The organism is Paraburkholderia sp. RL17-347-BIC-D (assembly GCF_046027915.1).
Taxonomy (GTDB): Bacteria; Pseudomonadota; Gammaproteobacteria; order Burkholderiales; family Burkholderiaceae; genus Paraburkholderia.
In genome coordinates this window covers 283,957-341,627 of sequence record NZ_JARESS010000003.1, presented here as the reverse complement: position 1 = coordinate 341,627, position 57,671 = coordinate 283,957, and the positions used below count along the sequence as shown (strand labels likewise).

The following is a 57,671-nucleotide window of genomic DNA, read 5'->3' as shown; positions in this document are numbered from 1 at the left end:
TTTGCGAATCTCGTCCATCAACGCTGCGGGCGCGAGGCAATAGCCGACGCGCCAGCCGGTTACGTGATACGACTTGCCGAACGACGAGACGATCACGCTGCGTTCCGCGAGTTCGGAATGACACGCCATGCTTTGATGCTTTGCGCCGTCGAATACCACGTGCTCGTACACCTCATCGGCGAGAATCACGATATCGGTGTTGCGCGTAATGGCCTTCAGGCGCTCGACGTCGGCTTCGCTGAAAACGGTCGCAGTCGGATTGTGCGGGGTGTTGATGATGATCATGCGGGTCTTCGGCGTGATCGCGGCAGCGACCTCGTCCCAGTTCACGCGGAAGTCGCTCAAGGACAGCTTGATGGCAACGGGCGTGGCGCCTTGCAGCCGCACGATCGGACCGTAGCTGTCGAATGAGGGCTCGAAGTAGATCACCTCGTCGCCGGGATGCACCAATGCGCTGATCGTCGAATACAGCCCTTCGCTCGCGCTAGCGATCACGGTCACTTCGCTGGCCGGGTCGTAGCGCACGCCGTACAGCGTGGCGACCTTGTCGGCGAGCGCTTCGCGCAAGGCGGCGATGCCGGCCATCGGCGCGTACTGATTATGACCGGCGCGCATGGCTTGAGCGACGCCATCGATCAGTTTGGCGTCCGGCGCGAAATTCGGCGCGCCTTGCGACAGATTCAGCGCATCGTGCTGAGCGGCCAGCTGGCCGATCACGGTAAAAATCGTCGTGCCTACGTCAGGCAACTTCGAGCGGGCTTGCGTGGCGCTCTGCATAAGGCTTTCTCCCTTTCTCCATCCGGCAGCGGATTCATGGAACGGCCAGCTGCGCGGCGGTCCCTTCCGGTTTGGTGATTAGGCATCAGCCAAAGAACCGTCACAATCGAAACTTTGTCATGCGCGGCATGCATTTACGTCATGGCTCACGCGAAGGCGCGCCGCCACGGGCAAAGCCGGTCAGATCGGCACTTTCGGGGAAGAAACGAGGTTGCGTAAAGAACGCGGAAAACTGCTGAGGTATGACGTAATGTGATGCGACCGGTCACGAGCGGGCGCTCGTGACCGACCTTGCCGTCTCTCAGGCCTCGTCCATCAGGCGAACTTTGACCTTCTTGCCCTTCACCTTGCCGGCGCTGAGCTTGCGCAACGCTTCACGCGCGACACTGCGCTCCACCGCCACATAAGTGGACATTTCCGTCACGTTGATCTTGCCGATCTGCGAGCCGGCGAAACCCGCCTCGCCGGTCAGCGCGCCGAGCACGTCACCGGGACGGATCTTTTCCTTGCGGCCGCCGAGAATCTGCAGCGTTTCCATGGGCGGCAACAGTCGCTCATTGCTCGCCGCCGTGAGTTCGGACAGCTTGTGCCATTCGACCTCGCGCTTTTGCGCCTGTTCGAGACTGCCGACACGGCCCATCTCGTTCATGCTTGCCAGACTCAGCGCCCAGCCGTCCTGATCGGCGCGGCCCGTGCGGCCGATCCGGTGGACGTGCACTTCCGGATCCGGCGTCACGTCGACGTTGATCACGGCTTCGAGTTGCGCGATGTCGAGACCGCGCGCGGCGACGTCGGTGGCCACCAGCACCGAGCAGCTGCGGTTGGCGAATTGGATCAGCACCTGATCGCGTTCACGCTGGTCGAGTTCGCCATGCAGCGCGAGCGCATGGAAACCCTGTGCGCGCAGCACGTCGAGCAGATCGCGGCATTGCTGCTTGGTGTTGCAGAACGCCAGCGTACTCACCGGACGATAGTGGTTCAGGAGCAGACCGACGGCATGCAGCCGTCCGTCTTCGGTCACTTCATAGAAGCGCTGACGAATCTTGGTGTTGTCGTGCCGCTCGGCGAGCTTCACTTCCTTCGGATTGCGCAGGAACTGCTGGCTCAGTTTGACGATGCCTTCGGGATACGTCGCCGAAAACAGCAGCGTCTGACGTTCTTTCGGGCATTGCTTCACGACGGTGGCGATATCGTCGAAGAAACCCATGTCGAGCATGCGGTCCGCTTCGTCGAGCACCAGCGTATTGAGCGACTGCAGCGGCAGGCTGCCGCGCTCGAGGTGATCCATGATGCGGCCCGGCGTGCCGACCACGATGTGCGCACCGTGTTCGAGACTCGCAGTTTGCGGACGCATCGGCGTGCCGCCGCACAGCGTCAGCACCTTGATGTTTTCTTCGGCGCGCGCGAGACGGCGGATTTCCTGCGTGACCTGGTCGGCCAGTTCGCGCGTGGGGCAGAGCACCATCGCCTGCACGGCGAAGTTGCGCACGTCGAGGCGCGCCAGCAGCGCCAGCGAAAACGCCGCGGTCTTGCCGCTGCCGGTTTTCGCCTGGGCGATCAGATCGTGGCCGGCGAGCGCGATCGGCAGGCTCGCGGCCTGAATCGGCGTCATCTCGACGTAGCCGAGCTGCGTCAGGTTGGCGAGCGTCGCGGGCGGCAGCGCTAGCTGGCTGAACGGCGCGCCGGCGGTAGTGGGACTGTTCATAAGGGTGATGGCTCGCAATCGGATAAAGCGGCTAAGGCGGCAAAGGGCAAGAGACTTATTCGGCTATGGGGCCGGTGTCAGGACGGCCTTCCATCTGCTCGTACAGCACCGAGCCATCGTCCCCGTCGAAACGCTCGACATAATTGCGCGCGCCGCACATCGGGCAACGGAACAGGAGGCCCTGTCCTTCGTTCTTGATGACGACGTCCGATTGCTCCCACTGCGCCTGGCAGGACTGGTTTCTACAGGTAAACACGTTGATTCTCCAACTGGATTCGATTGCTTATCCGGCGAGCCGCACGAACGGCCCGGCCGTGAATGGGACGGTTGCTGCCAAGCTGGCGACGGCTAGAGCACGTCAACCCAGATGCGTATGCCGCGCACGCGGCGCGCTCACATCCATGTCGGTGAGACCCTGCACGATGCCGCAGTCTTCCACGGCCTGTTCGCCGTGGCATTGCTCGCGCAAGGTGGTCAATTGCGCTTTCAACTGCTTCAGTTCGTCGATGCGCGTGTCGACGTGCGCAATGTGCTCGTCGATCAAGGCATTGATGCCGCCGCAGCCGTCCGCCGGTGCGTCGGTTAGACGCAGCAGCGCACGGATTTCGTCGTGGGTCATGTCGAGCGCGCGGCAATTACGGATGAAACGCAGCCGTTCGACGTGCTTCGCCGTGTAACTGCGATAATTGGCCTCGGTGCGCTCCGCTTCGGGCAACAAGCCCTCTTTTTCGTAGAAACGGATGGTTTCGGTCGTGCAATGGGCGATTTTCGCCAATTCGCCGATTTTCATGGACCCTCCGGATGGCGGCCTTGACCTTGTAGTGGCTTCAGGGTGTTTACTAGACCACAAATCGAACCAGGAAGCCACCATGCCTCAAACCGACCACGCCGATGCCGACCGCCTCGAACGGGTGAAAGTCCATGCGGACGGGCACGAAGGGCATGCCCATGCCCACGACGCGAGCTGCGGTCATAGTCACGATGCGCATGATCACGACCATGCTCATGACGGCCGGGGCCACAGCCACGCGCACGCCCACGGTGATGCAGGCTCGGCGTGCTGCGGAACAGGCACACCCGCAACCGTAGCTGCGTCGATCCCGCTGGCGCCTTCCGAAGCCATCGGCAGCAACGTGCGCACCGCCATCCGCATCATGCAGATGGATTGCCCGACCGAAGAAGCGCTGATCCGCAAGAAATTCAGCCGCATGCCGCACGTGCGCAGCATGGACTTCAACCTGATGCAGCGCGTCTTGACGATCGTCCACGCGCCGGAGGCGCTCGACTCGATCCTCGCCGCGCTGCGTTCGCTCGACTTCACGCCCGAACTCGCGGACGCCGGCCCGGACGCCGCGCCCACGCCCACGCCGCACGCGCCGCCCAAGCCGTGGTGGCCGCTGGCGCTCGCCGGTGTGGCTGCGGCAGGCTCAGAGGCCGCTGGCTGGCTCGGCGCGCCTGCCTGGCTGCCGGCGGGTCTGGCGATCCTCGCCATCCTCTCCTGCGGCCTCACGACGTACAAGAAGGGCTGGCTCGCCATCCGCAACGGCAACCTGAACATCAACGCGCTGATGAGCATCGCCGTGACCGGCGCGCTAATCCTGCGCCAATGGCCGGAAGCCGCGATGGTGATGGTGCTCTTCACCATCGCCGAACTGATCGAGGCGAAATCGCTCGACCGCGCCCGCAATGCGATCCAGGGTTTGATGCAACTCACGCCCGAACAGGCGAGCGTGCAGCAACCCGACGGCAGCTGGCGGTCAATGGAACTCAAGGCGATCGCGCTCGGCGCCGTGGTTCGCGTGAAACCGGGCGAGCGGATCGCGCTCGACGGCGAGATCGTAACGGGCCGCTCGAGTGTGGACCAAGCGCCGATCACCGGCGAAAGCCTGCCGGTCGACAAGGCGGTCGGCGACGCGGTGTTCGCCGGCACGATCAACCAGACCGGCTCGTTCGACTATCGCGTCACCGCCGCGGCCAGCAACACGACACTCGCGCGCATCATCCACGCAGTCGAGGAAGCGCAGGGCACCAAAGCGCCGACGCAGCGTTTCGTCGATCAGTTCGCCCGCGTGTATACGCCGATCGTGTTCGCCATCGCGCTCGCCGTGGCCGTCGTGCCGCCGCTGCTGTTCGACGGGTCGTGGCAGGCGTGGGTCTACAAGGCGCTGGTGATGCTGGTGATCGCGTGCCCATGCGCGCTCGTCATCTCGACGCCGGTGACCATCGTCAGCGGTCTTGCCGCGGCGGCCCGCAAAGGCATTTTGATCAAGGGCGGCGCGTATCTCGAGCAGGGCCGCAAACTGACCCGGCTCGCGCTCGACAAAACCGGCACGATCACCCACGGCAAGCCCGTGCAAACCGAGTTCGAAATACTCGCCGAGATCGACGTCGTGCGTTGCCGCACGCTGGCGGCGAGCCTCGCGGGGCGTTCCGATCATCCCGTATCGATGGCACTCGCGGCGGCGGCGAAGGCCGACGGCCTGGCCAACGTCACCGTCGACGCCTTCGAGGCGCTCACGGGACGCGGCGTGCGCGGCGAGATCGACGGCGCGCTGTACTGGCTCGGCAATCACCGGCTGGTCGAAGAACTCGGGCGCTGCTCCGCGGCGCTCGAAGCGCGGCTGCACGCGCTCGAAAGCCAGGGCAAGACCGTCGTGATGCTGGTGGACGCCGAACGCGTGCTCGCCCTATTCGCGGTCGCCGATACGGTGAAGGAGACGAGCCGCGCCGCCATCGCCGAATTGCAGCGGCTCGGTGTGAGCACGACCATGCTCACCGGCGACAACCCGCACACCGCCGCCGCGATTGCGCAGCAGGTCGGCATCGACGAAGCGCGTGGCAATCAGTTGCCGGAAGACAAGCTGAACGCGGTCGCGCAATGGTCGAACGACGGCGCGACGGTCGGCATGGTCGGTGACGGCATCAACGACGCGCCCGCGCTGGCGCGCGCCGACATCGGCTTCGCGATGGGCGCGATGGGCACCGACACGGCAATCGAAACCGCCGACGTCGCGTTGATGGACGACGACCTGCGCAAGATTCCGTCGTTCATTCGCCTGTCAAAGGCGACGCATTCGGTGCTGGTGCAGAACATCACGCTCGCGCTCGGCATCAAGAGCGTCTTCCTCGTGCTGGCCGTGACCGGTCTCGGCACGATGTGGATGGCCGTGTTCGCCGATGTGGGCGCGAGTCTGCTGGTGGTCGCGAACGGGCTGCGGTTGTTGCGCCAGTGACGGCGTGGCAGGTGTTGTGGTTTGACGAAGGGAGACGCGAAGTTCTGCCGGCAGTGCGGAACTGCGACACAGGTTTGAAGCAGCGAAGATGACCCGCGCCTGTGGTTGAGAAAGTCCGGTCAGACTAGTGCGCCAACGCAACGGCGTTAACCGCGCTGCCCATGTCCACGCGAGCGCCGATTGCCGCCTTCAACGTATCCGAAGGCCGCATGCCGAACAGCTTCCGGTAATCGGTTGCGAACTGGCTCAGATGCCAGAAGCCCCACGCCGCCGCAACATCCTGCACCGATCGTGATTCACGCGACGCGTTCGACAGATCGCGCCGCGCCCCATTCAGGCGAATTGCGCGCAGATACGTGGCGGGCGCCATGCCCAGCACGTCCTGAAAGCAGTATTGCAGCGTGCGCCGGCTCACATGCAGTTGCTCGCACAGCTCCGGCACGCTCACCGCCCGCTCGCGATTGGCCAGCACATAGTCGCGCGCTTCCGACACGATCGACTGACGGCGCGGACGCGCCGGCATCGCAACCGGCTCCGAGGCTGGCAACGCGCCGACGTCGAAGAGCAAAGCCAGCACCGACGCCTGCAGATTGTTGCGCGCGACCGAAGACAGCGGCGTGCCGCGCGCCGCGCCATCGTCGAGCAATTGGCGCAGCGTGGCACACAACTGCTGCTTGCGAGCCATGCCGATCGGCACGACTTGCGTGTTTGGCACATGATCGGCCAGACCGACGCGCTCCACTTCCGCCGCGTAACGGCGCAGCACTTCTCCTTTGACCACTACGCCAAAAATCTCATAACCCGCCGACGTCAGCAGTTCAAATTCGATGCCGCCCGGACGAAACGCGAGCGCATCGCCGGCAATCACCTGCGCGTCGATGCGCCCCGAACCCGCCGGGCACGTCGGAATGCCGAACCAGTACGCGTCCTTCTGCACTTCGCAGGTTTGCCGCAACGTGTGGCTGGTCGTTTCGACGAACACCTGCATGTGGTCGAGGCACAACTCCGTCAAGCCGCCGACAAAACTCCCTGCCGTCAGTTGGTCGTAGGTCTGGCTCCAGCCATGGAGATTGCGCGCCTGCTCGTCGGCATCGTGCGCGACGCAGGTCTGCACGCGGAAGCTCGGCTGCGGCGTGAGCGTCGGACTGGACAGGGTGTCGCTGAGAGTGTCAATCGTCATACCGGATCTGCCCAAACGGAATATCGAGGAGGATCGAAGGCAAGGAGAAGGCAATTCCCATGCCGAACGGATCTGATGCCTGCTCACGCCTTTGCATCGGCAGACATCAAACCCTGTGTTCAATTGGTGAACAGCGCTGCACACACTGCTCAGAAACGAAACGCTCAGCTTACGCTGGTTGAACAGCGCGACGCCCCATGCCGTGCGCGAGTGCCTGCTACGCGTGCAAGGGTCACCAGCGCGGTGCATTGGCACACTTCTGGCTCTAGCCTCACGCGGCCAAGCGATATATCGAGCCGAATATAGCCCATTCAAACATGTGAGGAGCACACAGATGAATCACGCAGAGATGCAATTTCTGACCACCGAATTCCCGTACAAGAAGCAGTATGCGAATTTTATCGGCGGCGAATGGGTGAAGCCTGCGGGCGGCGAGTACTTCGATAACGTGTCGCCGATCACCGGCGAAGCGTTTACGTCGATTCCGCGTTCGCGCGAAGCCGACATCGAACTCGCACTCGACGCCGCGCATCGTGCGAAAGCAGCGTGGGGAAAAACCTCCGTCGGCGATCGCGCGAACATCCTGAACCGCATTGCCGACCGGATGGAAGCGAACCTGCAACGTCTCGCCGTGGCCGAGACGATCGACAACGGCAAGCCGTTGCGCGAAACCATGGCCGCCGACATTCCGCTCGCTATCGATCACTTCCGCTATTTTGCCGGCGCCGTGCGCGCGCAGGAAGGCTCGATCTCCGAGATCGACCACGACACCGTTGCGTATCATTTCCATGAGCCGCTCGGCGTGGTCGGCCAGATCATTCCGTGGAATTTCCCGATCCTGATGGCCGTATGGAAGCTCGCGCCCGCACTCGCCGCCGGCAACTGCGTGGTGCTCAAGCCGGCCGAGCAAACGCCCGCTTCGATTCTCGTGCTCGCCGAACTGATTCAGGACTTGCTGCCCGCCGGCGTGCTGAACGTGGTGAACGGTTTCGGCCTCGAAGCCGGCAAGCCGCTCGCTTCCAGCAAGCGCATCGCCAAGATCGCGTTTACCGGCGAAACCACGACCGGTCGTCTGATCATGCAGTACGCGAGCCAGAACATCATTCCTGTCACGCTCGAACTCGGCGGCAAGAGCCCGAACATTTTCTTCGACGACGTGATGAACGCCGATGACAGCTATTTCGACAAGGCGCTCGAAGGCTTCACGATGTTCGCGTTGAATCAGGGCGAAGTGTGCACGTGTCCGTCGCGTGTATTGATCGATGAAAAGATCTACGACCGCTTCATGGAACGTGCGCTAAAACGCGTCGCGGCGATTACGCAAGGGCATCCGCTCGACACCAAAACGATGATCGGCGCGCAGGCCTCGCAGGAACAGTTGGAAAAAATCCTCTCGTATGTCGACCTCGGCAAGCAGGAAGGCGCCGAATGTCTGATCGGCGGCGAACGCAATGCGCTCGACGGTGAATTGAGCAAAGGCTATTACGTGAAGCCGACCGTGTTCCGCGGCCACAACAAGATGCGCATCTTCCAGGAAGAGATCTTCGGACCGGTGGTATCGGTCACGACGTTCAAAACCGAAGAAGAAGCGCTCGAAATCGCCAACGACACGCTCTACGGTCTCGGCGCCGGCGTGTGGACGCGCGACGGCACGCGCGCCTATCGCTTCGGCCGGCAGATTCAGGCAGGCCGCGTGTGGACCAACTGCTATCACGCTTATCCGGCGCATGCGGCATTCGGCGGCTACAAGCAGTCGGGTATCGGGCGTGAAAATCACAAGATGATGCTCGACCACTATCAGCAGACCAAGAACCTGCTGGTCAGCTATAGCGACAAGCCGCTCGGTTTCTTCTAAGCGTCGCGTTCCTGTTCGAGCGGGCCGCATTGCGCGGCTCGCTCTTTTTTCTGCGAGGGCATGTGATGGCCGATAAGAAAGCAGTCGCCCGCGTGATCGCAACGCCTGCCGCTGTCGAGTTGATCGACAAGTTGCGCGCCGAGCATGGCGAGGTGCTATTCCATCAATCCGGTGGATGCTGCGACGGCAGCGCACCAATGATGTTTCCTCAGGGTGAGTTCATGGTCGGCTCGTCCGATGTCAAACTCGGCACGATTGCGGGCGTGCCGTTCTACATGAGCGAATCGCAGTTCGAGTACTGGCAACACACGCAGTTGATCATCGACGCTGTGCCGGGAAATGGCGGAATGTTTTCTTTGGAGCGGCCCAGCGGATTGCGGTTCTTGACGCGCTCCCGTCTTTTCGAGGATGAAGAGAATGCGTGGCTGGAAACGCATCCGGTCGAGCGTGTCGATGGCTGATCGTTTACGTTCCGCTCGAGTCCGAATCGTCGCTGACGGCGGGTGCCGATGGTGTACCTGCCAGCAGCGCATCGCTGTCGTCTTTCAGGCCGACGCCGGTCAGACCCAAACGCCTTGCATGCGTCAGCAGATAGTGCAGCTTGTGCGCGGCTAACGGATAGTCGAGTCCTTCGGGACGCACATTCGAAATACAGTTGCGTTGCGCGTCGCTACAGCCCACTTTCGGCGCGTACGTAAGATAAATTCCGAGGCTATCGGGCGAACTCAAACCCGGCCGCTCACCGATCAGCATCACCACCAGTTTCGCATTCAGCAATTCGCCGATCTCGTCACCCAACGCGACGCGCGCCTGGCGTGCGACCACGATCGGGCCGATCTTCCAATCCGCGAGACGGGGAACGACGGCTTGCAGCAGCGGGATCGATTGCTTCGATGCGGCGAACGCCGAAAGACCATCGCCGATCACGAAGACCACTTCGGGCGAATCGTTCGGCACCGCTGCCAGCGCCACGCGACTCTCTTCCGATAAACGACGCCCAAGATCGGGACGCCGCAAATAGTGCTCGCGATCCGGCGCGGCGCTATGTACGTCGAGCGTCTTGAAGTTTTGCGCGCGCAATTGCTCGTGCAACACGTCCGTGTCCAGCGGATGATGCACAGCGTCGCGCGCCTGCGCGTGCGACAGGTTGAACGCGAGCAGCGGCGCGGTCGGCAAGCTATTGCCCGCGCGGCCCAACGCGATGCGCGCGTTGGTGAACTGCCGCAGCGCGTTCCACGGATTCTTTTCGAGGAAGTCGCTCATGCGATGCCCATCCAGTCGCGCGCCCCTTCCAGCAAGGGTTGTTGCGTCGATGCGCTGAGCAACGCGCCGCGGGCGTCGGTGATCTGCATCGACTCCAGCCATTCTTCGAATTCCGGCGCGCGGCGCAAACCGAGTACATCCCGCACGTAAAGCGCGTCATGGAAGGACGTGCTTTGATAGTTGAGCATGACGTCGTCGGCGCCGGGAATGCCCATGATGAAGTTGATGCCCGCCACGCCGAGCAGCGTGAGCAGGTTGTCCATGTCGTCCTGGTCAGCTTCGGCATGGTTCGTGTAGCAGATGTCGCAACCCATCGGCACACCGAGCAGTTTGCCGCAGAAGTGATCTTCGAGACCGGCGCGTGTGATCTGCTTACCGTCGTACAGATACTCCGGCCCGATGAAGCCGACCACCGTGTTCACCAGGAACGGATTGAACTTGCGTGCAACTGCGTAGGCGCGCACTTCGCACGTCTGCTGGTCCACGCCGAAATGCGCATCCGCCGACAACGCGCTGCCCTGGCCGGTTTCGAAGTACATCAGGTTATTGCCGACCGTACCACGCTTTAACGAGAGTCCCGCTTCATACGCTTCTTGCAGCAGCGCGAGCGAAATGCCGAAGCCCGCGTTCGCTTTCTCCGTGCCCGCAATCGACTGAAACACCAGATCGACCGGCGCACCTTTTTCAATTGCGGCAATCGTATTGGTGACGTGGGTCAGCACGCACGATTGCGTCGGCACCTGATAGCGTTGGCGGAAGTCGTCGATCATCAGCAACAACTTGGTGATCGCGGCGAGATTGTCGCTGGCCGGGTTGATGCCGATCATCGCGTCGCCGCAACCGTACATCAGGCCGTCGAGCATCGAGGCGGCGATGCCTTTGACGTCGTCGGTCGGATGATTCGGTTGCAAACGCACCGACATGTGCCCCGGTAAACCGACCGTGTTGCGAAAGCGCGTGATCACCGGACGTTTGCGCGCCGCCGCGATCAAATCCTGATTGCGCATCAGTTTGGACACCGCGGCGACCATCTCCGGCGTGAGGCCCGCGGTGATACGCGTGAGCGCGTCGGCATCGGTCGTGCTGCTCAGGAGCCAATTGCGAAAGTCACCGACCGTCAGATGCGCGATCTCGGCGAACGCCTGCGGCGAATGATCGTCGATCACGAGACGCGTGACTTCGTCGCTTTCATAGGGAATCAGCGCTTCGTTGAGGAAGGTGCGCAGCGGCACTTGCGCGAGCGCCATCTTGGCCGCGACGCGTTCTTCCTCGCTCGCTGCCGCCACGCCCGCGAGCTGGTCGCCGGAGCGTTGCGGGCTGGCCTTCGCCATCAGGGTTTTCAGATCGGCAAAGCGATACGTGCGGCTGCCGATCGTCTCGGTGTAGCTCATCTTTACGACTCCATCGCCGCTGCTCGCGCAGCGGCTCGATCCGTCATTCCTCGAGCAAGGCGTCCGCCGGCGCGGCTTCGCGTTGATGGCGCGTCATCAGGAAGTAGACGTAGCCCAGCGCGAGAAAGATTGCGAACACGATCGCCACCAGAAAATTGAAGTAGACCATCGTCGCCAGACAGATGACCGCGGCCACCAGCGCGAACGCCGGAAAGACCGGAAACAGCGGCGCGCGGAACGGTCGCTCCATGTTCGGCTCGGTGCGGCGCAGCTTGAACAGCGACAACATGCTGATGATATACATCACGATAGCCCCAAATACGGACATCGTCACGATGTTCGCCGTCAGCGTCTGGCCGCCGAACTGGATCAGCTCGTCGCTGTAGATCGCCGCAATGCCGACCACGCCGCCCGCAATGATCGCGCGATGCGGCGTCTTGAAGCGCGGGTGCACCTTCGAGAGCCACTCCGGCAGATAGCCGGCGCGCGCCAGCGCGAAGATTTGCCGCGAATAGCCGAGGATGATGCCGTGAAACGACGCGACGAGTCCGAAGAGACCCAGCCACACCAGCATATGCATCCAGCCGCTATGTTCGCCGACGATGAATTTCATCGCTTGCGGCAGCGGATCGTTGATGTTCGACAGCTTGGTCCAGTCGCCTGCCGCGCCGGCAAACACCATCACGCCGATGGCGAGCACCACCAGCGTCAGAATGCCGGCGACGTAGGCAATCGGAATCGAGCGCTTCGGGTTTTTGGCTTCTTCGGCAGCCATGGCCACGCCTTCGATCGCGAGGAAAAACCAGATTGCGAACGGAATCGCCGCGAACATCCCGTGAAACGAGCCCATGCTGAAGGTGTCGGCACCGGACCAGCCGCCTTTGGTGAAGTTCGACCACTGAAAACCCGGCGACACGACGCCCATGAAAACCAGCAGTTCGAAAATCGCGAGCAGCGTCACGCACAACTCGAACGCCGCGGCAATCTGCACACCGACGATATTCAGCGCCATAAAGATGAGATACGCGCCCATCGCCGCGTGTTTCGGTTCGAGACCCGGAAACTGCACGTGCAGGTACGCACCGATCGCGAGCGCAATGGCCGGCGGTGCAAACACGAATTCGACAAGCGTCGCCGCGCCGGCCAGATAACCGCCGGTTGGGCCGAACGCGTGGCGGGCGTAGGCGAACGGGCCGCCCGCGTGCGGAATCGAGGTGGTGAGTTCCGTGAAACTGAAAATGAACGTCGTATACATCGCGGCAATGAAAATCGCCGTGATGACGAAGCCGAGCGTGCCGGCGCTCGCCCACCCATAGCTCCAGCCGAAATACTCGCCGGAAATGACGAGGCCGACCGCGATGCCCCACAGTTGCCACGTGCCGAGCGTCTGCTTCAGCTCGTGATGCGTGACTTTGCCGACGTGCTGATTCTTGGACTCTGATTTCATCGGGAGCTCCCTGATGGTGCCGCCGGCTCGACGCCGCAAGGCTTTGCGGTGCATTGGGCGGACAGGCTTCAGCCGATGTTAGTGAGCCATTATTCGAAGTGTTATCGAAATTCGGCAAAGTTCTGGCGGCGTAGTGTCAGTGGGTGCTTAATTGCGCGTCGCGTTAACGGTGAAGTTCGCAGGATTTGGTAAATGGGGACGTGGTACTTTCGTTCGCATCCGTTCGACAATTTTTGTGCTCATTTTGTGTTCACCAGCCATGACCGAATCAGGTAATCGAGCTCGCTATGAAACCCGGCTCGGCCGCGTGCTCGACCATATTTACGATCATCTCGACGAGCCGCTCGACATCGATCGTCTGGCGGAAATTGCCTGTCTGTCGCCGTACCACTGGCACCGGATTTATCAGGCGATGTATGGCGAGACGGTGGCCACCACGGTGCGGCGTTTACGGCTGCATCGCGCGGCCGGCTATCTGGCGAACGATTCCATGCCGATTGCGGAAATTGCCGAGCGCTCCGGCTACAGCAGTCTGCAATCTTTTTCCCGCACTTTTCGCGCGGCGTTCGGCATGCCGCCCGCGCAGTATCGCAAGCAAGGCACCCATAGCCGGTTTCGGCCGGCGCTATCAGGAGACGATCAAATGACGATGCGTGAAGTGGTGATTCGTCACGTGGAGCCGATGGCGGTTTTGTCGGTGGATCACGTTGGACCGTATATGCAGATCGGCAAGGCGTTCGACGCGCTGTTCGGCTGGCTCGCAAAACACAATTTACTCGCGGCTGAGATGCGCATGATCGGCGTTTACTACGACGACCCTGGCGTTGTTGCGGAGAGTGAGTTGCGGTCGAAGGCTGGGGTGTTGTTGCCGCATCCGGTTCAGGCGTCCGTGACGGTGAGTCCGCCGGTTTCCGTGGCGCATGTGAAGGGCGGTGAGTATGCGGTGTTGCGACATCAAGGACCGTATAGCGATATGCGTGCCGCATATGAGTGGTTGTATGGGACGTGGCTCGTGCAGTCCGGGCGAGAAGCGGCCGACGCGCCGGTGTTCGAGGAGTATCTGAATAGCCCGAAGGATACGGCTCCTGCGGATCTCATCACCGAGATCTGTTTACCGTTGGTTTGACGGTTTGCCTACCCGGTGCTCGCTTGTGCAGCGTGCTGCGCGGATGCTTCTCTGGTTTTTATAGTCTTTGTATATGTATACGTAGTAATAGTTAACAAGCCTCGTATCTTTCTGTGGATAACTTAAAACTTCGTTTACGGATCAACGCACTGCGGAATCGATAACCCTGCGGAGGGTGCGCGGACAGGAACACGGAGCCAGGGAAAACTTTTGTGCGACCTGGCGACGTCGCGTTTTTACCAAGGTTCCACCCACAACGTGTTAGACGGCTTGTACAAAAGTTGTCCAGAGGGGGCTGTGGATAACTTTGGGCGCGTGGCGTCGCGCAACCGCATCGCGTTGGTCCGGCGTGAACTGCGCTGCGCCCGTCCGTTCGACGACGCGACCGTCAGATTGTCGCCATCCGTCTATGGCGAAAAATCGCTTCGTACTGCCAATGCATTGACAAGCTCCGAGCGGCTCGTTTATTGTCGCCACGCGGGACGGCTGGTCAAGCACGCCTCTTAGTTGAAATCCACTCGGCAAGTCACACTGTTTTCATTGCACCTATCTGCGGACTTGCTTCGAACGGGCGCATCCGAATCCTTGGTTGATCGATGCATCTTGTATCGAAACTCGACCCGACTTGTTGCAATTGAAAATGTCGAAAGCTCCGGATCGAACTTATAATCCATTAGCCATCCGCCCGGAGATTGAACGCATGCATTTGCCATTGCCAAAGTTGGTTAAGCTTACAGTTGTCCCGCTGACGGTATTCGCATTTTCTTTCCCGGCATGCAGCCAGACTGGCCAATCTCCTGAAGTCACAGCACTCGTCAAAAAATCGCTCGCGGATATGATTTTCGTGAAGGGCGGGACCTTCACGATGGGAGATTTCGGTCCGCAAGTGACACCGGAAAAACTTCCATTTACGTCGCAGCAGGAAAACAAACCTGCTCATTCGGTGACGCTGGATAGTTTTTCGATCAGCAAGTACAAGGTCACGTACGCAGACCTCGATGTTTATACCGCTGCGACCGGCAAATCATCGTGGCCGCAAGACAAAGCGGATCGGCAATACAGGGCCGCCGACCACCCGGCCGGCGTTCCCTGGCAGATGGCCAAAGATTATTGCGAGTGGCTCGGCAAGCAAAGCGGCGCGCCGGTCGATCTGCCTACTGAAGCGCAATGGGAATACGCCGCCCGTTCGGGTGGCAAGCCGGTCATTTTCGGAACGAACAACGGCAAGTACGAAGCGGATCACAACCTGCCATCCGCCGATACGGTCGAGCAGAAGTACACGCCTGATACCGCCGTTTCACAATATGTTTATCCCGTCGGCAAATATCCGCCGAACGCCTTGGGTCTTTACGACATCGGTGTCGACGGTCGAGACTGGGTCAACGACTGGTTCGCCCCGGACTACTATGAACACTCACCGGCGAAGAATCCCACGGGACCGGCGAGCGGGACCATGAAAGTGATTCGTGGCGCGGAAGGCGACAACTCCGAAACCGCCATGACGGTTTATCGCTACAAGGCGCCGCCTGCCGGTTACGCCATCAAAACCAAGGACGGGCGCACGTTAGGACCCACGGCTGTCACGCTGACCTTCCGCTGCGCGGTGCAAAAGACCAGCCCTCTGTGAATTTCGCGGCGCGCCGTCAGACCACCCGCACGTCCGGCATGTTGTCGTAAAACGGGTGTCTGCCCACGGCAGCCTGGAACTGGTAATCGGTCGAGTCGACCTGCGCAACGGCATAGCCAGGCGTGGGGTCGACTTTCAGCATCGCTTGCAGGCTGTCGTAGTAATCGTCAATTTCTTTCCCGTCTCCCGCAGGAGCGCTCGTCAGCGACATCTCGAGAAATTCCTTCAGCTGTTGTCGCCGCACAGTAACGTCGCCGGTGCGCCCCTGCGGATGGATGTGCTGGACGACGTTGTTCAGATCGTGTTTGGTGTGCGACCACTTGAGGATCTGCTTCACAGCATCCTTGCGATTCCCGTACCACCGACCGTACTTGTGATTAGCCATGTCGATGCCATCCGTCGCGTACCAATGGCGAGTCAACTGATAGATCATGATGCCCTTCGCTTCGGGCGTCGCATACTGGAGCATCCATGGATTGCTGAGCACGCGGTTCATCAATTGCACGCGTGCGGCCTCTTTCTCGTATTCCTCGATGAGGTCCGTGAAAAGCCTGTTTATTTCATCGACTTCCTGACCGACGGTCGAGGCCAGATCCTGAATGCCTTGAATGACCATCACCTGAATATGTGAGAAGGCGTTAAAGGCGGTCGTTTCGACGAACTTCAACTTTTGGAAGTTCGCGTGATAAAGTTGGTAGAAGAACCATTTGACGAATTCAGCAATGCGCAGCGCGTCGACCGACACCTCGATGTCGCCTTTCGCTCCCACGCCCAGGCATAGTCCGGCCTTCGCCTTGATTCTGAAACGGCCCGCCGCGTAGCTCACATCGAGCATGCAGGTAAGCCCGGCGCCCGCCATTGCGGTGATGGTATCGCCGACCTTGGCGAATGGTTTGTACTTCCCACTCGGCCCTTGCTTCGCTGGCTCCATCCACTCGAGCGCGCCTTCGAGCGACAGATCCGCGCGCGCACCGGCGAATACGTCGAGGTCGGCATTCGCGCTTGGATCGACTGGCTTGCCACCTACCTTGATTTCGCGTTGCTTCGTAGTGGGGTTGTCGACCGCTGCGCCGTACAGACCCAGGTCTTTGCGCTTTTCGTCGCGATAGTCGACGACGACGCCCAACTGCGCGACCATACTTGCGCCCACCATCCCCGACAAGCCGAGTTCACACTTGAATCGAACCGCACCGAGCGGATAAGTCTTGCCGTCATCGCCGTCCAGACTCCACATCCAGCCGGCGATGTCCGGATAGTAGAACGCGCCGGAAACCTTGCCTTCGGCGATAGCGAATTCGGCCTGCGCCGACGCCTTGATGGCCACGCGGCCCTTTTGCGGTTGCCACTCCGTGTCCAATCCCGCGCCAGCCAGATATCGCATCAACTGCGCTTTGGCCTCGATGCTGACGTTGTTGCCGAATGCGGTCTGCTTGGGTTTCTCCGTCTCTTTCTTCTCGCCCTCACCACGTTCCGCCGGTTCCTCCGCGCCAGCGCTGTAACTGAGATCCTTGTTCCACTCTTCCGCCCAAGCGAAAAGCGTCCCCGTCACATGCTTCTCGACGATCTCCGAGGACACTTTGGTCTTTTCGTACAACTGCGACTTGATCTTGCTCTCGCGATTAACGAGCACGCCTTCTTTCAGCTTATCGACGTCGATCTTGTACTTGCCGTTCGCATTTTTCTTGATGAAGCTTTTCGCACCGGTTTCTTTTTCTTCCTTGCGGCCCTTCATGTCTTCGAAAGCAGCGGGCCCGAATTTATGCCAGCCCGCCTTGATCTTGTTCGAGCGTACGTAGTGGAGTTTGTACTTGGCGAACTTGACGGATTTTTTTCCATCGCCGTCGATATGAATCGGGATCAACTCGACCATGGTGAGGTCTTTGCTATCCAGCTTGCTGAGCGGCTCCAGTTCCTTTTTTAACGCCTTGTGCGCAGTCTCGCGTTCCTTGAGGGCATCGTCGACGGCGGCCTTGTGCGCCTCACCGGCGCGCGGATCGGACATATGCTTCTGTACGTCCTCGGCATAGGCCTTCAGCACCACGTCGAGCTTCTCATTCGCCTTGTGAAATTTGTCGACGCGGTCATGCAGCAGATTGCATTCGCTTTGCAGACCGCTGACGTCCTCCGCCGGCACGAGAATGAATTCTCCCGTCTCGGGCCGGAAGTAGAGCATGGGCGCCGGATCGTGCGGCACGTGCACGAGACTGTCGGGTGTCGTGTTAGTGGTGCCGTTGCCGTCTGGCGCGTGACTTGTGCTCGGAGCGTTCATGGATGTCGGTCTGCTTGAATGGGCGAAAGAATCAGCGCGTCTAAAGGAGGCGCGCGCACTCGTCGGCCGGAATCAGGTATCGAGGAAAACTTTCAGGGCACTCGGCGTGCTCGTCATGATGCGCGAGGTGAGACCCTGTTCATCGGTCATGCCCTCGAACACCTTGCCTTCCGCAGTCTCGACGCGGTAGCGCACGTAGGGGGCGGCCTCGCCGGTGTGCTTGTCGTGAATCTTGAACTGCTCGTTGTACGGGCCTTCGCCGGAGGGGAGCGCGGGCGGCTTGCTCGACAGGCTCGTGGGCCCGGCGAAGGAATGGCTGCTGCCTTTGATATCGATTTTTCCCGGCGCGTGGATTTCGATGTTTCCGTCTTTCAGGCGGATGTACGCGCCGCCACTCGTCAACAGGATGTCCTGCTTGGCAACGACCTCGATTTTTTCCGTCGCCGATAGCAGCTTCAGGCTCTTTTGCGCGGTGATTTCGATGTTGTCGGACTGGGCCTGGATTTCGACTTTGCCCTTCGCCGCGAACAGCTTCATGCCCGCGTTCTGAACGAACAGACTGATTTTTTCGCTGACGCTTGCCAGCAGTGATTTGCCGGTTGCGATGTGTGTGCTCTGACCACTGACCAGATTGACGTGCTCGTTTGCCGCGATATGAACCGACTTCTGCGTTGACATCGCGATGCCTGCAGGCGTTGCGAACAGCATGATCGGTTCCTTGAATGCGTTCGCGCTGCCGGTGCCGCCACCGGCTGTATTGCCTCCGCTGCCTGTCGCCCCCGAGACGCTGTTCTGCGTGGCGTCGGTGAAGGACTTCAGCGAGTCGTAGCCATCTTTCAGGCTCTCGGCCTGATGCGTTTCGCTTGCCTGGCTGAGCGACTCGATCACGCTTTCCGAATTGACCAGCTGGCTGCCCGCTTCGCGTGTATCGAGCGGCTGGCTCGCTGCGCCGGTTGTCGGATGCGTCGAGACGTACATGCCTTGTGCAGCTCGCACTGCACCGTATGCGTCCGACTTGAGATCGAATCCGCTGCCAAGATAAGCGCCGCGCGAGTTGCCGGTTTGCGCGATCAGATAGCCGAGATGCAGCTGCGAGTTAGCGCTGCTGCTGTACATCTGCACGCGGTTCTGGCCGGTGGCATCATCCATCACCATCTGGTTGTAGCCGCTGCCCTGGTATTCCTTGGACTTGTAGCCGGAGAGAATACCGTTCGAATGCCAGTCCGGCGTTTTCGCGCCGTTGTAGACGCGACCGGTGACAATCGGTCGATCGCAGTCGCCGTCGAGGAACGAAATGATCACTTCCTCGCCGATGCGCGGGACGTGCACTCCACCGTGCCCTCCGCCGGCATTCGATTGGGAAACACGTACCCAGCAGGAGGCGTTTTCGTCGCCGGGATTCAGCCGGTCCCAGTGCATCTGGACTTTGACGCGGTTCAGGGAGTCGGTGAAAACCTCTTCGTTTTGCGGTCCCACCACGGTCGCCGTCTGCATGTGCATTTCCGGCTTGTGATGCTCGAGCGGACTGCGGAACGGGATGGCCTTGCGTTGGGCTTCAACCGTTGCCATGAAGAAGCCTTCGCTGCCGTCCGTTGCTTTGATGGTCAGCGCTGGATCGCTGGCATGCTGCGCACGGACCGTAGAGATCGTTTGCTTCAGGCTATGTGGGAAATCCGTCGTGCCGCTCGAGACCGGCAGGTTGTTCTCCACGATCCAGTCGACGGCGATCACCGCAAACTGCCGATCCTGCTGGCTACCCGTACTGTGCTCCGGATGGTCCTGCAGTTCGAACCAGCGGCCGGCGTCGACACGACGCACTGCACCCACGCCGTGGAAACGCTTCGCGCGCGATTCCCACTCTTCCATTCTCACTTTCGAGAGCTGATCACCGCGGTCCTGCTTGCCGTACGTGTAGGCGCCTGTGTATTCGTACACTTCGGCCTGCTGCGGCAGGTCACCCTGGGTACCCAGCGTCGGGATCGTGGTGCCTTTCGGATTCGACCCGGTGGACGGCGACTTGTAGTCGAACGTGCGCGTAGTGAGCGAAGTACTTTGCAGCGTGCGCGTGCCGCTCCATTGCACGAAGGCATCGGTTTCGCTGTTGGTGCCCGAGTGGTAGAAATCCACCGTTTGCGGCGAAAGCGGTTGCAGGGTAGCGATATCGTCGGTAACGACCAGCGTGTGCGATTTGCCGTCGGTAGCCTGTTCGAAATAGCCGAACAGGCCTTCCGTTTCCATCAGCCTTTGACAGAAATTCCAGTCATCCTCGAATTGCACGCAGAATGAACGCTGCGGCAATGGGTTTCTCAAGCTGAAGCGGAAAGCACCCTGCGCCTGCGGATGCATATTGAATACATCCGTGAGAATTTCATCGACGGTTTTATCCTGCCAGATGCGTGCATCTTTTCTGAAGCGCAGAAAATGCATCCATGAGACAAAGCCGATCTGATAGCTGGTAATCGCGCTGTCGGAGCCTAAACGACGGGCGGTATGGACATAACCGTGGTGCGGGGCATACGACTGGTCGGTTTGCTGGATCCACAGCGTGACAGGCTGGGCGATCAGCCTCTTGAGTTCGATATTGTCGGTGGTTGAAACCGTATCCAGCGTGAATTCGTAATTACGGCCGATACGGGAATAGCCCACCAGCCTCTGTGGCAGAAGGACGTTCGCGCCCAGTGGTGTATCGAGTTTAAGCAGACGGTCACTCTGCAACAACCCGCCTTTAATTGCCGCGATAATGTCCTGCGCGCCCATACCGCCTCTTTTTATGCAATTCGCGCCCCCGCGCTATCGCGCGATAATACAAAAGATCAGACGTTTACCGCAATCGATTCAATGGAAACAAATGTTAAATCGGAATTTGTTCCGCGCCAATTCGACACGCGCACGAATTCGGTAAAAATAGCGTGCATGCCTGTAAATGGCCCGGCAGCGATATTCTTTCGCTCCTTTTTACTGAGCCTCGTTGCGGATTAGGTTGACCACGGATACACCGGTGATTCGCTAGGCATCGACGGACATCATCTGCTGCGACGACACCAGTCGCGGCGGCGGATGGCAACCGCATATACAGAGATCGTCGCTCAAGGCTGCATGCCTTCCGTCCGGTGCGGTCATGATCTGGCGCGGTCCATCGCACTGTATCTTCCCCCTTGTATTGCAAGCGGGACATGCAACCGGATCTCCTTCGTGGGCGACGTCTTTGTCGCTCAATTGAATGGAGGTGGGAACGGCTTGAACAACGCCATTGGCGGTCGTCTTGTCGCCGTTCAAAACCAGATATCGTTTCATGTTATCTCTGGGAGCTGGAGTTTGTGCGCGCTCAGCCGAGTTTTCGGCCTGTCATGTAATCCGCTTACGCTCTGCCTGTGTATGCGACGCTTGTCGTCACACCCATCGAGCGTAGGTCGGCGTGCACCGTAAGCGTCCCCCAGCTAAAGACAAAGGTATCCGCGCCTGTCGTGGACGATACACAAGGCGATTGTGCTTCTGTGGCGATTATTTTCGACAGCGTCTTCTTCTCCTTGACGAGATCTTCCTCGGTCGCCGACCAGTCGAGCTTTTTGGCCACGCCATCGGTCCAAACGAAGTCGAGCATTGCGAGCTTTTTGTCGCAAAAGCGAGCCGTCACGCCGAACGTCTTGCCCCAAACTTTCACGCTCTTGATGCCGTAGTTTTCCCACTCGCCGTACTTCGCCAGTTCCGTTGCTCCTGTCAAAGGCGATTCGTCAGGCGACGGCCTACCCCGAAACAGGTTCGTTGACGCATCGATAGCCAGCGTGCCAGTGGAAAAATCGAACGTAGCCATCTTTCATTAACTCCCAAACTTCAAAATATTGCCGCCGACGAGGCTGCCCTTGTCGGCGCTCGATACGAAATACTGAGTGCCTCCGCCTTTGCCCAGGTTGGGATTGGCGAGCGACTGTCCCTTCGCCACGCAAATGTCCTTGGTGACAACGAATGCCCTCAATTGGCTTCTCATCGGGCGGGCGTCGACTGTATTGCCTGCGTGCGAAATCTGCGTCATATCGTTGTACTCGCGCGCTGACCCGCCTGTGTTGAGAATCGTGCGAGCGTCGGAGAAATAGTTACCAGGCAAAGCGGTCGCGATCTTGTCGGGCGGCGCATACGGGTACAACGTGTACAACACTGTACCGCGCTTCAAGACCGTGTTCGTGTAGGAGTCGACTCCGGGATAAGGGTCTTTGCCTTGCCAGCTTCGCGCCTGCGCAGCCGGGTCTTTGCCGGCACAGGGATCCTTCTGGCAGCAATCCTTGTTCGGTGTTTGCGCTTTCTTCTTGAGCCCCAACGGGTCGATCCAGCCCGTGGGATTCGGCGCGTACTGGTACACATTCCCGCCGGCCAGCAGTCCGATCGGATCTTTGGACGTAAAACGTCCGGTGCCCGGATCGTAGTATCGGTGACGGTTGTACGCGAGGCCGGTTTCGTCGTCGTAGTGTTGACCCTGGAAGCGAATTGGATTCCGCACAGCGCTGGCCGTCGCTTTCGACACGCGCGCGATTACATTGAGCGCCTCACCCCAGGCCTTGTATTTGGCTTCCCAGACGACTTCACCGAATTCATCGGTAAGCAGTTGCGGCGTGCCGAGCTGATCGCAGTGGTAGTAAAAGATGTGCGCGGGGGGCGGAAGAACGACAGGCTTCAGCAGCGGATCGTCTTCCGGCGCATAGCGATCGGTCTGCTTCCAATCGGGCGTAGCGATACCCGCGATCGCGCCGGAGACGAACTGCGCCAGCGGCACGAACGACCCCGCTTCATATACATAATGCGTGCTGCCTTCATCGGCGCTTTCGTACGCCAGCGTATCGCCGTCCCAGCCGAACGTCGTGCGTTTGCCGTCGACCTCTTTACCGATACGGCGCCCGAACGCGTCGTAGAAATAACGCGCCTCGTGATGGCGCGCCGGCTCAGCAACACTGGCCGCCGTCATCCGGTTGAATTCGTCCCACTCGTAGCGCTGCTCGGCGCCTGCCGAGCGTTTGGAAATCAGGTTGCCGCGGGCATCGTAGGTAAAGTGTGTGCCGGCGTAGTCCTTCAAAAGATTGCCCAGCACTCTCGGCGTCTGCGCCGGCAAGGTACTCGATTGCAGACCGCCGCTAGTGCGTGCCTGGGCCGGATTGCCCGGATCGACAATATTGCTCGCCGGATCGAATGCGAAACGTTCGGTCGCAAAAGGGCTCATTGCTTCGATCAGCCGTCCGACGGGATCGTATTGATAACGCGTCACGCCGTCCCGGCTGTCGTCGATCTCTTTCAGTTGCCCCACGGCATCGTACTGATACCGCCGTGCCACGATCGCAGCGGGTGCGCCGGTGCGTTTGAGCGCCTGGGACTCCATCCGTCCGACCGGGTCATAGCGCGTGTTCTGCGCAATCCGGTTCGACAGCGTGCGTTGTGTTTCGCGATGCAGGTCGTCGCGCTCGAACTGAATCAATTCCTGTCCGTCGAGCTGCATGCCGTGCACGTGGCCCGTGCCATACACCAGCCAGTCGACGGCATGACCATCGGGCCGCACGGTTTTGATGCGCGTGCCGATCTCATCGTACTCATGCCGCCACACATAGCTGCGGCGCTCGCCGAATAACGCTTGCGCGTGATGTTCGCGTACCAGGTTGCCGACTGGATCGAAGAAGTGCTGCACCCGGCTGACGGCGTTTTGTGCATCGATGAGACGGCCAGTTCCGTCGTACATGAAACGCTCGTCGCCCGCACCGGCGACGCGCCGCGCGAGGCGTCCACCGCTGTCGTATTCGAGCTGAGTCTTTTGTCCCGCTTCATCGACGGTTTGTAACTGGCCAGTCGCCGCGTCGTAGCCGTACCGGGTCGTCATCCCGTCGAAGCCGATTTCCTCGAGGAGGCGCCCAACCGGATCGTAGTGAAACTGGTAAGTCGCGTGGTTCGAATCGGTGAGTGCGCTCAGCCGTCCGGCGCGGTCGTAGCGATAGCTCAGCAGTTCGCCCGTTGCATCACGACGATGCGCGATTCGCCCGGCGGCATCGTATCCATAGCGGGTGACCTGGTTCAGCGGATCCGTATGCACGAGGAGCCGGCCTTCGGCGTCGTACTCCAGCTTCTCGATTCCCGCGGCAGATTGGACTTGAGCCAGTTGGCCGTTGCCGCCATAGCGATAGGCGACACTCCGCCCGCCCGCGTCCTTGCTCCCGAGCAGGCGGCCTTCTCCATCGTAGGTCCACTGCGTCGTCTTCCCCGAACAATCGGTATAGCTGACAAGGCGGCCCGCGGCATCATAAGCGAGTGCCTTCGCGCCGCCCTTTGCGTCGACGATCTCGGTCGGCTGTCCCTGAGCGTTGTAGCTGTATTGCGTCTTGTGACCCAGCGGATCGATCTGCGTGGTGACATTGCCTGCATCGTCATACTCGCGGGCCCAGCGATACGCGTGCGGATCGATGATGACCGTCATCTGATCCTTGGCGTCGTACTCCATGCGTACCACGCTGCCATCCGGGCGCGCCTGTTCGATCGGGTTGCCGCGCTCGTCGTAGGTGAAGCGCTCGACGCTGCCGTCCGGGTAAATATGCTGCGTCAGGTTGTGCTGGGCGTCGCGGTAGAACCACTCATCGAGGCCGTCCGCGTAAATGATCCGATACGTGTAGCCGTCGATATCGAAGTAGTAGCGGGTGAGGTTGCCGAGCCCGTCAGTCACGTCGACGAGACGGATATCCGGATGCCACGCGAGACGCGTGTCGAAGCTACCGTCGTCCGCGTATTCGCGCACGCACTTCGCCTTGGGTCCCGTGCCATCCCATTCGAGATTCATGCCACGACCAGTACGATCCGTGTATCGCGTGACGAGGTGATGTGTATAGGCGTACTCGCGACGATTGCCGTGGCGGTCGGTTGCCGCAATCAGGTCGCCATGCTGGTCGTAGGCGTAACGCACCAGCGTGCCGACTCGTTCGCCTTCCTGGTCGATCTCCACCGCTTCGCTCAGACGGCCGCTCGCGTCGTGCGAAAACACGACGATGCTTTGCGAGGTGATCAGCCGCGTGAGCCGATGCGCGTCGTCGTAATCCAGCGTGATCTGACTGCCGTTGCGGTCCTTCAGGAAAGCGAGCCGGAAAGCACCACCGCGTTTCTCGTACGCTTCGAGCAGTTCATGGCCGCGCGTGAGCGTGAGCCATTGATTGTCGAGCTGCGCGAGCGTGAGATCTTCGGCGAGATCATCGTGCGTCTCACCCGCCTTGAGCAGCGGGTAGTCGAGACTGCGTCCGCTCGGATCGTGATAGACAAGCTTCGCCGCGTGGATATCGAAGCGAGTGGTGTAAGGCGTGATCCAGCGCGCGCCCAGATTGCTTTCGTCGTAGGCGGAGAGAAATGAACGGTACGTGCGTCGCCAGACCACCGGCATTGCGCCGGGCAAAACGAAGTCCTGGTGATCGAAGCGTTCGTCGCCGAGTGCATAGCCGATCGAGCCGCCGCTGCGTCCCAAGCCACAGCTCTTGCAGTCGCTCGCTCCCGGATGCTTGGCCTTCGCCTGCGTCGCGATCGTCTCCAGTTCGCCTTCGGTTTTCTTCAACTCGGCTTCAACCTTGCCGGCTGCCTTGATGCCGACGGTCTGTTTGTGTTTCTGCTTTTCCTTCCACTTCGCCACGGCCTGCATCAGCGCGTCGAGCATCCAGATCAGGCCGCCGACATCCGCGCTATTCAAGCCCTTGATCTTCTCCATCACCATCGGAATCGCATGGCGCGCTTCCGCGGCCATCTGCCTGAGCCGTTGGTTCGTGGACGGCGAGATTTCATTCGCTGCACGTGACGCAAGATTCGCCGCGTCCTTCACCAGCACCTTGGTGCCGTCTTTCAGATACGACCACAGGTTCTCGGCGACCTTGCTCGCGTCATGGGCGGCAAAGCCGTCGCCGACTTGTGCGAGATGTTTGTCGGCCGCGCGATAGTTGCCCGACGTGTCGAAGAGCTTGCCCGATGCCGCGCCTTCGAAGACCTGCGCAAGACCTTCGAGCAGCTTCTTTGCATGATCCGCGCAATCGTTGAGCATCTGTGCGAGCTTCGCCTGCACTTCCTGAATGAATTTCTCGATATCGCCAGCGAACTTCGCGCTGATGTGCGCCACCAGCACCGAGATGATCGTATCGGCGATCATCTGCGCGCCGCCCTCCGCCACGGCCTTGGCGCTCTTCGCGAGTTCCTCGCGAGCGAGCTTCATCAGGGGCCGCGCGCCCATACGGAATTCGCCCATCACGGGCGGCAGCGGGATCACGCCGATGAGGTCGATACCCAGATTCAGATAATCGAAGAAGTCTTTCGACTCCGCTTCGATCAGCCGTTTCATATCCATCACGACATCGATCGCCGACAGAATGTTCGAAACGACTGGAATGTAATTGGCCAGTTGCTCGACGCGCTCCAGCGTGATGTAGCCGTCACTGACGCTCTTGAGCCACGCATCGAATTGCTCGAGCGCGGAGCCGACATCCTCCTTGGCGATGGTGACGAGCGGCGCGATGGCGACTTCGGTTCGGACAACGGCGGTAGTCTGGGCAGCGGCTGCGCTCATGCTGGATCAGGTCGGTTTAGTTGCTATGGGAAAAGAGTTTGTCGTAGGCGCATCCGAGCAGAATCCAGCCCGGGCTTTCCTGCTGATCGACAAGCAATCTGATTTCCTTCTCGCCGACCGGCTTGCGATAGTCGACGCCTCGCCAATGCGCGTTTTCGCGCAGTGAAATCGTGCCGGCTCCTTCGCTCATGCCGCCGATGCGTTCGGCCCATTGCCTGGCAACGTTGATTTCGTCGCCTTGGGCTGCGGGAATCGCGAGCAGCATTTGCCGCGGCGATACGAGCGACACCAGATTCGACGATGTACCCCAGGCCTCGATCGGTTTCTGCGTTTTCCAGGCGAGATCGACGGCCTTCTCGTGCGAGGGCTGACTTGCGAAACCCGGCACGGTGGCGTTGTCGACTCTGCCGATGAAGCGGTCGATCTGACGCGCGTCGAGCTTGCACTCGACGAAGCGGGCGATCGTCCGGAGGTCGGCTGTCGACTGGGCGTGCGCGCTTGCGGCAATCGCCACGCCGCACACCATCGCCATTATCGTGTGAGGGAATTTCATCTTCGACTTACTTGACCTTGCAATCGGTCGCGGCCGGGAACGTGGTCGAGAATGCGCCCACACAATGAAGCGTGATCTTTTGGCCGACGCGCGAGCGGATCTTGTCGATGCTTTTTTTGTCCGCAAAGGTCACGCGTACCGCGGAGTCCGAGTCGTCGCCAAGCGTGCCGATGACGTCATCGGTCAGGCCGGAATCGAGGGACAGCAGCTTGCCGGTCAGAGCGAGCGGCTTATCGGTGAATTTCGTCGCGGCGTCGACGTCGCTGTCGTATTGCGACGCCATCGCGGCGGCGGAAATCCTCAGTTCGGTTGCCCCGAAAGCCAGCGAGGTGACTGCAAACGCGAATGCGAGAAAGGCCGTTTTCTTCATGGTTGGACTGACCGTTGCTTGGTGTCGAATGATCGGCATCGCGTCAGACAATGCCGTTGATTGCCGGCAATGCGCTCCGTGCCGATTGCGCGATGCTGCTGATTTCCTTGGCCGTGCTTGCGGCCTGACTGGCTTGTGAGACCGCGGCGCTGGCGCCTGAAGGTAACGCCTTGGTGAGCGCGTTTTGGGCGTATCCGGTGGCCTGGCTTTTCGCCATCGACGTTAGGCCGCCGCTGCCTTGTGAGGCGATGTTGGCGAGGCTCGCGAGTTGCGACGCACCGCCGACGGCCGAGCCCACCGCGCCCTTCGCCGTACTGGCCAACGCGCTCGCTGCACTCGCTGCAACGCTGGAGCTTCCGGCCGCGGCGGCTGCGCCCGACGCGCTGCTAGCCGCGGCAGGCAGGAACGAAGCCATCTGCGATGCGGCTGCGGCGTCGCCGGACGCGTTCAACGGCTCGGCTGGCCAGTTCATGCTCTTGAAGTAATTGGCCGGCTGCGAGGGATCGCGAGGATCGGCGCCGAATTGCACTTGCGCCACGCCTGGCGGCAAACCGCTGACCGTCATGCGACCGTTTGCATCCAGCGCGCCTTGACGCAGAACTCCACCGTTGGCGTCCAGTACCGAAAACTGCCCGCCTTTGACCGGCTCGCCATTCGCGTATTGATGGAGCAACTCGAGCTGTCCCGGTTGATCGGGACGGGCCGACGGCAGTGGATAGCCCTGACTCGTCGGGCCGTTGAAGCTATGCTGCGCACCTTTGACATCGACCATGCCCGGCGCGTGAATATCGATGTTGCCGCCCGCGATACGGATGTACGCGCCGCCGCTCGTCAACAGGATCTCCTGATCGGCGGCTGCTTCGATTTTTTCGGTTGCCGAGAGCAACCTGAAGGTTTTCTGCGCGGTGAGTTCGACGTTGTCCGACTGTGACTGGATTTCGACTTTGCCCTTCGCCGCGAACAACTTCATGCCCGCGTTCTGCACGAACAGGCTGATCTTTTCACCGACGCTGGCGAGAAGCGATTTTCCCGTGGCGATGTGTGTGCTCTGCCCGCTGACCAGATTGACATGCTCTGTCGCGGTGCTGTGCGCCGACTTCTGCGTCGAGATTGCGATGCCCGCCGGCGTGGCGAACAGCATGATCGGCTCCTTGAAGGCGTTGGCGCTGCCTGTGCCGCCGCCGGCTGTGTTGCCTCCGCTGCTTGTAGCGCCCGACACGCTGTTCTGCGTGGCATCCGTGAAAGACTTCAGTGCGTCGTGGCCTTCGTTCAGACTTTCGGCCTGGTGTGTCTCGCTCGCCCGTGAGAGCGCTTCGATCACGCTTTCGGAATTGGTCAGTTGGCTGTTGGCGTCGCGCACATCGAGCGGCTGGCTCGACGTGCCGTTGGCCGGATGCGTCGTGACGTAAAGACCTTGCGCCGCGCGAACTGCGCCATAGGCGTCAGACTTGAGATCGAAACCGCTGCCGAGATACGCACCACGCGAGTTGCCGTTCTGGGCGATCAGATAACCGAGGTGCAGTTGCGCGTTGGTGCTCGAGCTGTAGAGCTGCACGCGGTTCTGACCGGTGGCATCGTCCATCACCATCTGGTTGTAGCCGCTGCCCTGATATTCCTTCGACTTGTGGCCGGAGAGAATACCGTTCGAATGCCAGTCCGGCGTTTTCGCGCCGTTGTAGACGCGACCGGTGACAATGGGCCGGTCGCAATCGCCGTCGAGGAAAGAAACGATCACTTCCTCCCCGATGCGCGGGACGTGAACACCGCCATAACTACCGCCAGCGTCCGACTGCGCGACGCGGATCCAGCACGACGCATTCTCGTCGCCCGGATTCAGGCGATCCCAATGCATCTGAACTTTGATGCGGTTCAGTTGATCGGTGTACACCTCTTCGTTCGCCGGACCGACCACGGTCGCGGTTTGCATGTGCATCTCGGGTTTTTCATGCTCGAACGGGCTGCGGAAGGGGATGGCCTTGCGTTGGGCTTCAACCGTTGCCATGAAGAAGCCTTCGCTGCCGTCCGTGGCTTTGACCACCAGCGTCGGATTGTTCGCGTGCTGCGCGCGGGCCGCGGCGATTTTTTGCTTCAGGCTATGCGGAAAGTCCGTCGTGCCGCTCGAGACGGGCAGGTTGTTCTCGATCACCCACTCGACCGCGATGACCGCGAACTGCCGCTCCTGTGCGCTGCCCGCGCCGTGGTCCGGATGATTGGTGAGTTCGAACCAGCGGCCGGCATCGACACGGCGTACCGCGCCCACACCGCTGAAGCGCTTGGCGCGCGACTCCCATTCTTCCATCCGCACCTTCGAGAGCTGGTCGCCGCGGTTCTGTTTGGCGTAAGAATACGCGCCGGTGTACTCGTACACTTCGGCCTGCTGCGGCAGATCACCTTGGGTGCTCAAGGTCGGCGTCGCCGTGCCTTTCGGATTCGCGGCTGGGGACGGCACCTTGTAGTCGAAGGTGCGGGTGATGAGCGACGTGCTCTGCAACGTGCGGGTGCCGCTCCATTGCACGAAGGCATCCGTTTCACTGTTGGTGCCCGAGCGGTAGAAATCCACCGTTTGTGGCGAAAGCGGTTGCAGGGTACTGATATCGTCGGTAACGACCAGGATGTGCGATTTACCATCCGCAGCCTGTTCGAAATAGCCGAACAGGCCTTCCGTTTCCATCAGCCTTTGACAGAAATTCCAGTCATCCTCGGATTGCGCGCAGAATGAACGCTGCGGCAATGGGTTTCTCAAGCTGAAGCGGAAAGCACCCTGCGCCTGCGGATGCATATTGAATACATCGGTGAGAATTTCATCGACGGTTTTATCCTGCCAGATGCGTGCATCTTTTCTGAAGCGCAGAAAATGCATCCATGAGACAAAGCCGATCTGATAGCTGGTAATCGCGCTGTCGGAGCCTAAACGACGGGCGGTATCGACATAACCGTGGTGCGGGGCATACGACTGGTCGGTTTGCTGAAGCCACAGTGTGACCGGCTGGGCGAGCAGCTTCTTGAGTTCGATATTGTTGGTGGTGGAAACTGTGTCCAACGTGAATTCGTAATCGCGGCCAAGACGGGAATGCCCTACCACCCTTTGCGGCAATAGGACGTCAGTACCCAGCGGCGTGTCGAGTTTCAGCAGGCGCTCGCTTTGCAACAATCCGCCTTTTATCGCCGCAATAATCTCCTGCGCGCCCATACCGCCTCTTTTTATGCAATTCGCGCCCCCGCGCTACCGCGCGATAATACAAAAGATTACGAGGATGTCGCAATCGTATTATTAAAGGCAAATGTTAAATCGGAAATTGTTTCTGGGTGGGTCTCGACTTTGTTTTTGCCGGTAAAAATAACTTGTCGGCCCGTATTCGGCATTGAGGGTGGCTAATGTCAAAACAAATACCGAACGCATCTGCAGCCTGCCGATGTAGCGCGCTCCATGGGCAGAGTCTTTGTCCAGTAGTCATCGGTCAGCGTTACAGCCTCCGCAGCGGCGAGACGCGCCAGAAACTGGTCGGCTGACTTCAAATCTCGTAGCTCGGCGCGATCCTGCTCCATTCTTGACTCAGGTGAAGAGGTGAAGCGAATCGTCCACCATCTAAGTGGTGTACACGGCCGAAGCTGAATGTTTCATACTCTGTAAAAACGCGGTATTGAAATTAGTGAAGCGTCGATAAGTTAATTGCGGCGCCCGATGTATCACCAACGTCAGTCCGATGCACCCCACGATCATCATCGCTGTATGCACCGGCCCACCAACGTCCCCCACTATTGAGCCGCCCGCCGCCTTATCGACGCCGCAATCCCCTTCGCCATCAGATCAAGCTCCTCCGCCGACACAGGCGCATTCCCCTTTGCATCCTTCGCGTTTCTCTCAACCAGGAGAAGCAGATTAGGCGTATCAACCGGTGCATTAGAATCCCCTTGCACCGTAGCCAGATACCCATAATCCGTCGAGCCGTCATCGCGTGTGATGATCGCCGATGTTTCAACGCCCTCCCGGCCATCGAGCTTGACCGTCCGGTAAGGCGCCGCACCAACAAGCTTGATCCGCTTGCCGATTCCGTATTCATAACCCCACACGAACTCGCTCTTTTGTTTAGACGTCAGCTTGGGGTCAACTGCCAACGCTTTCTCATCGAGAAAAAAAATTGTGACGTCGGGATGGTTCTTCAAACGAAACGATACGCCCACCTGGCGCGCCGAGTCTTTCCCGTTATCGGCAACGAACATGTCCGGCAGACATACACCATCGCCTTTGGGAATTTCGTAGGCATTGCGCGCGGAAAGACCCTTTAGAACCGCTTCAGTACGTTGCTTCGCCACAGAAGGATCCGACGATGACTCGCGAAAGCTGATTGCCCGCCCATTCTCATAAATGTAGAACCCAGCCGCACGATGCCCGGCCCAGGCAAATGCGTCCGGCCGTCCCGCCGGTATCACCTCAAACCGGCCGTTCTCATCGGTCGACGCTGAGCTCGAAACCACCCGCGTTTTAATCCCATCCAGGATCGAACCGAAGTCAGCATGCGACATCGATCCGGTTATCCGGAAAGTACCGTTATAAATAAAAACGGAGTGCATTGCCGGCTGATCGTCGGAAAACCGAATTGGATTTTCTTGCGGCTTGGAAAACGCGGTGGGAATGGTCAAAGCAACATCGACATCGCCAGGAATCGTCAATTCATAGCGGCCGACGCATTCCTGATGTGCTTCCGCCATGGCACGAGACGACACAGATTGCATCGCACACACCAACGACGCAAGTGCGACCAATTTCCAGCGACTTCTAAACTGTCTCATCAGCTAAGTTCTCCCCCCTTACTCGCATCGGCAGCCGACGCATCCTGTTCATATGCGTCAGTTGGTTTCGGCACCTGATAGTTCTCCGCAACAAGCGACGTGGCAAAACCCAAGTTGTTGTTCTCGCCTTTCGTCCACTCAATAGGAAGCGAAACAATGAATCCCGCGAGTTGGGACAAACTGGCCGCGGCCTTCTCGTGCTGCGGCTTCGCCCAGAAGGCCTCGTCGAAAGGCATCTTCCCACCAGTCGACTTTTTTTCCGGATCCCATGTTGGCCATATAGACGCGAAATCGCCTTGCTCATCCGGCGAATCTGACAAAGCTCGATTGCGAGGAATAAAGGAAAACGCCGCTTCATATAACTTCTGATTCGCGTCCGCCACCGTCTGTATCGCTTTCCAGTTCGCCGGATTAGCAGGCTGATTGATCGCTCCCATCAACTGCGTCGCCGGCCGGACGTTGCCCGCGATGCCAAACAATTTTTTCCAAACCTCCTGCCGCAGATGCCGTGCAAACGCCCTCGTCACCTTGACGTGGCCACTCCCGTCGATGTCGTGTTTCTCCGTTGCGCTATCCGCAACCAGAACGGCGATTTCAGAGTCCCGCGACCCCAACAGACTATAGCAGCCACATCATCTCCGCTACCAGTTGCTTAGCCGCGTCTTCAACGGGCGCGAGCTGCTGTTTCAGCTTCTCTAGGTACTTACCGTCGCCGAGGTCCGGCCTTCTGACGAAGTACTTGTCGAGCAGTTCCAGTGCCGATGACGTCCAAAGATGCTTGCTTGTGAGGACGGAACCGCTGCCTAGTAGCGCTGCGTCGCGCCAATGCGCGGCCGCCTCTAGGATCGATTTCGAATCGTCGTCGCCGCAGTACCTGCTCATATCATGCTCTCAGATTATTAGACGCGCCGACGCAGACGGGCGACAGTTGCCACAGTCGCGACGGCAAGCGGGAGAATACTTTAAATATGATATCGGCGGAATGAAACTCGGTGGCTGCTCTAGTGCGTAATCCCCGGTGCGGAGGAAAATGAATCGGTAAAAAATCTTCAACAGAGATATCTGTGCATGCATCCTGGGATGCCGCGGGACGCGGACAGTCTGAACCATAAAAAAGACCCGTAAGTTTCTCAACTTACGGGTCCTATGTTCTTACGTCATGCATTTATCTCAGCAGAGGAGGTCCTTAAACATCAATATTCCCCGCCCGCAACGCATTCGACTCAATAAACGCCCGACGCGGCTCCACATCGTCACCCATGAGCGTAGTGAAAATGCCATCAGCCGCAATAGCATCCTCAATCTGCACACGAAGCAAGCGACGCACAGTCGGATCCATCGTCGTCTCCCAAAGCTGCCCAGGGTTCATCTCACCGAGGCCCTTATAGCGCTGCTTCGAGATATTGCGCTCAGCATCAGCCAGCAACCACTTCATCGCACTCTTGAAGTCAGTAACAGCCATACTCCGCTCACCACGCTTAATGACAGCACCAACCCCAATCAACCCCTTAAACGTATTAGCAGTATTGATCAGCTGCTGGTAATCAGCGGTGAGTTGAAAATCCTGATCCAACACAGAAATCTTCTGATTCCCGTGATGCGTCCGCGCGACGCGCAACGAGCGCAGTTCACGCACCGGGTCATACATCGTCGTAACCTTAACTTCGGGCTTCAACGGATCATCCCGCAGCTTCGCTTCCAGAGCCTTAGCCGATGCATCAGCCGCTTCCTCGCTGGACAGATCGATCGCGATCCCATCCATCACAGCCTCGAGCGCGCCAGCGTCATACAACCGGCTCAGACGATTCACCACAGCCTGAGCCAGCAAATAAGCCCGAGCCAACTCACCCAACGCATCCCCAGTAATCGGCGTAGCCCCTTCAGAAGCCAGCAACTCCGACCCCTGCAAAGCCAGCTTCAGAATGTGAGCATTAACCTCAGCCTCATCCTTCAAATACCGCTCGTCCTTCCCGGCCTTGATCTTGAACAGCGGCGGCTGCGCGATATAGATATACCCACGCTCGATCATCTCCGGCATCTGCCGATAGAAGAACGTCAACAACAGCGTCCGAATGTGCGCACCGTCCACGTCAGCATCGGTCATGATAATGATGCGGTGATAACGCAGCTTATCGAGGTTGTAGTCTTCCTTACCAATCCCGCAACCGAGCGCGGTGATCAAAGTAACAATCTGCTCCGAAGAAAGCAGCTTGTCATACCGTGCTTTCTCCACATTAAGCACCTTGCCGCGCAGCGGCAGAATAGCCTGAAACTTCCGATCCCGACCCTGCTTCGCCGACCCGCCTGCCGAGTCACCCTCGACGATATAAATCTCGGACTTCGCCGGATCCTTCTCCTGGCAATCCGCCAGTTTCCCAGGCAACCCAACACCGTCGAGCACACCCTTCCGACGCGTCATCTCCCGCGCCTTCCGCGCCGCATCCCGCGCGCGCGCCGCATCCACAATCTTGCCGCAAATAATCTTCGCGTCATTCGGCGTCTCAAGCAGAAACTCTTCGAGCGCCTTCGCGACCACATCTTCCACTGGCGCGCGCACTTCCGACGACACCAGCTTGTCCTTCGTCTGCGCGCTGAACTTCGGTTCCGGCACCTTCACCGACAACACGCACGACAGCCCTTCACGCATATCGTCACCCGAAGTCTCAACCTTCGCCTTCTTAGCGACTTCGTGATCGTTGATGTACTTGTTCAACACGCGCGTCATCGCCGCACGCAAACCGGTCAAGTGCGTCCCACCATCACGCTGCGGAATGTTGTTCGTGAAGCACAGCACGTTTTCGTTGTAGCTGTCGTTCCACTGCATCGCCACTTCCACGCCCACGCCGTCTTTCTCGCCGCTGATGTGGAAAATGTTCGGGTGCAGCACGGACTTGTTCTTGTTGATGTACTCGACAAAGCCCTTCACGCCGCCCACGAACGCGAAATCTTCTTCCTTGCCGGTGCGCTGGTCGGTCAGCTTGATCCGCACGCCGTTATTCAGGAACGACAGTTCGCGAATCCGCTTGGCCAGAATGTCGTAGTGATATTCAATGTTGCCGAAAATCGTCTCGTCCGCGAGGAAGTGCACTTCAGTGCCGCGGTTTTCGGTGTCGCCGGTGACTTGAATCGGCGAAACAGCCACGCCGTCGATCTCTTCGATAATGCGGTTCTGCGGCACGCCACGGTGAAATTCCATGAAGTGCTTCTTGCCGTCGCGGCGAATGGTCAAACGCAGCCACGCCGACAGCGCATTCACGCACGACACGCCCACGCCGTGCAGGCCGCCGGACACCTTGTAGCTGTTCTGGTCGAACTTGCCGCCGGCGTGCAGCTCGGTCATCACAATTTCAGCGGCGCTGCGCTTTGGATCGTGCTTGTCGTCCATCTTCAGACCGGTCGGCACGCCGCGGCCGTTGTCGGTGATGGAAATGGAGTTGTCCGCGTGAATGATCACCTGGATGTCGTTGCAGTGCCCCGCCAACGCTTCGTCGATGGAGTTGTCCAGCACTTCGAATACGAGGTGATGCAGACCGGTCCCGTCCGATGTATCCCCGATGTACATCCCGGGCCGCTTACGCACCGCCTCCAGACCTTCGAGGATCTGAATCGAGGATGCGCCGTAGCTGTTATCGGGTTGCGAATTGTTCGTTTCAGTCATGGATTTTTTCCGGTTCTGCGTTGCTGCAAGGTTGCTGCTCGGGACTTTTCAAATCACCATAAAAACGCCAAAGGGGCGCTGCGCCCCTTGGTGTGTTCTTGGTTTCTGGACGCGTTAGATGCGCATCGGCATCACGACGTATTTGAATTCGTCGTTCTCGGGAATCGTGATCAACGCGCTGGAGCTGGCGTCACCCAGGCTCACTTGCAACGTGTCGACCTTCAGGTTCGCGAGCACGTCGAGCAGATACGTGACGTTGAACCCGATATCGACGCTGTCGCCGTCGTATGCGATTTCCAGTTCTTCCTGCGCCTCTTCCTGATCGGCATTGGTCGACATGATCTTCAACTGGCCCGGCTCAATGATGCAGCGCACGCCCTTGAATTTGTCCGAGGTCAGAATCGCGGCGCGTTGCAGCGAGCGCTGCAGTTCTTCACGGCCGATCACGAACTGATTCTTGTGCGACTTCGGAATCACGCGCTGAAAGTCGGGGAATTTGCCTTCCACCAGCTTCGACACCAGTTCGACCTGGCCGAACGTGAACTTGACCTGCGTCTGCGCGATGTCGATCTTCAGCGTGTCGTCGATGTCTTCCAGCAAACGCTGGAGTTCCAGAATCGTCTTGCGCGGAATGATCACTTCCTGACGCTGGAACGAGCCTTCGATCTTCATGGACGAGAACGCCAGACGGTGGCCGTCCGTTGCGACCGCCATCAGCTGGTCGCCGTCTACCACCAGCAGCATGCCGTTCAGGTAATAGCGGATGTCCTGCTGGGCCATCGAAAAATGGACCATGCCGAGCAACTGGCGGAACGTCTTTTGGGGAACCACGAGGTTCGCGCCGTAGTCTTTAGCTTGCGCGACCGTCGGGAATTCGTCCGCGGCGAGCGTTTGCAGCGCAAAGCGGCTCTTGCCGGATTGCACGGTCAGACGCTTGTCGTTCAACGTGAGCGTGACCTGCCCGTCGGGCATGGCGCGCAGAATGTCGAGGAGCTTTCTTGCTGCCACCGTGGTCGCCACCGAATCGCCGCCCACGCCGAAATCGGCACGCGTGGTGATCTGCAACTCGAGGTCGGTCGACAGGAACGACACATCAGGGCCGTTCTTGGTAATCAGCAAATTGGCGAGGATCGGCAACGTATGGCGGCGTTCGACGATGCCGCTCACGGTTTGCAGCGGCCTGAGGAGGTTATCGCGTTCGGTCTTGACCAGTTGCATAGAGTTCCTTCGTTGATATAACGGCCTGCGCGCCTTGCCAGGAAGCTTTTCCGCGCGCAGCCACGACTCCCCGCCGGCGCCACGCAGCGCCTGTCAAGGCGTGAAATCCGCCCACGGCCGCCGGGCGGTTAAACCTGTATTGTGCCTGAAAACGGAACCGCCTCACTAAAATGGGGGCGAGTTTGGAAATAAACAGGTCGTTTTTTCCAGACAGACCGCTCAGCCCTTCAGCGTCTGCTCCAGTACGTGCAGTTCGTGGTTCAGTTGCGCGTCCTTGCTGCGCTCATCGGCAATTTTGCGCACTGCGTGCAGCACGGTGGTGTGGTCGCGCCCGCCGAACAGCTCGCCGATCTCCGGCAAGCTCTTCTGGGTCAGCTCCTTCGCCAGATACATGGCGATCTGCCGCGGCCGCGCGATGTTCGCGGGACGCTTTTTCGAATACATGTCCGCGACCTTGATGCTGTAGAAGTCAGCCGTGGTCTTCTGGATGTTTTCCACCGAAATCTGCCGGTTCTGCACCGTCAGCAGGTCTTTCAGCGCTTCTTTCGTCACTTCGATCGTGATTTCGCGGCCGTGGAACTTCGAGTACGCGAGGATCTTGCGCAACGCGCCTTCGAGTTCACGCACGTTCGAACGCAAGTGCTTGGCGACGAAGAACGCGACGTCCTCATTCAGGCTCACGAACTCGGATTGCGCCTTGCGCATCAGAATCGCGACGCGCATCTCCAGCTCGGGCGGCTCGATCGCCACGGTCAGGCCAGAGTCGAAGCGCGAGATCAGGCGGTCGTCGATACCCGAAATTTCTTTCGGATACGTGTCGCTGGTGATGATCACCTGCGCCTTGTTCGCAACCAGCGCCTCGAACGCGTAGAAGAATTCCTCTTGTGTGCGCGACTTGCCTGAGAAAAATTGAATATCGTCGATCAGCAGCAGGTCGAGCGAGTGGTAGTAGCGCTTGAAATCGTCGAACGCCTTGCGCTGGTACGCCTTCACCACGTCGGACACGTACTGTTCAGCGTGGATGTAGCGAATCCGCGCGCCGGCCTTGTCCATCAGGAGCTGGTTGCCGATTGCGTGGATCAGGTGGGTCTTGCCCAGACCCACGCCGCCATACAGGAACAGCGGGTTGTACGAGATGCCGGGGTTGTCCGCGACCTGAATCGCCGCGGCGCGCGCCAACTGGTTGGCCTTACCTGTCACGAAATTGTCGAACGTCAGAACCGGGTTCAACTTGGAACGCTCGTACATCGAGTCGTTTTCGCCACTGTTCGCGTTCGAACCCGCGCTTTGGCCCGGACGCCAAGTGCGGCGGGCGGCCGCGGCTTCGTTCGCGTCGAGGCTGGGCAGATCGAGGTCGGCGGCATCTTCAGCCGCCGCGCGTGCGTTTGCGTTGTGTTCGGCTGCCGCGCGTGCGTTCGCGTTGAGGTTGGCCATCGCGCTGTTTGCGCCACCAGCGCGCGCGGCGTGCGCCGCTTGCACGGCGCCGACGGCTGCGTCCACCGCAGCGCCGTTGCCAGCGCTACCGCCCATCGAACCAGGTGCAGAAGCCGGGCGCGCCGGTGCCGGCGCGGCTGCCGCGGGGGCGCGCATACCGGCTTTCGGGTCCAGCACGAATTGGACGTCGACGGGGGCTTGCCAGAAATCGCGGGCCATATCCGCGATGCGGCCGGAGAACTGGCTCTTGACCCAGTCGAGCTTGAAACGGTTCGGCGCAGCGATGCTAAGCGTGTTCGCAGCGGCGTCGAAGGCGACCGGGGCCAACGGTTTGATCCACGTCACGTACTGCTGGGGCGTAAGCTCGCGCTCCAGCAATGCGGAACAGTGTTGCCAGAAATCGTTCATCGAGTTGCTGTCGTTATGGTGTGCACGGCGGTCGCCGCTGCCCCTGTCGCGCGCGCGCAACAAGGCCCTGAGCAGCCAGGCTAACCAGGCGCAATGGCTCCAGGCGCTTGTGCCACAAGGGTTTGCGGGACAAGCGAGCCGGAGCCGCGTGCAGGATTTTTGGGAAGTAAGGCGAGATTCTAACGCCAAAACGGACCCGCAAGGGAGTTATCCACAGGGACGGATCATAGGGCGAACTCCTCGCGGGCCGCGGTCCAACCAGGCTAAACTATTGACGGTCAACGAAAAACCGGTTTAAATAGCGGGTTCCGCGAAAACCAATTCTGTAAACGCCCGGCCATTGCCGCTTCAGCGATGATCGTGCGGTTAATTTTCGATCAGTCGATCAAGTGAGAGCAACATGAAACGTACTTACCAACCTTCCGTTACCCGTCGCAAGCGCACCCACGGCTTCCGCGTTCGCATGAAGACCACAGGTGGCCGCAAGGTCATCAACGCACGTCGCGCGAAGGGCCGCAAGCGCCTCGCCATCTAAGGCAGGCGAGCGGATTGCGCGCTCCGTTTGTGCCAGGTAGCGACGCCCGCGGTGAAGCGGGAACGGCAGGGGCGCTGCAACAGGGTTCGGTTCCGTTGCGAGCGCAAGCCGCCTTCCCCAAAGCCGCAAGGCTACTGAAAACGGATGAATTTTCATCCGTTTTTCGTTTGCGCCCGTGGCGCCGCACTGCGCACTTCGTGGTGTACGGACGGCCCACCGGCAACGAAGCTCGCTTAGGTCTCGTGATCGGCAAGAAGTATGCGCCGCGCGCGGCCACGCGTAATCTGGTACGTCGAATCGCGCGTGAGGCGTTCCGGCTGCGTCGCGCGGAATTCGGCGGTTGGGATGTGCTGCTGCGTTTGCACACGCGCTTCGACAAAAAGGCTTTGCCGAGCGCCTCGTCGCCGCCGTTAAAGGCGCTGTGCCGCAGCGAAATTGAGGCGCTGCTCGACAAGGCAGCGCGCGAAATTACCCGTCGTGAGGCGCCGCCCGCGGAAGCGCCCAAGACGGAATGACGCTCAAGTGACCGCCCGCTTTGCAGTTCAGGCCGCCCAAGCAGCTTTGGCAGCCGTGCTGCGCGGGCGTCGCCCGGTATTCCACGTTGCGCGGCGCCGTCCGGCCGCACCAGCCATGCAAACGGTACTCTTCGCTTTACTGCGTTTTTACAAAGTTGCCGTGAGCCCAATGCTCGGCAACCGGTGCCGTTTTTACCCTTCCTGCTCTGATTACGCGCGCGAAGCAATCCAGTATCATGGCGCCGCGCGCGGGACTTATCTCGCCGCCAGGCGTATTTGCCGCTGCCACCCGTTTTCCGCGGGCGGCATCGATCTCGTCCCGCCTCCCACTTCTGAAAAGCGCTGACGCGCCGTTCCATCGACACTGAGACAACGCATGGATATCAAACGCACCGTCCTATGGGTCATCTTTTTCATGTCAGCGGTCATGCTGTTCGACAACTGGCAACGCGACCACGGACGCCCGTCGATGTTCTTCCCGAGCGCCACGCCGACCAAGACCGTCGGTAGCGCCGCACCGGGAACCACGACGCCGGGAACCCAGCCCGCCGATTTGCCGGCAACGAACGCAGCCGCACCGGGCAACGCGCCGGCGGCGACGCAAGCGCAACTGATCAAGTTCAGCACCGACGTCTATAGCGGCGAGATCGACACCCGCGGCGGCACGCTGTCGAAGCTGTCGCTCGTGAAGCAAGGCGACGGCAAGCAGCCGGATCTCGTCATCACACTGTTCGACCGCACCGCGAACCACACGTATCTGGCGCGCACGGGCCTGCTCGGCGGCGATTTTCCGAATCACAACGACATCTACACGCCGTTGCCGAACCAGCAACACGACCTGACGGGCAACGAACAATCGTTCCAGCTCAGCTTCGAGTCGCCGGTGAAGGGTGGCGTGAAGGTCATCAAGACCTACACGTTCACGCGTGGCAGCTATGTGATCGGCGTCGACACGAAGATCCAGAACGTCGGCACCACGCCGGTGAGCCCGTCGGTCTATATGGAACTGGTGCGTGACGACCAGCCGGTGGAAACGCCGCGCTTCTCGCACACGTTCATCGGGCCGGCTGTCTATACCGACCAGCATCACTTCCAGAAGATGACGTTCGGCGACATCGACAAGAACAAGCAGGACTACGCGACTTCGGCCGACAACGGCTGGATCGCGATGGTCCAGCATTACTTCGCGTCGGCCTGGATTCCGCAGCAAGGGGCGAAGCGCGACATCTACGTCGAGAAGATCGATCCGACGCTGTATCGCGTCGGCGTGAAGGAGCCGGTGGCGACCATCGCTCCGGGCCAAACCGTCGACGTGTCCGCTCGCCTGTTCGCCGGTCCGGAAGAAGAGCGCATGCTCGAAGGCATCGCGCCGGGTCTGGAGCTGGTGAAGGACTACGGCTGGGTGACGATCATCGCGAAGCCGCTGTTCTGGCTGCTCGAGAAGATCCACAGCTACGTCGGCAACTGGGGCTGGTCGATCGTGCTCCTCACGCTGCTGATCAAGGCGGTATTCTTCCCGCTGTCGGCTGCAAGCTACAAGTCGATGGCACGCATGAAGGCGATCACGCCGCGCATGCAGGCGCTGCGCGAACGCTTCAAGGGCGATCCGCAGAAGATGAACTCGGCGCTGATGGAGCTGTATAAGACCGAGAAGGTCAATCCGTTCGGCGGCTGTCTGCCGGTCGTGATCCAGATTCCGGTGTTCATCTCGCTGTACTGGGTGCTGCTGTCGTCGGTGGAAATGCGCGGCGCGCCGTGGATTCTGTGGATTCACGATCTGTCGCAACAGGATCCGTTCTTCATCCTGCCGGTGCTGATGGCCGTCTCGATGTTCCTGCAGACCAAGCTGAACCCGACGCCGCCGGACCCGGTTCAAGCCAAGATGATGATGTTCATGCCGATCGCGTTCTCTGTCATGTTCTTCTTCTTCCCGGCCGGTCTGGTGCTGTACTACGTCGTGAACAACGTGCTGTCGATCGCCCAGCAGTACTACATCACGCGGATGATGGGTCAGGCGAAGGCCAAAGCGGCCTGATGATGTTTTGCCTGAGGTGGGCGGCAACGCCCGCTCTCTGCAGGCTCTGATCCCAGTCAAAGCTGGCTGGTACAGCGGCAAAAGAAAAGCCGCCCGGTTTGCACCGGGCGGCTTTTTTGATGCTCGCGGGTAAACGCTTCACGCGATGCCGCCGTTACTCTTCTTCCGCGTCTTCGCCGTAAAAACGCACGATCATCTCTTCGACCAGAAAGCGGTCTTTCGGCGTGAGCGACTCGATCTTGGAAGCGAGCTCGATCGTTTCAGCCGACGGCGGATATTTCTCGCCACGCGCCAGCGGCCTGGCGTTCACGCCCGGCGACGGTCCGTAGTGCAGCCAATGCTCCTTGACGTTCAGCCATTCGGCTAACGTACGCAACTTATCGGGCTTGGGAATCGTCGTACCGGATAACCACTTGTGAGCGGTTTGCGGCGTCACTTCGCGCTCGCCTCGGTAGCGCAGATTGAATTGCTCGGCGAGCTTGGTCCCGCCGCGAATCTTGAGCGGCTCCAGCAGGTCCTTCAACCGTTTGGCGAAGGCGGCTTTTTCTTTGTTGGTCGGCATGAGCCGGATTGTGCAATTCAACGTCCAACCAGTTGACAACCGGGCAAGTTTAGTTTTAGCGTATTTGAGATACTTTTAGCTTGTAGTGCGCTTTGGGTAAAGCGTCGGCGGAATTTGTATTTTTTGGTGTTTTTTCCTTATCCGGTGCGCCTGTTCGCGATCTCACCGTCCTACAGCGTCCTATTTAGTCTGAGGAAGCGCAGTAGTAATCCTAGCTTGTTTGAGATAAATCCCAACTGCTTGGATAATGCAGCTTCCGCCATCAATCAGAACCTCGCGACACGGTCGCCGGATGCGCCCGCGTTACAATGCCTCGCGCCACGCTGCCCGGCGCCGCCCTGCCCTCCTCTCCGTTTTGCCATGCTTTTTATGCTCACCACCGATTCCGATCCTATCGTCGCCATTGCCACCGCGCCCGGCCGTGGAGGGATCGGTGTCGTGCGGATTTCGTTCGGCCGCGCGGGCGAGGCGGCCGCCCAGCCGCTGATGCAGACGCTCACCGGCCAGATACTCGCGCCGCGCCATGCGAGCTACGTCCCGTTTCTCGACGCCAGCGGCAATGCGCTCGATCGCGGCATCGCGCTGTACTTTCCGGCACCGCATTCCTACACCGGCGAACACGTGCTCGAACTGCAAGGCCACGGCGGTCCGGTGGTGCTGCAACTCGTGCTGCAGCGTTGCATCGATGCCGGCCGCGCGTTCGGTTTGCGGCTGGCCGAACCGGGCGAATTCACGCGCCGCGCGTTCCTCAACGACAAGCTGGATCTGGCGCAAGCCGAAGCGGTTGCCGATCTGATCGAGGCCAGCACCGAGGCTGCCGCGCGTTCGGCGGGCCGCTCGCTCGACGGCGCGTTCTCGCGCGACATTCACGCGCTGGTCGAAGACGTGATCACGCTGCGCATGCTGGTCGAAGCGACGCTCGACTTCCCCGAAGAAGAAATCGACTTCCTCGAAGCCGCCGACGCTCGCGGCAAGCTCACGCGCATACGCGAGCGTCTCGCGCACGTGCTGAGCGAGGCACGGCAAGGCGCGTTGTTGCGCGAAGGACTCTCGGTGGTGCTGGCCGGGCAGCCGAACGTTGGTAAATCGTCGCTGCTGAACGCGCTGGCCGGCGCGGAGTTGGCCATCGTCACGCCGATCGCCGGCACGACGCGCGACAAGGTCGCGCAGACGATTCAGATAGAAGGCATTCCGCTGCACGTGATCGACACAGCCGGCCTGCGCGATACCGAGGACGAAGTCGAAAAGATCGGCATTGCGCGCACATGGAGCGAAATCGAGCGCGCGGATGTGGTGCTGCATCTGCTCGATGCGCGCACCGGCATGACCGCTGAAGACGAGGCGATCGCCGGGCGTTTTCCGGGCGGTGTGCCGGTCGTGCGCGTGTTGAACAAAACGGACCTGACCGGCCTCGCGCCGACGACGCAGGCGCTCGACGCGGATCTCGATCTGAGCGAAGTGCGGCTGTCGGCGAAACAGGGCGATGGTGTTGCGCTGTTGCGCGACGAGTTGCTGCGGATCGCCGGCTGGCAAGCGGGCGTGGAAAGCGTGTATCTGGCGCGCGAGCGGCATCTGATTGCTCTGCGCGCCGCCGAGGAGCATCTGGCGACTGCGGCAGCGCACGCCGATCAGAACTCGCAGGCGCTTGATTTGTTCGCTGAGGAACTGCGGCTCGCGCAGGATCAGTTGAATTCGATTACTGGTGAATTTAGTTCGGATGACCTGCTCGGAGTGATTTTTAGCAGGTTCTGTATTGGGAAGTGAGCGGGGATTGGGGAATTGGGCTCTGAGGTTATATCCATAAAGGCTTTCTGAGTAAATCAAACCACAGATTTGCGAGCAAAGAATCCCGCTGCGTTGACCCAAAATTCGCCAAATCTTTGGTACACAGACTCCATAAGGTTTAAAATCGCAGCTGTCCGCCTATCAGCGATCCGAGCATGCCCCGCTTAGCCGTCCCCCTCACCGAAGCTCAGATCCGCGCGCTCGAACCGCGCGCCACCCGTTATTGCGTCGCTGACGGCAGCGGCCTCGTCATCGAGGTCATGACGACCGGCACCAAGATCTGGCGCTTCCGCTACACGTTGAACGGCAAACGCCAACCGCTCGCCACGATCGGCGACTACCGGATGATCTCGCTGCGCGTCGCGCGGGCCAAAGCACAGAAATATGCGGAGATGGTCGCGCAAGGCATCTCGCCGGTCGCCACGGCGCGGCGCGATCGCGGCGCGGAAAGCAAAGCCGATGTCCTGCGCGAAGCCGCCGAGCTTTATCTCGCAACGGAAATGGCGGGCAAGTCGGAGGAATACCGGCGCACCACGCGCCGCGCGCTCGACAAGGATGTTTTACCCGCCATTGGCCACATGCCGATCAAAGCCGTCACCGCCGACGACATCGTTGCGATATGCGACAGAATCAAAAGCCGCGGTTCGCCGAAAATGGCGCTGCATACGCGCAATGTCGTCAAGCGTCTCTACGAGTATCTGATCGCCCGTCAACTCGCGGCCAGCAACCCGGCCGAGGTCGTGCCGGCGCGCTCCATCGCCACGTTCGACAGCCGCACCCGAGTGCTCTCGGGCGACGAGATCGGCACCATGTTTCGCTCGATCGACGCATCGAGCATTCGTCGGCCTCTGAAATTGGCGCTGCACTTGCTCGTGCTGACGATGGTTCGCAAATCGGACCTGGTCGAATCGACGTGGGCCGAATTCGATCTGGACAAAGCGCTATGGACGATACCCGCTGGGCGTCTGAAAAAGGATCGTGATCGGCAAGTGCCGCTTTCGCAGCAGGCGGTCTCCATGCTGCGCGAGCTTTACCAAGCGCGGGCCAGCCGAAAGTTCGTATTCCCGAGCGTCAGGGGCGACGATCGGCCGATCGCCAAAAGTACGCTGAATCAGGCAGTCAAGGCGCTCGGCCTCGACGTGGAGCATTTCGTCCTGCATGACTTCCGGCGCACGGCAACGGCGCACCTACGCGAGATCGCGCAGCCTTCGAGCGAAATAGACCGGGGTGCGGCTGAGATGCCCGAGCGTATCAAGCAAGACGCGAGCGCGGAAAATGACGCGAAGCAGCGTCGGGGCATGCAGCAATGGGCGGATTTTGTGGACGCGCAGATCGAAGGCGCACGTAGAGCGGCGACCAGCACGCCCTGAACGGGCCGCGTCGGGTGCCTAGCCCTTGAAACAAGAGATTATGATGGTACACAAAACCCATCACTCCAAACTCAACTAATTGTTCAAAATAGTAAATTCAATTTCTCACTAGGTTTCAAAGGTGAGGAATAACGGACGGATGAGCATCCGCCAAAATCGCATCACATGGACCTTTTCTCCCGCGTTTCATCGCCTAAACTGTAGGGTGGACGCAACTCGATACGGAGGCTCCCATGTCTGAATCGTTGATCGCTTATCTGCTGGGGCCTGCTGTCATGCTGCTGGTCGGCGTCGCTATCTGGGCCGCGTCCCACTACCACCAGAAGACAAAGCCGCAAAGACTCGAGCGCTGGCTCGACACTCACTATGCGGAGTGGCTGCATCACAGGCACTGAGTCGCGCATTTGAAATGAAAAGGCCGTCGCTTAACACGACGGCCTTTTTGCCTGTGGCGCGCGCAAAGATGCGCGCGCTCCACGATTGATTACCAACCCGGCTGCGGTTGCGGATACCCGTATTGCTGCTGCGGGGGCGCACCGCACGCCACATAGGCACGTTGGTATTGGTCATAGCAGTATCCCGGCGGCGCTTGCGCATAGACCGGCGCGGGCTGATACGCCGGCTGCGCATACACAGGCTGCTGGTAAGCCACCACCGGCGCTGGATTCAGCGCCGAGGTCACCACCGCCCCGAGCACGGCGCCGCCGATCAGCGCACCGACGACATCGCCGCCATTACCGTGCGCCGACGCTTGACCCGCCACGCTCAGACTTCCCACCATCACCAACGCCACTGCGATCTTTTTCATGTTTGACTCCCCGCCGTTCAGGCATGGAACAAATTGTGGCTGGCGCGCGCAGAAATAGATGCTGCAAGTGGTAACCGGACATTACCCATGTAACGCGGCACGCGGCGTTGCGGGGGCAATGCGCGCGCAAGCGCTACCACTGGCACCTCCACGCAATCCAGCCTGATACCCGCTACCCCATTCCACCGATCAATGTAAAATCCGCCGCATAACCTGTCGGATAAATCCGGCAACTCGCCAAGCTCTCCGGCCCGTCGATCGCAGGATCGGACCACGTCGACAACACGGGTCGAGACAAGCGAAAAAAGTAAGGGGCGTGCGCGTGAAACAATGGACCATCCGGCAACGGATTCTGTGCAGCTTCGGGATCGTGCTGATCGTGATGCTGGCAATGGCAATCGTCACCTTCCAGCAGCTTGGCGGCATCGATCGCGACGCGAAGAGCCAGCAGCAGGACTCGATGCCCGGCCTCTACTACGCGACCGCGATGCGTGCGGCCTGGTTCGAGAACTACAGCGTCACGCAACGCCTCATCTACGTCGACGCGGACGCCGATTCCGTCAAGCGCGACACCGCACGTTTGCAGGAAACCCAGCAAACGCTTCAGAAGCTTATCAACGACTACGGCGTGACCATCGTCCGCGACGTCGATCGTGAGGTCTTCAACGATTTCCGCCAGCAACAGGCGCAGTACCTGCCGATCCAGGCTTCGGTGCTGGACAACCTGCCGGCATCGAAAGACAACGCCGAGCGCATCTTCAACGCGCAACTTACGCCGCTCTGGGAAACCGGCCGCCTCTCCGTGCGCAAGCTGGTCGACGACAACAAGAGCTATGCCGACCAGGCCGCTGAAAGCATCCGCAACTCGGTTGAGACGACCGGCATCGTGATGCTGGTGATGCTGCTGATCGCCGTCGTCGTCGCCGTGCTAGCCGGTTACTGGCTGTTGCGCGCCGTCACCACGCCGATGGCCAAAGTGCTGCAAGTCGTCGACGTGATGCGCACGGGCGACCTGACCCAGCGCCTGCAACTGAATCGCGCCGACGAAATCGGCGCGCTCGAAGCGGGCTTTAACCGCATGACCGACGAACTCACCGCGCTGGTCGGCCAGGCGCAAAAATCGGCGGTACAGGTGACGACATCGGTGACGGAAATCGCCGCGACCTCACGCGAGCAGCAAGCCACCGCGAACGAAACCGCCGCGACCACCACCGAGATCGGCGCAACCTCGCGTGAAATCTTCGCGACCTCGCGCGACCTGCTGCGCACCATGAACGAAGTCTCGGAAGTGGCCGGCCAGTCGGCGGCGCTCGCGGGCACCGGCCACGCCGGTCTCGCGCGCATGGAAGAGACCATGCGTCTTGTGATGGAAGCGGCCGGCTCGGTCAACGCGAAGCTCGCAATCCTCAACGAGAAGGCCAGCAACATCAACCAGGTCGTCGCCACCATTACCAAGGTCGCGGACCAGACCAACCTGCTCTCGCTGAACGCGGCGATCGAAGCGGAGAAAGCCGGCGAATACGGCCGCGGCTTCGCGGTCGTGGCAACGGAGATCCGCCGCCTCGCCGATCAGACCGCTGTGGCGACTTACGACATCGAACAGATGGTCAAGGAGATCCAGTCCGCAGTGGCCGCCGGCGTGATGGGCATGGACAAGTTCTCCGAAGAAGTGCGGCGTGGCATGCTCGACGTGCAGAACGTCGGCGGTCATCTCACGCAGATCATCCAGCAGGTGCAGCAACTCGCGCCGCGCTTCTCGATGGTCAACGAAGGCATGCAGACGCAAGCCACCGGCGCCGAGCAGATCACCCAGGCGCTGACGCAGCTCTCGGAGGCCGCCCAGCAGACGGCGGAATCGCTGCGTCAGTCGACCCAGGCGATCGACGATCTGACGCACGTCGCCAACAGTCTGCGCACGGGCGTGTCGCGCTTCAAGGTGACGGCCTGACGCGCCACGGCGCGCTGATCGAAGCCGACAGTCGCACGCCCTTCCACCGCCCACGCACACGTCGATGCTCTTCATCCTCTTCACGCTCGATAGCGAACGGTATGTGATCGACGCGACACAGGTGGAGCGTCTGATGCCGCTCACGCCGCAGTCGCCGCCGAAGACAATCCCCGGCGCGCCGTCGTGGGTGGCGGGCGTGCTCGATCACGAAGGCGCGCCGCTGCCGTTGATCGATCTGCCGGCACTCGCGCTCGGCCGTCCCGCCGCGCAACTGATGTCGACGCGTATCGTGCTGGTGCGCTATCCGCTTCCCGGCACGACGCGCTTGCTCGCGCTGCTGCTCGAAGGCGCGACGCGCACCATTCGTCTGGATGTGGCGGCGTTTCAGGATGCCGGTCTCGACATGCCGCACGCGCGTTATCTCGGCCCGGTCGCGAGTGAAGCGGGTGGCCTCGTGCAGTGGATCCGCGTCGAGCATCTGCTGCCCGACGACGTCAAAGCGCTCCTCTTTCCCGAGGCGCACGCATGAACGCGCAGCACGACAACGCACCGCTCTATCGACGCTTTGCGGAGCTGTTGCATCGGACCATCGGGCTCGATGCGGCATCGCTCGGCCATAGTGCGATTGAGCGCGCGGTCGACCAGCGCGCGGCAGCGTGGTGTGCGGACGGTCACGCCGAAGCCACGCTCGCCGACTATTGGGAAGCCGCGCAATGTTCGCCTTCGATGGTGCAGGCGCTGATCGAAACGGTCGTCGTGCCGGAAACCTGGTTCTACCGCGACGCCGACGCGTTCAAGGCACTCGCGCGGCTCGCGCATGAGCGTCTCGCCGAGCGCGGTAACGCATTGCCGCTACGCGTCCTGAGTCTGCCCTGCTCGACCGGCGAAGAACCGTACACGATCGCGATGACGCTGCTCGACTCAGGCATCGACGCCGCGCAGTTGCGCATCGACGCAATGGATATCAGCGACCGTTCGCTCGCCGTCGCGCAACGCGCTGTCTACGGACGCAATTCGTTTCGCGGCAATGCGTTTCCGTTTCGCGACGCGCACTTCACGCGCACCGAAGACGGCTGGCGTCTCGCGCCGCGCGTGGTCGACGCAGTGCGTTTTTCGCGCGCCAATCTGATGCAGTTCGATGCATCGTCGCTTGGCGTCTACGACTTCGTGTTCTGCCGCAACGTGCTGATTTACTTCGACCGCGACGCGCAGCAAAAAGCCTTGCAGGCGCTCAATAGCGTGCTCGCCGAAAACGGCACGCTGTTCGTCGGCCCCGCGGAAACCGGGCTGCTGATGCGTTACGGCATGCAGTCCGCGAAGATCCCACTGGCGTTCGCGTTTCATCGCGGCGCGCCCGAGGAAGCGCAGTTGAATAGCTGGCACACTGCGCCGCTCGCCACTGCTGCCGCGCTCGCGATGACGCGTTCACAGGTGCCGGCGCTTGCTCCTCCACGTGTGTTTTCCGCGCAGCCTTTCGCGTGGCCCGATCCGGTTGCGCGCACGCCGTTCAATGGTGTGACGCCGTTCACGCCACGTGACAGCGTCGCGCCGTACATGCGCGAGACGTCGACGCCCGCTCCGCCGCCGGCACACAACCCGCTGTCGCCGGCGGCCAACGCAGCACGCGACACATTGAAAGCCGCGCACGCGCTAGCCGACGCCGGCCGCCTCGCGGAAGCCGCCACGGCGATCAACGCCTATCTGGAACACCACGCCCCGCACGCCGATGCGTTTTATCTGCTCGGCGTCCTGGCCGATGCCAACGGTGATGCGAACCTCGCACGCAGCCAGTATCGCAAGGCGCTGTATCTCGACCCTCAGCATGCGGAAGCGCTCGCGCATCTCGCGACCTTGCTCGAACTCGAAGGCGATCGCGACGGCGCACGCCTGCTAATGCAACGCGTGTCGCGCGCGCAAGGGGCGCAACGTGGCTGACACGCAGACGGTGACCTTCGACGATTGCTGGAACCGCATCGGCGTGCGCGGCGATTCGTCGTGCGAGCGTCTTGTCGAATACGTGCGCTGCCTGAATTGTCCGGTGTTCGAAACGGCCGCAGCCAAACTGCTGGAACGGCCGATTCCGTCGGTGGATCTCTCGCAGCACGACCTGCGCGCGCCGGTGCAATCGCAGCAGAATGTGCAAGGCGCAAGCGAATCGTTCCTCGTCTTTCGCATCGGCGAGGAATGGCTGGCGCTGCCCACGCCGATCTTCAAACGCATCGTGCAGACGCGGCCGATTCATACGTTGCCGCATCGGCAGCATCGCGCGGTGCTGGGCGTGGTGAATGTGCAAGGCGAATTGCTGGTGTGTCTGTCGCTCGCGCACCTGCTCGGTTTTGAAGCCGACGCCGCCGCACGCGACGATCGCGCGCGTCACAATCTGCCGCGTTTGCTGGTGGTCTCACGCGCTGAAGAACACGCGGTGTTCCCGGTGGATCAGGTCGACGGCGTGCACCGGATCGCGACGGCCAGCTTTTGCTTGCCGCCCGCCACGCTTTCGCAAGCGGCGGCCGCGCATACGCGCGCAGTCGCGCCGTGGCGCGGCATGAGCGTCGGCCTGCTCGACGCCGACGCACTCTTCGACACCTTGAACCGGAGTCTCGGATGACGGACGATCCACGCCGCCCGTCGCTGATCGATCTGTTCCGCGAGGAGGCGCGCACGCAGGCACGCGTGCTCAACGATGGCCTGCTCGCGCTCGATCGTGCACCGCGCGATGCCGGTGCGCTCGAGGCCTGCATGCGGGCCGCGCATTCGTTGAAGGGCGCGGCGCGTATCGTCGGCGTGCAGGTCGGCGTCGAACTCGCGCATGCCATGGAGGATTGCTTCGTCGCCGCGCAGGAAGGGCGTGCGTTGCTCGACGTCGCATGGATCGACGAGTTGCTGCGTGGGGTGGATATCGTCGCGCACATCGGCAATGATGAAGACGAGTCGGCGCGTGACGCGGTCGGCACATGTGTGGCGTCGTTGCAGGCGCGTATGGCGGGCGTGGTGCCGCATGGCGTGGCGGTGCGGCGGGATGTGGCGCCGCCGGCAGCCGCGCCGTTTGAACCCGCGTGCAGCACTGCCGCCGAACCGCTAACGGCCTCAGTCGCCTCGCTACCTTCGGGCTCAAATTCGGACGCACACGCAGACCCGGACGCCGCATTCAATCTGCTAGCCGATGCGCTGCGCGCCGAAGCGACACCGGCCTCCACCGCGCCACCGCCCACACCGGACGGTACGCCTGCCACGACACCCGCGTCGAACAGCGCGCGAGGCACAAGCACCACAACCGCCGAACCCGGCCGCATGCTACGCGTGCGCGCCGACAACCTCGACCGCCTGCTGTCGCTATCCGGCGAATCACTGGTCGAATCGCGCTGGCTAAAACCCTTCGCGCAATCGATGCTGCGCGTCAAGCGAGTCCAACGCGACAGCACTCGCGCGCTGGATCAACTGCACGAAACGCTCGCCGACCTCAAGCTCGATCCGCGCGCGCAAGCCGCGCTTGAAGAAGTTCGCCGCCTCACCGCCGAATCGCAGCATCTGCTGGCCGAACGTCTCGCCGATCTGGAAAGCTTCGACCGCCGCTCGACCCATCTGTCGCAGCAACTCTACGACGCCGCCCTGCAATGCCGCATGCGCCCATTCGGCGACGGCACCGGCGGACTCGCGCGAATGGTGCGCGACGTCGCGCGTTCGCTCGGCAAGAAGGTGCGTTGGGCGCTGGTCGGCGAATCGACTCAGGTGGACCGCGACATTCTCGATCTGCTCGAAGCGCCCCTGGGCCATATGCTGCGCAACGCGCTCGACCACGGCATCGAAACACCCGCCGTGCGCCTCGCGTGCGGCAAGCCGGAAGAAGGCACGCTCACGCTCGACGCGCGTCACACAGCCGGCGCGCTGCTCATCACCGTTTCCGACGACGGCGCGGGCATCGACCTCGACGCCTTGCGCGCGTCGATCGTCCGCAAGAAACTCGCGAGCGACGAAACGGCCGCGCGTCTGTCCGAAGCCGAGCTGCTCGAATTCCTGTTCTTGCCGGGCTTCTCGCTACGCGATCAGGTGACCGAGGTCTCGGGCCGCGGCGTCGGACTCGACGCGGTGCACGACGTCGTCAAACGCGTGCGCGGCACGGTGCGGATCACGCAGGAACCCGGCCTTGGCACGCGCGTGCAATTGCAGTTACCGCTGACGCTCTCGGTGATCCGCAGTCTGTTGGTCGAAGTCGCGGGCGAGCCATACGCGGTGCCGCTCGCGCATGTGAACCGCACGCTGCACGTGAGCCGCGCGGAGATCGAGTTGCTCGAAGGTCATCAGCACATCGCGTTTTCCGGCCGGCGCATCGGCGTGGTCACTGCGCATCAGATTCTCGACACCGCGCCGCCCGCGGATGAAAGCGGCACCGTCAGCATGATCGTGATCGGCGACGGCCCGCAAACCTATGGCGTGGTGGTCGACCGTTTTCTCGGCGAGCGGATGCTGGTGGTGCAACCGCTCGATCCTCGTCTCGGCAAAATCCGCAACATCACCGCCGGCGCGCTGATGGAGAACGGCGATCCGGTGCTGATCGCCGACGTCGACGACTGGCTGCGCTCCGTCGAAAGGCTCGTCGCGGGCGGCGATCTCAAGCATACGCAACATGGCGTCGCGCATGCGGCTCAGCGCGCCACGCGCCGCGTGCTGGTGGTCGACGATTCGCTCACCGTGCGCGAACTCGAACGCAAGCTGCTGGCCACGCGCGGTTATGACGTGACGATCGCCGTCGACGGCATGGACGGCTGGAACGCCGTGCGCGGCGAGCGCTTCGACCTCGTCATCACCGATATCGACATGCCGCGCATGGACGGTATCGAGCTGGTCACGCTCATCAAACGCGATCCGCAATTGCAGTCGCTGCCGGTGATGATCGTGTCGTACAAGGACCGTGAAGAGGACCGTCGCGCCGGCCTGAACGCGGGCGCGGACTACTATCTGGCGAAAGGCAGTTTTCATGACGAAGCACTGCTCGATGCGGTGCGTGATCTGATCGGCGAAGCTTACGGTTAAACCCACGGGTAAAACGGATGAAAATCGGAATCGTCAACGACATGCCGCTCGCCGTCGAGGCGCTGCGCCGAGCGCTCGCGGCGCGCCACGACTTCGAGGTGCTGTGGATCGCGCAGGACGGCCAGCAGGCGGTCGATTTCTGCACCGCGCAGCGGCCCGACATCGTGCTGATGGATCTGGTGATGCCGAACGTCGACGGGATCGAGGCCACGCGCCGCATCATGGCGCGCGCGCCCTGCGCGATCCTGATCGTTACCGTCGATGTGGGCGCGAACGCGTGGCGCGTTTATGAAGCGATGGGCGCGGGCGCGCTCGACGCCGTCGATACGCCCTCGCTGAGCGGTCCCGATGCGCACAAGAGCATCGCCACGCTGATCGCGAAGATCGACCGCATCGCGGCGCTCGTCAAGGAACGCAATGCGCCCGGCGCGGCGGCCGCGGCAACGCCCGCCTGCTTGACGAGCCGCGACACGCCGCTGGTGGCGATCGGCGCATCGGCGGGCGGACCGGCGGCGCTTGCCACGCTGCTCGCCGGTTTGCCGAAGGATTTTGCGGCGGCCATCGTCATCGTGCAGCACGTCGATGCGGCGTTCGCCGCCGGCATGGCGGACTGGCTGAACCAGCAATCGGCGTTGCCCGTGCGAATCGCCCGCGAAGGCGACCGGCCGCAAGCGGGCGTCGCGTTGCTCGCCGCCACCGACGATCATCTGCATCTGAAATTGCCCAACGTGCTCGGCTACACGCCCGTGCCGGAAGAGACGCCTTACCGGCCTTCCGTCGACGTGTTTTTTCACAGCGTGGTGGCGCGCTGGCCGGCGCGCGCGGTCGGCGTGCTGCTCACCGGCATGGGCCGCGACGGCGCGATCGGCCTCAAGGCGATGCGCACCAAGGGCTATCACACGATCGCGCAGGACGAGGCGACCAGCGCCGTGTATGGCATGCCGAAAGCGGCCGCGGCGCTCGACGCCGCCGCCGCGATCCTGCCGTTGCCGCGCATCGCCGCCGCACTTGCGACGGCGGTCAACTCGCGCTAGCCGCTCACTCGCCGCCGATGAGCCGCTTCGATTCACTCACATTCATTCTGGCTGAACAACATGGACACTCCTAAACCGCATCAGAACACCGCCGCGCAGGACTTCGCGTCGGACGCGGCGGACGCTCCCAATCTCGCGATCGATGACGCTTTGGCGCGCATCCTCGGCAATCCGCCCGCGGCGGAGTGCCCGATCATGGTGTTGCTGGTCGACGACCAGGCGATCATCGCCGAGGCGATTCGCCAGGCGCTGGCCGACGAAGCGAGCGTCGACTTTCACTACTGCGCGTCGCCTGAAGACGCACTGCGCTGCGCTGCGGAAACGCGCGCGACGGTGATCCTTCAAGACCTCGTGATGCCGGGCACGGACGGTCTCACCCTCGTGCGCCAATACCGGCAGAATCCGGCGACGCGCGACATTCCGATCATCGTGCTGTCGACCAAGGAAGAGCCGCTCGTGAAAAGCGCGGCCTTCGCCGCCGGTGCCAACGATTATCTGGTGAAGCTGCCGGACCGCATCGAGTTGATCGCGCGCATCCGCTATCACTCGCGCTCGTATCTGAACCTGATTCAACGCGACGAGGCCTACAAGGCGCTGCGTCAATCGCAGCAACAATTGCTCGCGACGAATCTGGAGTTGCAGCGGCTCACGCATTCGGACGGCCTGACGGGCCTGTCGAATCGCCGCTACCTCGATCAATATCTGGCTGCCGAATGGCGTCGCAGCACGCGCGACAAGACCGGCCTCGGCTTTCTGATGATCGATGTGGATAACTTCAAGGCGTACAACGATACCTACGGGCACGTCGCCGGCGACGAAGTGCTCAAGCGGGTCGCGCAAACCGTCGAATCGTGCCTCGGACGCTCGGCCGATCTCGCGGCGCGCTTCGGTGGCGAAGAGTTCGCGGTGGTGGTGCCGGGCACGTCGGCGGGCGGCTTGCGTCTGCTCGCGGAAAAGATCCGCATTGCAATCGAAGGGCTGGCGATTCCGCATGCGGGCTCCGCGACCGGCGGCGTGACGATCAGCATCGGCGCGGCAACGCTCGTGCCTTCGGCCGCCGAGCCGGTGACGAAGCTGATCGAAGCGGCTGACGTCGGTCTGTATCGAGCGAAGCGGGATGGGAAGAATCAGGTGGCGGTCAGCGATTGATCGTTGCGGATGCGGTTCTACTACCGTGCAATGAAAGCGCGCCCTTTGCAGGGCGCGTTTTCACTTGCAGCGATAGCAGCAGCAGTGCGTTAGTCGGTTTCTAACGCATGCGCTTTTCTAGCATTGCCAGGACGCTGCGCCGACCGCTGCGTCGCCGAGGTACTTGCTGCGTGCTTCAACAAGCACGCTTGTGTCGATGGCGCCCTCGTCGGCCAGCGCCTTCAGCGCGGCGATCACGATCGCCTTGCGGTCCACTTCGAAGAATTCACGCAACGCCTGACGCGTGTCGCTGCGGCCGAAACCGTCGGTACCGAGCGTCACATAACGGCGTGGCACGTATGCGCGAATCAGTTCGGGCACGGCACGAACATAATCCGTGGCGGCGATGACCGGGCCTTGCGACGCTTCGAGCGCTTGCGTGACGTACGGCGCCGAAGTCGCTTCGCCAAGACGCGCGAGCCGTTCTGCCGCCATGCCGTCGCGTTGCAACTCGGTGAAGCTCGTCACGCTCCACACTGCAGCGTCGATCCGCCAGTCGTCCTTCAACATCTGCTGAGCCGCAATCACTTCACCGAGAATCGCACCCGCGCCGAGCAATTGCACCCGAGCTTGCATGCTCTCCTGCTCCTGAGTTTGCGTCGTCAGCGGATAAATGCCCTTGAGAATCCCTTCGCGCAACGCCGGCAAGTCGCCGCCCGGCACCGAAGGCTGCGCGTAGTTCTCGTTCATCACCGTGACGTAATAGAACACGTCGCGCTGCTGCTCGACCATCTCCCGCATGCCCTCGTCGACGATCGCGGCAACCTCGTACGCGAACGCCGGGTCGTAAGCGCGGCAGTTCGGAATCGTCGATGCCGCCAGATGGCTCGAGCCGTCCTGATGCTGCAACCCCTCGCCGCCGAGCGTCGTCTTGCCCGACGTCGCGCCGATCAGGAAACCGCGCGCACGTTGATCCGCCGCAGCCCAGATCAGATCACCGATGCGCTGGAAGCCGAACATCGAGTAGTAGATGTAGAACGGCAGCATCGGCAGATCGTGCACGCTGTACGACGTCGCCGCCGCGATCCACGACGACACCGCGCCGGCTTCCGAAATGCCCTCTTCCAGGATCTGGCCTTTCGTATCCTCACGGTAGTAAAGCATCGAGCCGAGATCTTCCGGCTCGTACAACTGCCCGAGCGGCGAATAGATACCGACCTGGCGGAACATGTTCGCCATGCCGAAGGTGCGCGCCTCGTCGGCGACGATCGGCACCACGCGCGGGCCCACTTCCCCGTCCTTGAGCAGCGCGGTCAGCATGCGGACCAGCGCCATTGTCGTGGACATGTCGCGGCCGTTCGCGTCCAGCGCGAATTGCCCCCAGGAGGACACCGGCGGGACGGTCAGCCGCTTCGATGCAACTCTCCGCCTTCTGGGCAGATAGCCTCCGAGAGCCGCCCGGCGTGCATGCAGGTATTGCATTTCCGGGCTGTCTTCCGCGGGTTTGTAGAACTTCACCTGTTCGACGTCCTCGTCCGTGAGCGGCAGGCGGAAGCGATCGCGAAACGCCTTGAGGTCGTCGAAGCCAAGTTTCTTTTGCTGATGCGTGGTCATGCGGCCTTGGCCCGACGTGCCCATGCCGAAGCCCTTCATCGTCTTCGCGAGAATCACCGTCGGCTGGCCGCGATGGTCGAGCGCCTTCGCATAGGCCGCGTGCAGTTTGCGCACGTCGTGGCCGCCGCGACGCAGGCGGTCGATGTCGTCATCGCTCAATTGGGCGGCGAGCGCGGCAAGCTCCGGATTCTGGCCGAAGAAGCGTTCGCGGTTGTACGCACCGTCGTTGGCAGAGAAGGTCTGGAACTGGCCGTCCACGGTATGCGCGAACGCGCGCAGCAAGGCGCCGGTGCGATCGCGCGAAAACAGCGCGTCCCAGTCCGAGCCCCACACTACTTTGATTACATTCCAGCCGGCGCCGATGAAGTGCGCTTCCAGTTCATCGATGATGCGGCCGTTGCTGCGCACCGGACCGTCGAGCCGCTGCAGATTGCAGTTGATCAC

The 57,671-nt window shown here is 61.0% G+C and carries 44 protein-coding genes (2 of these 44 only partly in view); 19 read left to right on the top strand and 25 right to left on the bottom strand.

Going from position 1 to position 57,671, the window contains the following annotated elements; genetic code table 11:
- From P0D96_RS06990 to cadR, 4 genes are all read right to left on the bottom strand, one after another.
- Positions 1-777, bottom strand: the 5' portion of a protein-coding gene (locus P0D96_RS06990) for a pyridoxal phosphate-dependent aminotransferase (protein WP_132376435.1). 378 nt of this gene lie to the left of the window's left edge; the window shows 777 of its 1,155 coding nt (coding positions 1-777); the start codon lies at positions 775-777; the stop codon falls past the left edge of the window.
- A 301-nt stretch (positions 778-1,078) separates the two neighbouring features.
- Positions 1,079-2,482 carry an ATP-dependent RNA helicase DbpA gene (gene dbpA, locus P0D96_RS06985; protein WP_132376436.1) on the bottom strand — a complete coding sequence of 468 codons (1,404 nt, stop codon included), beginning with the start codon at positions 2,480-2,482 and terminating at the stop codon, positions 1,079-1,081.
- Between the two features lie 55 nt (positions 2,483-2,537).
- Positions 2,538-2,738 (bottom strand): hypothetical protein, encoded by a 201-nt coding sequence (locus P0D96_RS06980; protein WP_132376437.1) that lies wholly within the window; start codon positions 2,736-2,738, stop codon positions 2,538-2,540.
- 102 nt (positions 2,739-2,840) lie between these two features.
- Entirely contained in the window at positions 2,841-3,272 is a 432-nt protein-coding gene (gene cadR, locus P0D96_RS06975; RefSeq protein ID WP_132376438.1) for a Cd(II)/Pb(II)-responsive transcriptional regulator, read from the bottom strand.
- Between the two features lie 79 nt (positions 3,273-3,351).
- On the opposite strand from cadR, the gene P0D96_RS06970 reads away from it, so the two are divergent.
- On the top strand, positions 3,352-5,715 hold the full coding sequence (locus P0D96_RS06970; protein ID WP_408312626.1) for a heavy metal translocating P-type ATPase: 2,364 nt from the start codon (positions 3,352-3,354) through the stop codon (positions 5,713-5,715).
- A gap of 124 nt (positions 5,716-5,839) precedes the next feature.
- On the opposite strand, the gene P0D96_RS06965 is transcribed toward P0D96_RS06970, so the two are convergent.
- The gene (locus tag P0D96_RS06965; RefSeq protein WP_408176268.1) at positions 5,840-6,895 is read right to left on the bottom strand and encodes a helix-turn-helix domain-containing protein; all 1,056 of its coding nucleotides are present in this window, start codon (positions 6,893-6,895) and stop codon (positions 5,840-5,842) included.
- A gap of 334 nt (positions 6,896-7,229) precedes the next feature.
- On the opposite strand from P0D96_RS06965, the gene adh reads away from it, so the two are divergent.
- Together adh and P0D96_RS06955 are read left to right on the top strand one after the other, a co-directional pair.
- Positions 7,230-8,750 carry an aldehyde dehydrogenase gene (gene adh / locus P0D96_RS06960; protein WP_132376439.1) on the top strand — a complete coding sequence of 507 codons (1,521 nt, stop codon included), beginning with the start codon at positions 7,230-7,232 and terminating at the stop codon, positions 8,748-8,750.
- Between the two features lie 65 nt (positions 8,751-8,815).
- On the top strand, positions 8,816-9,211 hold the full coding sequence (locus tag P0D96_RS06955; RefSeq protein ID WP_408312623.1) for a DUF779 domain-containing protein: 396 nt from the start codon (positions 8,816-8,818) through the stop codon (positions 9,209-9,211).
- 4 nt (positions 9,212-9,215) lie between these two features.
- Here P0D96_RS06955 and eutC read toward each other — a convergent pair whose 3' ends face one another.
- Genes eutC through eat form a run of 3 tightly spaced genes read right to left on the bottom strand, consistent with a single transcriptional unit; the run spans position 9,216 to position 12,851 of the window.
- On the bottom strand, positions 9,216-10,013 hold the full coding sequence (gene eutC / locus P0D96_RS06950) for an ethanolamine ammonia-lyase subunit EutC (protein ID WP_408312620.1): 798 nt from the start codon (positions 10,011-10,013) through the stop codon (positions 9,216-9,218).
- Positions 10,010-11,404, bottom strand: a complete 1,395-nt coding sequence (locus tag P0D96_RS06945; protein WP_408176272.1) for an ethanolamine ammonia-lyase subunit EutB — start codon at positions 11,402-11,404, stop codon at positions 10,010-10,012. The genes eutC and P0D96_RS06945 overlap by 4 nt, the downstream gene beginning before the upstream one ends.
- A 43-nt stretch (positions 11,405-11,447) precedes the next feature.
- On the bottom strand, positions 11,448-12,851 hold the full coding sequence (gene eat / locus P0D96_RS06940; protein ID WP_132376443.1) for an ethanolamine permease: 1,404 nt from the start codon (positions 12,849-12,851) through the stop codon (positions 11,448-11,450).
- Between the two features lie 259 nt (positions 12,852-13,110).
- Here eat and P0D96_RS06935 point away from each other — a divergent pair, with 259 nt between their 5' ends.
- Together P0D96_RS06935 and P0D96_RS06930 are read left to right on the top strand one after the other, a co-directional pair.
- Positions 13,111-13,977: an AraC family transcriptional regulator gene (locus P0D96_RS06935; RefSeq protein WP_408312616.1), complete on the top strand. Its 867-nt coding sequence runs from the start codon at positions 13,111-13,113 to the stop codon at positions 13,975-13,977.
- A gap of 640 nt (positions 13,978-14,617) precedes the next feature.
- Positions 14,618-15,604: a formylglycine-generating enzyme family protein gene (locus P0D96_RS06930; protein ID WP_408312613.1), complete on the top strand. Its 987-nt coding sequence runs from the start codon at positions 14,618-14,620 to the stop codon at positions 15,602-15,604.
- Positions 15,605-15,620: 16 nt separating this feature from the next.
- Here P0D96_RS06930 and P0D96_RS06925 read toward each other — a convergent pair whose 3' ends face one another.
- The 14 genes from P0D96_RS06925 to dnaA form a co-directional block, all read right to left on the bottom strand.
- Positions 15,621-17,873: a hypothetical protein gene (locus P0D96_RS06925; RefSeq protein ID WP_408312610.1), complete on the bottom strand. Its 2,253-nt coding sequence runs from the start codon at positions 17,871-17,873 to the stop codon at positions 15,621-15,623.
- A 72-nt stretch (positions 17,874-17,945) separates the two neighbouring features.
- Entirely contained in the window at positions 17,946-20,630 is a 2,685-nt protein-coding gene (locus P0D96_RS06920; protein WP_408312607.1) for a type VI secretion system Vgr family protein, read from the bottom strand.
- Positions 20,631-20,879: 249 nt separating this feature from the next.
- Complete coding sequence (locus P0D96_RS06915; protein WP_408284524.1) at positions 20,880-21,167, bottom strand: PAAR domain-containing protein; 288 nt, start codon at positions 21,165-21,167, stop codon at positions 20,880-20,882.
- 64 nt (positions 21,168-21,231) lie between these two features.
- Positions 21,232-21,684, bottom strand: coding sequence for a hypothetical protein (locus P0D96_RS06910; RefSeq protein WP_408284527.1), 453 nt, complete (start codon positions 21,682-21,684; stop codon positions 21,232-21,234).
- A 6-nt stretch (positions 21,685-21,690) separates the two neighbouring features.
- The gene (locus tag P0D96_RS06905; protein ID WP_408312604.1) at positions 21,691-26,430 is read right to left on the bottom strand and encodes an RHS repeat-associated core domain-containing protein; all 4,740 of its coding nucleotides are present in this window, start codon (positions 26,428-26,430) and stop codon (positions 21,691-21,693) included.
- Positions 26,431-26,446: 16 nt separating this feature from the next.
- On the bottom strand, positions 26,447-26,983 hold the full coding sequence (locus P0D96_RS06900) for a hypothetical protein (RefSeq protein ID WP_408176281.1): 537 nt from the start codon (positions 26,981-26,983) through the stop codon (positions 26,447-26,449).
- Positions 26,984-26,990: 7 nt separating this feature from the next.
- Positions 26,991-27,353 carry a hypothetical protein gene (locus tag P0D96_RS06895; RefSeq protein ID WP_408312601.1) on the bottom strand — a complete coding sequence of 121 codons (363 nt, stop codon included), beginning with the start codon at positions 27,351-27,353 and terminating at the stop codon, positions 26,991-26,993.
- Between the two features lie 43 nt (positions 27,354-27,396).
- Positions 27,397-30,543, bottom strand: coding sequence for a type VI secretion system Vgr family protein (locus tag P0D96_RS06890; RefSeq protein ID WP_408312598.1), 3,147 nt, complete (start codon positions 30,541-30,543; stop codon positions 27,397-27,399).
- 566 nt (positions 30,544-31,109) lie between these two features.
- A complete protein-coding gene (locus P0D96_RS06885; protein ID WP_408312595.1) occupies positions 31,110-32,087 on the bottom strand; it encodes a T6SS immunity protein Tli4 family protein in 978 nt (325 codons plus the stop codon).
- A 56-nt stretch (positions 32,088-32,143) separates the two neighbouring features.
- Complete coding sequence (locus P0D96_RS06880; RefSeq protein ID WP_408312592.1) at positions 32,144-32,623, bottom strand: hypothetical protein; 480 nt, start codon at positions 32,621-32,623, stop codon at positions 32,144-32,146.
- 139 nt (positions 32,624-32,762) lie between these two features.
- The gene (locus P0D96_RS06875; protein ID WP_408312589.1) at positions 32,763-33,026 is read right to left on the bottom strand and encodes a hypothetical protein; all 264 of its coding nucleotides are present in this window, start codon (positions 33,024-33,026) and stop codon (positions 32,763-32,765) included.
- A 304-nt stretch (positions 33,027-33,330) separates the two neighbouring features.
- Positions 33,331-35,802, bottom strand: coding sequence for a DNA topoisomerase (ATP-hydrolyzing) subunit B (gene gyrB / locus P0D96_RS06870; RefSeq protein WP_132376457.1), 2,472 nt, complete (start codon positions 35,800-35,802; stop codon positions 33,331-33,333).
- 114 nt (positions 35,803-35,916) lie between these two features.
- Complete coding sequence (gene dnaN / locus P0D96_RS06865) at positions 35,917-37,020, bottom strand: DNA polymerase III subunit beta (protein WP_007180118.1); 1,104 nt, start codon at positions 37,018-37,020, stop codon at positions 35,917-35,919.
- A 219-nt stretch (positions 37,021-37,239) separates the two neighbouring features.
- Positions 37,240-38,862, bottom strand: coding sequence for a chromosomal replication initiator protein DnaA (dnaA, locus tag P0D96_RS06860; protein ID WP_408284545.1), 1,623 nt, complete (start codon positions 38,860-38,862; stop codon positions 37,240-37,242).
- Positions 38,863-39,262: 400 nt separating this feature from the next.
- On the opposite strand from dnaA, the gene rpmH reads away from it, so the two are divergent.
- From rpmH to yidC, 4 genes are all read left to right on the top strand, one after another.
- Positions 39,263-39,397, top strand: coding sequence for a 50S ribosomal protein L34 (rpmH, locus tag P0D96_RS06855; protein ID WP_043277961.1), 135 nt, complete (start codon positions 39,263-39,265; stop codon positions 39,395-39,397).
- Positions 39,398-39,411: 14 nt separating this feature from the next.
- Entirely contained in the window at positions 39,412-39,912 is a 501-nt protein-coding gene (locus tag P0D96_RS06850) for a ribonuclease P protein component (RefSeq protein ID WP_408176290.1), read from the top strand.
- Positions 39,913-40,027: 115 nt separating this feature from the next.
- On the top strand, positions 40,028-40,258 hold the full coding sequence (yidD, locus tag P0D96_RS06845; protein WP_081936011.1) for a membrane protein insertion efficiency factor YidD: 231 nt from the start codon (positions 40,028-40,030) through the stop codon (positions 40,256-40,258).
- Between the two features lie 30 nt (positions 40,259-40,288).
- Positions 40,289-41,947: a membrane protein insertase YidC gene (gene yidC, locus P0D96_RS06840; RefSeq protein WP_408176291.1), complete on the top strand. Its 1,659-nt coding sequence runs from the start codon at positions 40,289-40,291 to the stop codon at positions 41,945-41,947.
- 154 nt (positions 41,948-42,101) lie between these two features.
- On the opposite strand, the gene P0D96_RS06835 is transcribed toward yidC, so the two are convergent.
- Complete coding sequence (locus P0D96_RS06835) at positions 42,102-42,509, bottom strand: transcriptional regulator (protein WP_012434886.1); 408 nt, start codon at positions 42,507-42,509, stop codon at positions 42,102-42,104.
- A gap of 369 nt (positions 42,510-42,878) precedes the next feature.
- On the opposite strand from P0D96_RS06835, the gene mnmE reads away from it, so the two are divergent.
- The 3 genes from mnmE (at position 42,879) to P0D96_RS06820 (ending at position 46,059) form a co-directional block, all read left to right on the top strand.
- Positions 42,879-44,273 carry a tRNA uridine-5-carboxymethylaminomethyl(34) synthesis GTPase MnmE gene (mnmE, locus tag P0D96_RS06830; protein WP_408312585.1) on the top strand — a complete coding sequence of 465 codons (1,395 nt, stop codon included), beginning with the start codon at positions 42,879-42,881 and terminating at the stop codon, positions 44,271-44,273.
- A 176-nt stretch (positions 44,274-44,449) separates the two neighbouring features.
- Positions 44,450-45,664, top strand: a complete 1,215-nt coding sequence (locus tag P0D96_RS06825; protein ID WP_408176294.1) for a tyrosine-type recombinase/integrase — start codon at positions 44,450-44,452, stop codon at positions 45,662-45,664.
- Positions 45,665-45,897: 233 nt separating this feature from the next.
- Entirely contained in the window at positions 45,898-46,059 is a 162-nt protein-coding gene (locus P0D96_RS06820) for a hypothetical protein (RefSeq protein WP_012434883.1), read from the top strand.
- Between the two features lie 89 nt (positions 46,060-46,148).
- On the opposite strand, the gene P0D96_RS06815 is transcribed toward P0D96_RS06820, so the two are convergent.
- Positions 46,149-46,472, bottom strand: coding sequence for an ecotin precursor (locus P0D96_RS06815; RefSeq protein ID WP_132376462.1), 324 nt, complete (start codon positions 46,470-46,472; stop codon positions 46,149-46,151).
- 322 nt (positions 46,473-46,794) lie between these two features.
- On the opposite strand from P0D96_RS06815, the gene P0D96_RS06810 reads away from it, so the two are divergent.
- From P0D96_RS06810 to P0D96_RS06780, 7 genes are all read left to right on the top strand, one after another.
- The gene (locus P0D96_RS06810; RefSeq protein ID WP_408176295.1) at positions 46,795-48,420 is read left to right on the top strand and encodes a methyl-accepting chemotaxis protein; all 1,626 of its coding nucleotides are present in this window, start codon (positions 46,795-46,797) and stop codon (positions 48,418-48,420) included.
- 64 nt (positions 48,421-48,484) lie between these two features.
- Positions 48,485-48,949: a chemotaxis protein CheW gene (locus P0D96_RS06805; RefSeq protein ID WP_408284553.1), complete on the top strand. Its 465-nt coding sequence runs from the start codon at positions 48,485-48,487 to the stop codon at positions 48,947-48,949.
- Complete coding sequence (locus P0D96_RS06800) at positions 48,946-50,355, top strand: CheR family methyltransferase (RefSeq protein WP_408312582.1); 1,410 nt, start codon at positions 48,946-48,948, stop codon at positions 50,353-50,355. The genes P0D96_RS06805 and P0D96_RS06800 overlap by 4 nt, the downstream gene beginning before the upstream one ends.
- Complete coding sequence (locus P0D96_RS06795; RefSeq protein ID WP_408312579.1) at positions 50,348-51,028, top strand: chemotaxis protein CheW; 681 nt, start codon at positions 50,348-50,350, stop codon at positions 51,026-51,028. Before P0D96_RS06800 ends, P0D96_RS06795 begins: the two co-directional genes overlap by 8 nt.
- Positions 51,025-53,451, top strand: coding sequence for a hybrid sensor histidine kinase/response regulator (locus P0D96_RS06790; RefSeq protein WP_408312577.1), 2,427 nt, complete (start codon positions 51,025-51,027; stop codon positions 53,449-53,451). The genes P0D96_RS06795 and P0D96_RS06790 overlap by 4 nt, the downstream gene beginning before the upstream one ends.
- 17 nt (positions 53,452-53,468) lie before the next feature.
- Positions 53,469-54,485, top strand: a complete 1,017-nt coding sequence (locus P0D96_RS06785) for a chemotaxis response regulator protein-glutamate methylesterase (RefSeq protein WP_408312574.1) — start codon at positions 53,469-53,471, stop codon at positions 54,483-54,485.
- Positions 54,486-54,545: 60 nt separating this feature from the next.
- Positions 54,546-55,634, top strand: a complete 1,089-nt coding sequence (locus P0D96_RS06780; RefSeq protein ID WP_408176303.1) for a diguanylate cyclase — start codon at positions 54,546-54,548, stop codon at positions 55,632-55,634.
- Between the two features lie 117 nt (positions 55,635-55,751).
- Here the strand turns inward: P0D96_RS06780 and mdeB are convergent, their stop codons facing one another.
- On the bottom strand, positions 55,752-57,671 hold the 3' portion of the coding sequence (gene mdeB, locus P0D96_RS06775; RefSeq protein ID WP_408312571.1) for an alpha-ketoglutarate dehydrogenase. The gene runs 828 nt beyond the window's last position; 1,920 of the gene's 2,748 nt are visible here — the last part of the coding sequence; its start codon lies off the right edge, out of view; its stop codon occupies positions 55,752-55,754.

Excerpts from the sequence above, each read along its gene's own strand:
- dbpA (WP_132376436.1), bottom strand. The coding sequence starts at position 2,482 with ATGAACAGTCCCACTACCGCCGGCGCGCCGTTCAGCCAGCTAGCGCTG.
- cadR (WP_132376438.1), bottom strand. The coding sequence starts at position 3,272 with ATGAAAATCGGCGAATTGGCGAAAATCGCCCATTGCACGACCGAAACC.
- P0D96_RS06970 (WP_408312626.1), top strand. The coding sequence starts at position 3,352 with ATGCCTCAAACCGACCACGCCGATGCCGACCGCCTCGAACGGGTGAAA.
- P0D96_RS06965 (WP_408176268.1), bottom strand. The coding sequence starts at position 6,895 with ATGACGATTGACACTCTCAGCGACACCCTGTCCAGTCCGACGCTCACG.
- adh (WP_132376439.1), top strand. The coding sequence starts at position 7,230 with ATGAATCACGCAGAGATGCAATTTCTGACCACCGAATTCCCGTACAAG.
- P0D96_RS06955 (WP_408312623.1), top strand. The coding sequence starts at position 8,816 with ATGGCCGATAAGAAAGCAGTCGCCCGCGTGATCGCAACGCCTGCCGCT.
- eutC (WP_408312620.1), bottom strand. The coding sequence starts at position 10,013 with ATGAGCGACTTCCTCGAAAAGAATCCGTGGAACGCGCTGCGGCAGTTC.
- P0D96_RS06945 (WP_408176272.1), bottom strand. The coding sequence starts at position 11,404 with ATGAGCTACACCGAGACGATCGGCAGCCGCACGTATCGCTTTGCCGAT.
- eat (WP_132376443.1), bottom strand. The coding sequence starts at position 12,851 with ATGAAATCAGAGTCCAAGAATCAGCACGTCGGCAAAGTCACGCATCAC.
- P0D96_RS06935 (WP_408312616.1), top strand. The coding sequence starts at position 13,111 with ATGACCGAATCAGGTAATCGAGCTCGCTATGAAACCCGGCTCGGCCGC.
- P0D96_RS06930 (WP_408312613.1), top strand. The coding sequence starts at position 14,618 with ATGTCGAAAGCTCCGGATCGAACTTATAATCCATTAGCCATCCGCCCG.
- P0D96_RS06925 (WP_408312610.1), bottom strand. The coding sequence starts at position 17,873 with ATGAACGCTCCGAGCACAAGTCACGCGCCAGACGGCAACGGCACCACT.
- P0D96_RS06920 (WP_408312607.1), bottom strand. The coding sequence starts at position 20,630 with ATGGGCGCGCAGGACATTATCGCGGCAATTAAAGGCGGGTTGTTGCAG.
- P0D96_RS06915 (WP_408284524.1), bottom strand. The coding sequence starts at position 21,167 with ATGAAACGATATCTGGTTTTGAACGGCGACAAGACGACCGCCAATGGC.
- P0D96_RS06910 (WP_408284527.1), bottom strand. The coding sequence starts at position 21,684 with ATGGCTACGTTCGATTTTTCCACTGGCACGCTGGCTATCGATGCGTCA.
- P0D96_RS06905 (WP_408312604.1), bottom strand. The coding sequence starts at position 26,430 with ATGAGCGCAGCCGCTGCCCAGACTACCGCCGTTGTCCGAACCGAAGTC.
- P0D96_RS06900 (WP_408176281.1), bottom strand. The coding sequence starts at position 26,983 with ATGAAATTCCCTCACACGATAATGGCGATGGTGTGCGGCGTGGCGATT.
- P0D96_RS06895 (WP_408312601.1), bottom strand. The coding sequence starts at position 27,353 with ATGAAGAAAACGGCCTTTCTCGCATTCGCGTTTGCAGTCACCTCGCTG.
- P0D96_RS06890 (WP_408312598.1), bottom strand. The coding sequence starts at position 30,543 with ATGGGCGCGCAGGAGATTATTGCGGCGATAAAAGGCGGATTGTTGCAA.
- P0D96_RS06885 (WP_408312595.1), bottom strand. The coding sequence starts at position 32,087 with ATGCAATCTGTGTCGTCTCGTGCCATGGCGGAAGCACATCAGGAATGC.
- P0D96_RS06875 (WP_408312589.1), bottom strand. The coding sequence starts at position 33,026 with ATGAGCAGGTACTGCGGCGACGACGATTCGAAATCGATCCTAGAGGCG.
- gyrB (WP_132376457.1), bottom strand. The coding sequence starts at position 35,802 with ATGACTGAAACGAACAATTCGCAACCCGATAACAGCTACGGCGCATCC.
- dnaN (WP_007180118.1), bottom strand. The coding sequence starts at position 37,020 with ATGCAACTGGTCAAGACCGAACGCGATAACCTCCTCAGGCCGCTGCAA.
- dnaA (WP_408284545.1), bottom strand. The coding sequence starts at position 38,862 with ATGAACGATTTCTGGCAACACTGTTCCGCATTGCTGGAGCGCGAGCTT.
- rpmH (WP_043277961.1), top strand. The coding sequence starts at position 39,263 with ATGAAACGTACTTACCAACCTTCCGTTACCCGTCGCAAGCGCACCCAC.
- yidD (WP_081936011.1), top strand. The coding sequence starts at position 40,028 with ATGCAAACGGTACTCTTCGCTTTACTGCGTTTTTACAAAGTTGCCGTG.
- yidC (WP_408176291.1), top strand. The coding sequence starts at position 40,289 with ATGGATATCAAACGCACCGTCCTATGGGTCATCTTTTTCATGTCAGCG.
- P0D96_RS06835 (WP_012434886.1), bottom strand. The coding sequence starts at position 42,509 with ATGCCGACCAACAAAGAAAAAGCCGCCTTCGCCAAACGGTTGAAGGAC.
- mnmE (WP_408312585.1), top strand. The coding sequence starts at position 42,879 with ATGCTCACCACCGATTCCGATCCTATCGTCGCCATTGCCACCGCGCCC.
- P0D96_RS06825 (WP_408176294.1), top strand. The coding sequence starts at position 44,450 with ATGCCCCGCTTAGCCGTCCCCCTCACCGAAGCTCAGATCCGCGCGCTC.
- P0D96_RS06820 (WP_012434883.1), top strand. The coding sequence starts at position 45,898 with ATGTCTGAATCGTTGATCGCTTATCTGCTGGGGCCTGCTGTCATGCTG.
- P0D96_RS06815 (WP_132376462.1), bottom strand. The coding sequence starts at position 46,472 with ATGAAAAAGATCGCAGTGGCGTTGGTGATGGTGGGAAGTCTGAGCGTG.
- P0D96_RS06805 (WP_408284553.1), top strand. The coding sequence starts at position 48,485 with ATGCTCTTCATCCTCTTCACGCTCGATAGCGAACGGTATGTGATCGAC.
- P0D96_RS06800 (WP_408312582.1), top strand. The coding sequence starts at position 48,946 with ATGAACGCGCAGCACGACAACGCACCGCTCTATCGACGCTTTGCGGAG.
- P0D96_RS06790 (WP_408312577.1), top strand. The coding sequence starts at position 51,025 with ATGACGGACGATCCACGCCGCCCGTCGCTGATCGATCTGTTCCGCGAG.
- P0D96_RS06785 (WP_408312574.1), top strand. The coding sequence starts at position 53,469 with ATGAAAATCGGAATCGTCAACGACATGCCGCTCGCCGTCGAGGCGCTG.
- P0D96_RS06780 (WP_408176303.1), top strand. The coding sequence starts at position 54,546 with ATGGACACTCCTAAACCGCATCAGAACACCGCCGCGCAGGACTTCGCG.